The organism is Allobosea sp. 117 (assembly GCF_000702305.1).
Lineage (GTDB): Bacteria > Pseudomonadota > Alphaproteobacteria > Rhizobiales > Xanthobacteraceae > Ancylobacter.
On sequence record NZ_JNLC01000014.1, the window covers coordinates 334,266 to 382,894 of the forward strand.

Below are 48,629 nucleotides of genomic sequence, written 5' to 3' on the forward strand. Positions count from 1 at the left end.
GACGGCGGGCGCCGGTCCGGTCGTGCTGACCGGACCGAACGGCGCCGGCAAGACCAATCTCCTGGAAGCGATCTCGCTGCTCGCGCCCGGCCGCGGCCTCAGGCGCGCTGTGCTCGGCGACCTCGCCGCGCGCGACGCGGAAGGCCATTCGGCCGGTTCCTGGGCGGTGGCGGCGACTGTCGAGGGCGCCTATGGCGAGGTGACGCTCGGCACCGGCGTGGAGGCGGAGGATGGTGCCGAGGCGCCGCGCGCGCGCCGCTGCCGCATCGACCGCGAGCCGGTCGGCTCGGCGGCCGCCTTCGCCGATCACGTGCGCGTCGTCTGGCTGACGCCGGACATGGACGGCCTGTTCACCGGCCCGCCCGGCGAGCGGCGGCGCTTCCTCGACCGGCTGGTGTTGGCGGTCGACGCCGAGCACGGGGCGCGGGTAAACGCGCTGGAACGGGCGCTGCGTGCGCGCAACCGCCTGCTCGAGGAGGGCGTGGCGGACGGGCGCTATCTCGACGCGGTCGAGCAGGAGCTCGCCGCCCTCGCCATCGCGGTGGCGGCGGCGCGGCTCGAAGCCGTGCAACGGCTCGCCGCCGGCATCGGGGCGGGGCGGGACGACGCCTCCCCCTTCCCCTGGGCGACGGTCGCGCTCGACGGGGCGGTGGAGCGCGAGCTCGCGCGCCACCCGGCGACGCTGGTCGAGGACGACTACCGTGCCGCGCTGCGGGCCGCGCGCGGGCGCGACCGCGTCGCCGGGCGCACGCTCGAAGGCCCCCACCTCACCGATTTCATCGTCGGCCACGGCCCCAAGGCCATCCCCGCCGCGCAGGGCTCGACCGGCGAGCAGAAGGCGCTGCTGATCGGCCTCGCCCTCGCCCATGCCCGCCTCGTCGGCGAGATGGCCGGGCGCGTGCCGGTTATGCTGCTCGACGATGTGGTCGCCTATCTCGACCCGTCGCGACGGGCAGCGCTGTTCGCGGCGCTGGAGGCGCTCGGCGCGCAGGTGTGGCTGACCGGCGCCGACCCCTCCGCCTTCGAGGCGCTGGAGGAGCGCGCCGAGTGCTTCGCGGTCAGTCCGGGCCGCGTTGAGCGCATGCCGTGAACCCGGGCGGCGCCTGCGGCATAGCATCACCATCGAGCGAGCGCGCCTTGACTTCTCGCGCATGCGCGCGCACGTAGAGGGCACGCATGATGGACGCTCAGGCGTCCCGCGTGGCGTGCCATCCCCCCGCCCCGCCGCCACGAAATGAACGCGCGGATGCGCTAGACATATCCTTGTCGTTTCAAACGATTCGCAGAGCTGACCCGCATGGCTGAACCGCTGCCCGAGCCCGTCTCCACGCCGTCTCCCGAAGACTATGGCGCGAAGTCCATTCAGGTGCTGAAGGGGCTCGACGCCGTACGCAAGCGGCCGGGCATGTATATCGGCGACACCGACGACGGATCGGGCCTGCACCACATGGTCTACGAGGTGGTGGACAACGCCATCGACGAGGCGCTGGCCGGCTATGCCGACGAGGTGACGGTCACGCTCAACCCGGACGGCTCGGTCACCGTGACCGACAATGGCCGCGGCATCCCCACCGACATCCACCCGGAGGAAGGCGTCTCGGCGGCCGAGGTCATCATGACCCAGCTCCACGCCGGCGGTAAGTTCAACCAGAACTCCTACAAGGTCTCCGGCGGCCTGCACGGCGTCGGCGTGTCGGTGGTGAACGCGCTCTCCACCACGCTCGACCTGGTCATCTGGCGGAATGGCTACGAGTTCCGCATGCGCTTCCGCGACGGCGACGCGGAAGCCCCGCTCGCCCAGGTCGGCCCGGCGCCGCAGGGCCGGCGCGGCACGCTGGTGACCTTCCTGCCGAGCCCGAAGACCTTCACCAGGATCGAGTTCGACTACGCGACGCTGGAGCACCGCCTGCGTGAGCTTGCCTTCCTGAATTCGGGCGTGCGCATCGTGCTGACCGACGCGCGCCACGCCGAGATCAAGCGCGAGGAAATGCAGTATGAGGGCGGCGTCGAGGCCTTCGTGCAGTATCTCGACCGCTCCAAGCAGGCGCTGCTGCCCAAGCCTGTGGTGATCCGCGCCGAGAAGGACGGCATCGGTGTCGAATGCGCGCTCTCGTGGAACGACAGCTACCACGAGAACGTGCTGTGCTTCACCAACAACATCCCGCAGCGCGACCGCGGCACGCATTTCACCGGCTTCGCGGCGGCGCTGACGCGCCAGATCATCGGCTATTCCGAGCGCTCCGGCATCGCCAAGAAGGAGAAGGTCGACCCCACCGGCGAGGACTGCCGCGAGGGGCTCACCGCCGTGCTCTCGGTGAAGGTGCCCGACCCGAAATTCTCCTCGCAGACCAAGGACAAGCTGGTCTCCTCGGAGGTCCGTCCGGTGGTCGAGGCGCTGGTCAACGACGCGCTGAACAACTGGCTGGAGGAGAACCCCTCCGAGGCGAAGAGCGTGGTCGGCAAGGTGGTCGAGGCCGCCGCCGCCCGCGAGGCCGCGCGCAAGGCGCGCGAGCTCACCCGCCGCAAGAGCCCGCTCGACGTCGCTTCCCTCCCCGGCAAGCTTGCCGACTGCCAGGAGCGCGACCCGGCGAAGTCCGAGCTGTTCATCGTCGAGGGCGACTCGGCCGGCGGCTCGGCCAAGATGGGCCGCAACCGCGCCTTCCAGGCCATTCTTCCGCTGCGCGGCAAGATCCTGAACGTGGAGCGCGCGCGCTTCGACAAGATGCTGTCGTCCGAGCAGATCGGCACGCTGATCACCGCGCTCGGCACCGGCATCGGGCGCGACGACTTCAATGTCGAGAAGCTGCGCTATCACAAGATCATCATCATGACGGACGCGGATGTCGACGGCTCGCACATCCGCACGCTGCTGCTGACCTTCTTCTTCCGGCAGATGCCGGATCTTCTGGAGCGCGGCCACATCTACATCGCGCAGCCGCCGCTCTATAAGGTGACGCGCGGGAAATCCGAGCAATATCTGAAGGATGAGCGCGCGCTCGAAGACTATCTCATCACCCAGGGGCTGGCCGAGGCCGTGCTGGTGCTGGCCTCCGGCGAGACCCGCGCCGGCGCCGATCTCGGCGCCGTGGTGGAGAGCGCGCGCGCCTTCCGGCAGGTCATGAATGGCCTGCATCCGCGCTATAACCGGGCGGTGGTCGAGCAGGCGGCGCTGGCCGGCGCGCTCACGCCCGGCTTGCTGCTCGACGAGGAGCAGGCGAGCTTGATGGCCGCCAATGTGGCACAGCGCCTCGATCTGATCGCCGAAGAGACCGAACTCGGCTGGACCGGCGAGGCCGACGCCGCCGGCTTCCGCTTCACGCGCACCGTGCGCGGCGTGAAGGAGGTGGCGAGCCTCGATGCGGTGTTCGTCAATTCCGCCGAAGCACGGCGGCTCGACAGCCTCGGCGCCGATCTGCAGGAAGCGCACGCCGCGCCGTCGACACTGCGGCGCCAGAGCGCCGACACCAGGGTTTTCGGCCCGATCGACCTGTTCGACGCGATCACCGACGCCGGCCGGAAAGGCATCCGGAATCTGCAGCGCTACAAGGGCCTCGGCGAGATGAACGCCGAGCAGCTCTGGGAGACGACGCTCGACGTCAATGCCCGCTCGCTGTTGCAGGTGAAGGTGAAGGAGGTCGCCGACGCCGACGACCTGTTCAACCGGCTGATGGGCGACATCGTCGAGCCGCGCCGCGAGTTCATCCAGGAGAACGCGCTGAAGGCCAGCGTCGACGTGTGAGGCTATGCATGGCGTGATCGGAAAGCGTACGCAATCTTGACGACACATCTTTTGCGTGCATCCCTAATGGGTACGGGGATGCAGCATGGCGACGCGCGACGAATTCCGTTCAAGTCTTATTGAGTTCGGCAAGCGGGCATTGAAGGTCCGCGATCACCTCAAGAACGAGGAAGCGACCAAGGTCGCGTTGATCCTGCCGTTCATCGCCCTTCTGGGTTTCGACGACCGCGACCCAACCGAGGTCGCGGCCGAGCATGCGGCGGATTTTTCCGAGAAGTACCGAAACCGCGTTGACTACGCGATCCTTCAGGACATGCGCCCAATCATCGCCATCGAGTGCAAATGCCTCGGCAACGGCAAGAAGGACGATCGCGGGCAGCTCAAGGCTTATTTCAACGCGTCGCGCACGGTGAAGCTCGGCATCCTCACCGATGGCTTCCTCTATGAGTTCTTCGTCGACTCCGAAGAACCCAACCTCATGGATGACGAGCCGTTCCTCACCCTCAATGTCGAGGATCTGGCCAAAGGGCAGATCTCCGACACGCTGCTGGACGGGCTCTTCGCCCTCACCAAGGGGCGCTTTGACGCCGAGACGATTGGCGAGAACGCTCGCCGTAGCCTCGTGCACCGGGCCTTCTTCGACTATCTCACTGCCCAGTTCACCAACCCCTCGATGGAGTTCACCCGCTTCCTGCTCCGGGAAAATGACATCAAGCATGTGCGCACACACGCCATGGACGCCTATCGCGCAATTACCAAAGCGGCGCTGAACGACACCTTCAACGCCAATGTGCTGCGCAAACTGGAGATCGTCGACAAGGCCGTGCCGAACCATCTTCCGCTCACCACGGAGCCCAACGCGGCGGCCGCAGAGACGGCAGGAAAGGAGCACGAGATCACCACGACGCCGGTGGAACTCGCGGCCTTCGAGAGCGTCCGCCGACGACTTGCGTTCCTCTCGGCCGGCAACCCGGCACTGTTCGACTGCATCGACCAGATCAAGTACCGCGATTATCAGGGCAAGATGGCGGTATTCTACGGCCTCGAACGAAAGGGTCGGCTGCTCGATATCGTCGAGCAGCGTGATGGAACGATACGTTTCGTATTCTTCGACGGCGGCGAACGGGATGCGGTAGCCGACCTAGCCGCTCAGGATGAACGCCTGTTCGGTATCTTCCGCCGGCGCGTGGATGAACTGGCGCGGCAGAGGGCCGAAGCCTGATCCCTGCCGGACGCAACCCGCTGGCGAAGATGTGAGGCCCCGAGGGCGGCATCGACGCGGCATCGGGCGTAGTCTCCCATCCTTACGCAGCGAGAGGAGCACGCCATGCCGTCCCTGACCGCGCCGAAGTCTTTCACGTCTCTCCCCGGCCGCGCGCTTGTCGCCGCGCTCGTCGCCGGCCCGATGCTCGCCGCGACGATGATGGCCGCGACGATGCCCACCCCTGCCTTCGCGCATCACGGCTGGTCCTGGGCCGATGGCGCGCAGATGACGCTCACGGGCACCATCAAGACCATCTCCATGGCGCCGCCGCATCCGACGCTGCACGTCACCGCGGCCGATGGCACAGTGTGGCAGGTCGACCTCGGCAATCCGCGCCAGACTGAGGCCTCCGGCTTCACCGGCACGACGGCCAAGGTCGGCGATGCCATCACCGTGCTCGGCAACCGCAACCAGGACCACGCCAAGGCGCATATGAAGGCGGTGCGCATCACCATCGCCGGCAAGAATTACGACCTTTATCCGGAGCGGATCGGCACCAACTGACGCCGCCCCGATGGAGCTTCTCGACTGGCTCGCCTCGTGGCTCGCCTCCTGGCCCGGAGCCACGTGGCTGCGCGGCTCGGGCACGGCCTATCTCGTCGTCAACGCCGCGCATATCCTCGGCATCGGGCTCATTCTCGGCGCCATATTGCCGCTCGACGCGCGGCTCATGGGGATCGGGCGGGCGCCGCTCGGCGTCGTCGGCCCGCTGCTGTCGCGCGCCGCGGCGGTCGGCGTCGGGCTCGCGCTCCTCACCGGATTCTGGCTGTTCACGGTGCGCCCCATCCACTACGCCGGAAACGCGGCCTTCCTCGCCAAGCTTGCCCTCGTCGCCCTCGCCCTCGTCAATGTCGCGATCCAGCACGCCAATCCCGCCTATCGGCGGGCGCTGGCCGGCGGCGCGGTCTCGGTCGGGGTCAGGACGAGCGCGGCGGCCTCCGCCCTGCTGTGGCTCGCCGCGCTGCTGGCCGGACGATGGATCGGCTTTCTGTAAGGCACAGGCCGCGTGACGGACGCGCGGCGGAATCCACTTCCCCGCAAAACGCTTCTAGAGTGCGGCCGCTTCCCTCCTTCGCGAGTCGCATGCCGTCATGACCGAAGCCCGCCTCCCCGCCCGCACCGGCGCCCGCCTCCTCGTCGACGCTCTGATCGCCAACGGCGTCACCCGCGCCTTCGGCGTGCCGGGCGAGAGCTATCTCGACGTGCTCGACGCCATGTCGGACACCGAGATCGACTTCGTGGTGTGCCGGCAGGAGGGCGGCGCGGCGATCATGGCGGAGGCGATGGGCAAGCTGACCGGCCGGCCGGGCATCTGCTTCGTCACGCGCGGGCCGGGCGCGACCAATGCCAGCGCCGGCGTGCACATCGCGCAGCAGGATTCGACGCCGATGATCCTGTTCGTTGGCCAGATCGGCCGCTCCATGCGCGGACGCGAGGCGTTCCAGGAAGTCGACTACCGCGCGGTGTTCGGCACGCTCGCCAAATGGGCGGTGGAGATCGACCAGGCGGCACGGGTGCCGGAAGTCGTCGCGCGTGCCTTCAGGGTGGCGATGCAGGGGCGCCCCGGTCCGGTGGTGGTGGCGCTGCCGGAGGACATGCTGAGCGAGATGGCGCATGTGCCCGACGCCCCGCCCGTCGAGCCCGCCGAGACCTGGCCGGGCCTCACCGACATGATGCGGCTGCAGAAGCTGCTGTGGCAGGCGAGGCAGCCGATCCTTGTCGTCGGTGGCAGCCGCTGGGACCCGAAATCGGTGGCGAGCCTCACGCGCTTCGCCGAGCGCTTCGACCTGCCGGTGGCGGCGAGCTTCCGCCGGCAGATGCTTTTTCCCGCCGACCACCCCTGCTATGCCGGCGATGTCGGGCTCGGCATCAATCCGAAGCTGCTGGCGCGGCTGAAGGAAGCCGATCTGGTGATCCTCGCCGGCGGGCGGCTCGGCGAGATTCCCTCGCAAAGCTATTCGCTCTACGGCATCCCCGATCCCGGCGTGACCATGGTGCATGTCCACGCCGATGCCGACGAGCTCGGCCGGGTCTACCAGCCGGCGCTCGCCATCAACGCGACGCCGGCCGCCTTCGCCGCCGCGCTCGAGGGCGTGCAGCCGCCGCAGGAGATCGTCTGGCGCGCCCGGCGCGAGGAGGCCCATGCCGACTACCTCGCCTGGAGCGAGCCGCCCTCAAATCCCGGCGCGGTGCAGATGGCGAGCCTCGTGCGGGCTCTGCGCGCGCTGCCGAAGGACACCGTGGTGTGCAACGGCGCCGGCAATTTCGCGACCTGGGTGCACCGCTTCCACCGCTTCCGCAGCTTCGGCTCGCAGCTCGCGCCGACCTCCGGCTCGATGGGCTACGGTCTGCCGGCGGCGGTGGCGGCGAAGCGCGCATATCCTGAGCGCACCGTGGTGGCGGTGTGCGGCGACGGCGACTTCCTCATGACGGGCCAAGAATTCGCGACCGCCGTGCAATATGGCGTGCCGTTCCTCGCGGTGGTCATCGACAACGGCATGTACGGCACCATACGCATGCATCAGGAGCGGGAATATCCGACCCGCGTCTTCGGCACCTCGCTGAAGAACCCGGATTTCGCCGCCTATGCGCGCGCCTTCGGCGGCTTCGGCATCACGGTCGAGACCGACGTGGAATTCGCGCCAGCGATCGCGGCGGCGCTCGCCTCCGGCCTGCCGGCCGTGGTGCATGTGAAGCTCGACCCGGAGGCGATCACACCGACGACAACGCTCACCGCGCTTCGCGACAAGGCGCTGGCGGACCGCTCGGTGAGCTGAGCGACAGAGCCGCCGCTCACCTCGGGGCTTTGTGGATGGGGTCGACCCAATAGACCTCTTCCGGCTTCTCCACCGGATCGACGTTGGTGATGTTCACCACCACCGCCTCGTTGTCGGAGCGCACCAGCACGCATTCGAGCGGCTGGTCGGGATCGGCGTTGATCTCCTGATGCGGCACATAGGGCGGCACGAAGATGAAGTCGCCGGCCTCCGCCTCCGCGACATATTCCAGCCGGTCGCCCCAGCGCATGCGGGCGCGGCCGCGCACCACATAGATCACGCTCTCCAGCGCGCCATGATGGTGCACGCCGGTCTTGGCGTTGGGCTGGATGGTGACGGTGCCAGCCCAGATCTTCTGCGCGCCGACGCGGGCATGGTTGATCGCCGCCTGGCGGAACATGCCCGGCGTCTGGGCGGTATTGGAATCGAGCCGGTCGCCCTTGATGACGCGCACGCCGTCATGCTTCCAGCGATCGTCGCCGTGTTGCTCGGGGCCGTGGTGATGGTCCGACATGCCGGTCCTCCTTCCTCGGCCCCGTCGCGCTCAGGCCGCGCCCTTCGCCAACTCGCCGGCCAGTGCCCGCGCGATCAGCGCGCGCGTCTCCGGGATGCCGTAGGCGGCGACGAAGGTGCCGAAGCGCGGGCCTTCCTTCTCGCCCAGCAGCAGCTCGTAGAGCGCGCTGAACCAGGCGAAGGAGACGCCTGGCCCGCCATCCGGCCCCTTGCGCTTGAGGTCCTGATAGCGGGGCACCGGACGCGCGACGTCGAGCACCGCGTTCTGGATGGCCTCGCGGTCGGTACCGTCGAGCGGCGCCAGCGCGGCGTCGAGACGGGCCAGCGCATCGGCCTCCACCTCGTCGGGCAGGCGGAAGGAACGGCGCGGCTTCACCCGGTCGATGAAGTAGCGCACCGCATAGCCGGCCAGCTTGTCCAGCGTCGGGCTGGTTTCCGGCGTCACGCCCGGCGCGTAGCGGCGGATGAAGCGCCAGAGCACACCCTTGTCCTCGGCGTTCGAGGCCGAGGCGAGCTTGAGCAGCAGGCCGAAGCTCAGCGGCAGTTCCTCGACCGGCGGATTGCCGGAATGGATGTGCCAGACCGGGTTGCCGAGCCGGTTCTTCCAGTCCTGCGTCGGGTAGCGGGCGAGGAAGTTGAAATACTCGTCGACCGCCTTGGGAATGACGTCGAAATGCAGCTTCTTCGCCGAGCGCGGCGACTGGAACATGTACAGCGCCAGGCTCTCCGGGCTCGCATAGGTCAGCCACTCGTCGATGGTGAGACCGTTGCCCTTCGACTTCGAGATCTTCTGGCCGACCTCGTCGAGGAATAGCTCGTAGACGAAGTGCTCGGGCGCCACGCCGCCGAGGATCTCGCAGATCCGGTCATAGACCGGCGCGTTGGTCTGGTGGTCCTTGCCGAACATCTCGAAATCGACGTCGAGCGCGGCCCAGCGGGCACCGAAATCCGGCTTCCACTGCAGCTTCACCTGGCCGCCGGTAACCGGGACGGTCTTGTCCACCCCGTCCTCGTCGGTGAAGGTGATGGTGCCGGCCTTGGCGTCAACGTTCTTGAGCGGCACGTAGAGCACGCGGCCCGAGGTCGGCGAGATCGGCAGGAAGGGCGAATAGGTTGCCTGCCGTTCCTCGCCGAGGGTGGGCAGCATCACCTCCATGATGGCGTCGTACTTCTCCGCCGCATGCAGCAGCACGGCGTCGAGCCGGCCGGACTTGTAATAGTCGGTGGCGCTGGCGAACTCATAGTCGAAGCCGAAGGTGTCGAGGAAGCGCCGCAGCATGGCGTTGTTGTGCGCGCCGAAGCTCGGATAGTCGCCGCCGAAGGGGTTCGGCACGGAGGTCAGCGGCATCTGCAGATAGGGGCGCAGCGCGACGGGATCCGGCACGTTGTCCGGGATCTTGCGCATGCCGTCCATGTCGTCCGAGAAGCACAGCAGCCGCGTCGGAACCGTGTCGTCGGTGAGCACGCGGAAGGCGTGGCGCACCATGGTGGTACGGGCCACCTCGCCGAAGGTGCCGATATGCGGCAGGCCGGAGGGACCATAGCCGGTCTCGAACAGGACCTCGGCCTTGGGTTTGCGCTTCAGCCGCTCGACGATCTTGCGCGCTTCCTCGAACGGCCAGGCGCCGGCGTTTTCCGCCGCCTGCCGCAGTTCGCCTGCAACATCCTCGACCGAAGCGGTCGCCGTCATGATCCCTGCCCTCCTCCGGGCGTTCGAAATGGAGCGCATGGTCTAGGTAGTCGCGACGGGAGCGTCAACCGATGGAGCGTCAATAGACGCTGATCGGGAACCAGCGGAGATAAAGGTCGGTATAGACGCCCTTCTCCCAGAGCTGGGCGAGCGCATAGTTGAGCGACTGGCGCAGCGCGTCATTGCCGCGCTTCACGGCGATGCCCATGCCCTCGCCGAAATAGCGCGTCTCGGTGAACGGGCCGCCGACGAAGGCACAGCAATTGGCCGAGCCCGCGCCGTTCAGCCAGAAGGCGAGCTGCACGCCGTCGCCGAAGACGAGATCAACCTCGCCGCGCCGCAGCGCCTCGCGCGCGACCTCCGCATTCGGATAGGCGCGGATCGCCGTCTCGGCGAAGAAATCGCGCAGATAGGCCTCATGGGCGGTGCCGCCGACCACGCCGACGGTCTTCGCGGCGACCGTCTGCGGCGTCACCTCGTCCATCAGTCCGGTACGCCGGGCGATAAAGCGCGCCGGCGAGCGGAAATAGCGGTCGGAGAAGTCCAGCGTCTCCCGGCTGCCTTGCGTGATGGCGATGCCGGCGATGGCGGCGTCCGCCTGGTCCTTCGCCAGCATGGTCATGATCTCGGCGAAGGGCTTCACCTCCATCGTGCAGCTAATGGCGAGCTCGGTGCAGATGGCACGCGCGATGTCGACATTGAGGCCGGTCGGCTGGCCCTCGGCGTCACGAAAGCTGAAGGGCGGGAAGTCGTCCGTGGTCACGAAGCGGATCTGCGTCGGTAGGCGCGTCACGTCCGGCCGTTCCGGGCGGCGCTTCGGATCCCAGAAGCCGGGTACCGCCACCTGGCCCGACAGCGCCGGCGCGGCCGGCGTCTGCGCCTGCGAATGGGCGGAGCGGGGCGCCATAACGACGAGAAGCGCGGCACAAAGGCCACACATCAGGAATTCCGCACTTAGATACCGCATAAAGGCCTCGACTGCCGCCGCTTACCGCTTGCCGCGCGGTCCGGAGTTTGTAGCGTTTGAGGCGGATGGATGCGAGGGGCAAGCGGGGCGCTCTTCATGGCCTATCGGCGTGGCAGCATCGAGGTGATGTGGGACGCGCTGCCGGGCCGACTCGGCGCGAACCGCAGCGACACGGCCAGCGCGCCATATCCCGCGGAGATCGCCGGCCTCGCCGGCTACATCGATCATGAGACGCTGCTCTACGCGATGCGCCGCGCCCGCCGGCTCGGCGTCGGGGCCGACGAGGTGCTGCTCGCCTCGGGCCTCGTCTCGTCCGACGAGCTGCTCACCGCAAGCGCCCGCCATCTCGGAATCGGCATCGACCTGCTGGACGGCTATGCCACCGGGCTCGCCTTGTCGCAGGCCGACCCGCGCGCGACGATCGCCTGCGGCACGATCCGCCGGCATGACGGGCAGCTCACGCAGGCCGCGCGCGGCCTGCCGCTGCGCAGGCTCGCCGAGCAACTGAAGGCGCAGCCTGGCCTCGCGCGCTGGGTCCGCCTCACCTCGCCGGAGCGCCTCGCCGCCCGCATCCGCGAGATGGCGGGCGAGCGCATCGCGGAAGAGGCGGCGTTCCGCCTGTCGGAGCGCCAGCCGCGGCTCTCGGCGTCGTCGCTCCGGCTGGCGCGCTATCTGCTGCCCGTGCTCGGCATGCTGCTCGCCGCTGCCCCCTTCGCCGGGGCTGCGCTGCCGGATTTCGCGGGGCTGGCGCTGACGCTGATCATCGCGGCGCTAATCCTCGCCTGGTCGGTGCTGCGCTTCACCGCGAGCACGGTCGAGCCGGCCGTCCACGCCCCCGCGCGCCGCGCCGATGGCGAACTGCCGGTCTACAGCATCATCGTGCCGATCTATCGCGAGGCGGAGGTCGTGCCGCGCCTCGTGGCGGCGCTGCAGCGGCTCGACTATCCGCACGAGAAGCTGCAGGTGCTGATGGTGATCGAGGCCGACGACGCCGTCACCCGCGAGGCGGTGCAGCGTCACGCTCGCCATCCCTCCTTTGCCATGGTCGAGGTGCCGCCGGTCGGGCCGCGCACCAAGCCGAAGGCGATGAACGCAGCGCTTCCCTTCGTGCGAGGCGAGCTGGTCGCCGTCTATGACGCCGAGGACATGCCCGACCCCGCCCAGCTCCGAAGCGCCCATGCGGTGTTTAATGGCCCGGGCGGGCGACGCATTGCCTGCGTGCAGGGCCGGCTCGCCATCGACAATGCCGCCGACAGTTGGATCACCCGGCAGTTCGCGGCGGAATATGCCGGGCACTTCGATCTCCTGCTGCCGATGCTCGCCCAGTGCGGCCTCCCCTTCCCGCTCGGCGGCACGTCCAACCACTTCCGCACCGAAGTGCTCCGGCGGCTGAGCGGCTGGGACCCGTTCAACGTCACAGAGGACGCCGATCTCGGCGTGCGGCTCGCCCGCGCGGGCTGGCGCAGCACCGTCATCGCCTCGACCACCGAGGAGGAGGCGCCGGCCGGCTTCCGCGCCTGGCTCTACCAGCGCACGCGCTGGTACAAGGGCTGGCTGCAGACCTTGCTGGTGCACGGGCGGCATCCGCTCGCCCTGATGCGGGAGCTCGGCGCGTGGCAGGCGGGCGCGCTCGGCATCATGATCGGCGGCGGCCTGCTCACCGCGCTGCTGCATCCGTTTTTCGTCGTCGCGCTGGCGATCGACCTCGTGGCCGGCTTCCGGCCCGCCACGGCGACCGACGCTGTGGCGAACGGGATCGGCGTCGCCGTGTTCGTCGTCGGCTATGGCAGCGCCGCCATCTTCACCATCGCCAGCATGCGCCGCCGCCACTTGCCGGGGCTCTGGAGGGTGCTGCCGCTGGTGCCGATCTACTGGCTCATGCTGTCGCTGGCCGCGTGGCGGGCGCTCCTCCAATTGGTGCGGGCACCCTATCGATGGGAAAAGACGACGCACGGCCTGGCGCGCACCTCACGGCGCGGGCTCGGCGGGCTGGCCGCCGAAGCGTCGAACCATGGCGGAACCTCACGGCGCATGGTACCCCGCGCTCCCGTGCCAGCCGTCGCCGGTCCGCTCAGAGATAGCGACGCAGATCGGCCGCCGCCTCGGCGGGCGGGCGCTTCAGATTGAACGGCGCGATGAAGGCGCCGTCCCTGCCCATCAGATAGACCACCGCCGTGTGATCCATCGTGTAGTCGCCGCCCTGCGTGGGCACCTTGCGGGCATAGACGCGATAGGCCTTCAGCGCCGCCGCGACCTGCTCCGGGCTGCCCGTCAGGCCTCGAATGGCCGGATGGAAGCTCGAAATGTAGCTCTTCATGACCTCGGGCGTGTCGCGCTCGGGATCGACGGTGACGAACAGCCCGGCGACCTTCCGGGCATCCGGGCCCAGCGCATCGAGCATCTGCGACATGTCGAACAGGGTCGTCGGACAGATGTCCGGGCAGTGGGTGAAGCCGAAGAAGACCAGGAACGGCCCGCCGCTGAAGCTGTCCTGCGTCACCGCGTGGCCGTCCTGGTCGACGAGCTGAAAGGGACCGCCCACCGCCACAGGACCGCTGACCTGCTGGCTGGCGCGGGGCAGCATGGCAAGCGTCGCCGCGACGATGGCGACGGCGCCGACGACGAAGGCGGCGAGGATGAGGATGAGACGACGATAGGACATGGCGGGCCTTCAGCGCGGCTCTGGCTTGCCGCTCATTGCGCGAAACGTCGTCAGAAGCAGTAGGCCAGACCGGCCGACACCATGTCGAAGAAAACGGCGGCTCCGTGGCGCGCCCACAGGCCAATCGCCGCAGCCACAAGCAGCGCGACGGCCACAACCGGCGCCCAGATGAGCACCCGTCGCGTGCCGCCCGCTTCCTCGGCCCATCCCGCCATGAATTCGAGCCTCTTCCCGCTTCGCGTGCTTCCCATCATATGGATGCTGATAGCATTTTTTGAAGATGGGTCCCATGCGCGACGCATTATCGCTCCCGCCATGGCCCGGAACGTGAGACGCTAGGCGGCGTCAATCGTGATTCAGGGGTCGGGCTTCGAGAATCAAAGGCTCGGATCGATGTTGAGGGGGTGGCCGGAAGCCGATCCGCAGGTGCAACTGCGACGGCTCGCGGCATAGACGTCTGAGGCCGCATGGCAAAGCAGGCGGGAACGCAGGAAGCGAGCGTCCTCGATCGGGGGGCGCATGGCGATGTCGAGCTGGGGATCGCCCGGCAAGGCCTCGATGCTGCGCTCGAAAGCATGAGCGACGGCTTCGCGCTGTTCGACGCCGGCGACCGCATGATCCTGCACAACAGGCGCTTCCTCGAATTCTTCCCCTTCCTCGCATCGCTCGGCGATCTGCGCGGGCGCGACTTCCGCACGCTCGTCTCCATCCCGACCGGGGAATGGATGCACCTGCCCTCGCCGGAGACCTATGTCGAGGAGCGGATGCGGCGTCACTTCGCGGCCGACGGCCAGCCTTTCGACATTCCGCTCACGGGTGGCGGATGGGCGCGGGTGCGCGAGCGGCGGACGCCCGAGGGCGGGATCGTCTCGACCTGGACCGACGTCACCGAACTGAAGCTCGCCGAACAGCGGCTGCGCGAAGCGATCGCGGCCATCGGCGAAGGCTTCGTGCTGCTCGACACGCAGCATCGCATCTCGCTGTGTAATGCGCGTTTCCGCGAGATGTTCGCCGCGGTAGGTATCCTGCCGATGGCCGGAATGGACTTCGCCGATCTGCTGCACCGCGGCGCCGATGCAGGGCTGTTCCTCGACGCCCACGACGACGCGGCGGCCTTCGTCTCCCGCACGATCGCCGCGCTGGACGGCGAGGGCGAGCGGCGCCTCGAGATCGCCCTGAAGGACGGCGGCTGGGTGCTCGCCTGCCATCGCGGCACGTCGGACGGTGGTGGCGTCGGCATCTGGACCGACCTCACGGCGCAGCGCCGCCGCGAGATGGAACTGGTCGCGATACGCACCCAGCTCGAACGCCAGAGCGACGCGCTGTCGGAATTCGCGCGCCTGCTCGCGCGCCAGGCACGCGGCGATGCGCTCACCGGCCTGCCGAACCGATTCGCGCTTGAGGAGCGCCTGGAGCAGCAACTGCGCGAAGGCGCGGCCGGCATCTGGGTGGCCTTCATCGACATCGACGACTTCAAGACGGTGAACGATACCGCCGGCTACGCGGCGGGCGACGAGCTGCTGCGCGAGTTCGCACAGTTCCTCGCGGCCCAGCTTCCGGAGGACGACATGCTGGCGCGCGTCAGCGGCGACGAGTTCGTCATCGTTCTTTCCGGCGTCGACGAGACGGAAGCGATGAGCAGGCTGATCGAGCTCGCGCAGGCCGTCCGCCAGCGCAGTTTCGAGGTGAGCGGGCGCAGCATCCACCTCGATCTCAGCATAGGCCTCGTCGCGGTCGACACCACGCGAACCACGGTGTCCACCTTGCTCGCCGCTGCAGACACCGCCTGCTACCGGGCAAAGGATGCCGGCGGCGGACGGATCCAGCTCTATGAGCCCGGCGGCGCCGCGAGAACGCGCACTCCCGGCGCACTCACCTGGGAAGAGCGTGTCGCGCTGGCACTCGAAGCCGACCTGTTCATCCTGCATCTGCAGGCGATCGTCGACGACAGCGGGGTGGTGCACGGCTATGAAGCCCTGCTGCGCCTCGTCGACGAACAGGGCGTCGTGCATGCCCCCGGACATTTCCTGCCGACCGCCCGCCGGCTCGGCGTGATGGACCGGATCGACATGTGGGTATGCCGTCGTGCCGTCCGCTACGCCACGCGGCTGGCGAACGCCCATGACGGACGCTACCTGTCGATGAATGTCGGCGTGCGCACGCTGGCGGATACGCGATTCCAGGAGCTGCTGATCGCTGAGATCAACGATCATCCGGGGGTCGAGGCGGCGCTGCGCGTCGAGATCACCGAGACCGACCAGATCGAGAATATCGAGGAGCTCGGCACGTTTCTCGGCCAGCTCCGGGCGCTCGGCATCAAGCTCTATCTCGACGACTTCGGCAGCGGCTACAATTCGTTCGACGTCCTCAAGCGCCTGCACGTCGACGGCCTCAAGATCGAGTGGGCTGTGACGCGCGACCTTCTGAACGACCCGATCGACGAGGCGCTGATCAAGGCCGCCGCCTCCATCGCCGATTCACTCGGGCTTGAGCTGGTGGCCGAAGGCGTGGAGCAGGAAGAGCAGCTCACGCGGCTGCGGGCGCTCGGGGTGAGCCTGTTCCAGGGGCACTATTTCCATGTGGCGGAGGACGCCGAAGCCCTGCTGCCGCCGGAATGAGGCGCTGCCGTTATGATGGAAGGGACGTCCGGCCCCCTGCCATGGCCCAGACCAGCCCGGCGACAATGCCGAGGACGGCCCCCAGCGGCACGTAGAAGAACGCGACGGCCATCGCATAGGCGCCTTCCATCTGCGAGATGTCGAAGAGATAGGCCGCCGCCACGCACAGGCCGAGCCCGAGCGCGCCACCGCCGATCGCGCCGAGCACAATCCCGAGCACGCTTCTCAGCCCGCGCGACATGCCGCCCTCATCTCCTTGCCCTCAATCCGCGCCGTGCATCGTCTGCCTCGGTGTCGACATCGGCAAGGGTGTGCCGGGTAACTGCTCATGCCCGGCGCATATGGACGACATTGGTGGCGCCCTCGACCGCGCCGAAATGGAAGCTGCGCCAGTCGGCCGGCAAGCCGGCCTCCCACCGCATGAAATCGCGCAGCATCCAGCCGCGCTCGGGCATCGCGACGTCCGCCATGGGCGGCACGGTTCGTCGCCAGGACGGTAGTCCCAGGCCCTCCGCCAGCACGGCCTTCACCGAGGCGACGAAAGGCTGGCGCGAGAGGATCAGGTCGCCGGAATTGATGATCGGGACGAGCGCGCGCCGGTCGAAGGCGGTCGGCGCGTCGCACATGGCGCGCATCAGCCGCGGCATGACATTGCCGAGGCCGCATATGGTGCCGCGCGCGCCGAAGGCGAGCGCCTGCGGCAGGTGAATCTCCGAGCCGACGAAGATCGACAGATGCGCGAAGCGGCGCACCAGTGCCTCGGTGTAGTCGAGGTCGCCGCCGCTGTCCTTCACGCCGGCGACGATGCCCGGAAAGTCCTCGTCGAGCCGGCGGATCAGCCGCGGCGTCAGCGGCACGCCGCAGATGTCGGGGAAATGATAGAGGCACAGCCGCAGCTCGGCGCGGGCGATGCGCTCGATGACGCCGGCATAGAAGCGGAACGTGCCCTCCTCGGTAATGCCGCCGCGATAGACGCAGGGCGGCATCAGCAGGATGTCGCGCACCCCATGGTCGAGGGCGTGGCGTGCCAGCCGGACGATATCCGGTATCGCGAGGGCGTTGGCCGACACCATCAGCCGACCGGCCGGCACGCCGGCGGCGAGAATCCCCTCCAGCCCCCGGCAACGGTCCTCGACGGCGAACTCGGCCCCTTCCCCAGTCGTCCCGAACAGGGTGATGCCGTCGCACCCCTGGGCGAACAGCCAGGCGCAATGCGCGGCCAGCAGATCGATGTCGGGCGTGAATTCGGGCGTCACCGGGGTCGCGGCCGCGACCATCAGGCAATCGGCGGTCGGCAGCTCGTCACTGACGAGGCGGCCGTTCAGGACATTTGGACTGGCAGGCATCGGCACCGTCACGGGAAAGGCGGCGCGGGCCGCATGAACAGGAACAGCGAAAGGATGATGATTGATTGCACATTGTCAACATTCAGCTTGACGCTTCCGGCGGACGGTGGAAGCATTCCGCCCAAGTCGAGCGTCACACGCGCATAAACGACACAGGGGACAGATCATGAGGAAGCACGAGCCGTCTCTTCTCAGCCGGCCGCTGGCGCGGCGCACCGTGCTGGCGGGCGCCGCCGGCGTCATCGCGGCGCCGTTCGTCGCGCGCCTCGCCCATGCTGCGGGGAAGGCGATCCGCATCTCCACACCCGGCGCCGACGCCGAGTGGCAGTCCAAGGCGCTGGTGAAATTCAAGGAGGCGCTGGAGAAGGAAGCACCCGGCGCCTTCGACGTGCAGATTCACTTCAACGGCACGCTGTTCGGCCAGGGCACCGAGATCGAGGCAATGCAGCGCGGCAATCTCGAGGTCGGCATGATCTCGCCGCAGGACATCGCCGAGCTCATTCCCGAATATTCGATCTTCACCACCGGCTACCTGATGCGCGACGCCAAGCATCTCGACGCGGTCTATGACGGCGAGATCGGCAAGGAATACAAGGCGCGCGTCTCCAAGGACGTCGATATCCACATTGTGCGCAGCCAGTATCTCGGCACGCGCCATGTGGTGCTGCGTCAGCCCAAGGACGTCAAGGTTCCGAAGGACCTCGCCGGCGTGAAGCTGCGCATGCCCGGCTCGGCCTCCTGGCAGTTCCTCGGTAAAGCGCTCGGCGCCAGCCCGACCCCGCTCGCCTTCGAGGAGATTTATCTGGCGCTGCAGACCGGCACCATCGACGGCCTCGAAAACCCGCTGCCCGACATCATCTCGAACAAGTTCTACGAGGTGTCCAAGCAGATCGTGCTGACCAGCCACATGGTCGCGAACACCTTCTTCACCTTCTCGAACAAGTTCTGGAACGGGCTCGACGCGAAGCAGAAGGCGGCGATCGAGAAGGCCGAGGCGGCCGCCAAGGCGTTCAACGACGAGGGCGTGCTCTCGACCGAGAAGGAGGCCGTGGCCTTCTTCGAAAGCAAGGGCCTCAAGGTCACCACCCCGGACGTGCCGGTGTTCCGCGCCCAGGTGCTGAAGGCGTTCTCCGAATCCGACTTTGCCAAGACCTGGCCGAAGGGCATGCTCCAGCGCATCGAGGCGGCGTGATGAGTTCCGTCGCCGATGGCGAAACGGTCTCGGCGGCGGGCATGACGGTCTGGGTCAGGCGTTGGAAGCGGTTCGCGGAGCATGTCGCGGCGGCGCTGTTCGCGCTCATGTTTCTCGGCTTCGCCATCCAGATCGTCAGCCGCTACCTCTTCGACATGCCGGTGTCGTGGTCGCTGGAGATCTGCTCCATCGCCTATGTGTGGGTGGTGTTCTGGAGCTGCGACATCCTCGTCAGCGAGCGCAAGCAGATCGTGTTCGACCTGCTCTACAACGCCTTCCCGCCGCGCGCGCGGCGGGTGCTGGCGATCACGCTGACCGGGACGATGGGGCTCGTCTTCCTCGCCGCCATCCCCGGCGTCGTCGACTACGTGACCTTCCTCGCGCGGCGCAGCTCGATGCTGCTGCGCATCCGCATGGACATCGTCTATGCCTGCTTCGTCGTCTTCATGATCGCCGTCGTGGTCAACGCGGGCGTGCGCATCGCGCGGCTGCTCGGCCGCGACTGGCGCGATCATCTGTGAACAGGACGCACCCGTGAGCTTCGCCGCCTATGTGATGTTCGGCCTGTTCTTCCTCTGGTCGTTCCTCGGGATGCCGATCGGCCACGCCATGCTGGCGGCGGCGATCGTCTACCTGTTCATGACCGGGCAGGACATCGGCCTCGTCGCCTCGCAGAGCCTCAACGGCCTCTATTCCAGCTTCGTGCTGATGGCGGTTCCGCTGTTCATCTTCTCCGCCGAGATCATGAACGCGTCCAAGATCACCGACCGGCTTTTCCAGTTCGCGAACCTGATGGTCGGGCGGTTCAAGGGCGGGCTCGCCCACGTCAACATCGTGGCGAGCGTGATCTTCTCCGGCATGAGCGGCAGCGCGCTGGCCGACGCCGCCGGGCCGGGCAAGCTCGAAGTCGACATGATGGTGAAGGCCGGCTACTCGCCCGGCTTCTCCGCCGCGCTCTCCACCACTTCGGCGATCATCGGACCGATCATCCCGCCCTCGATCCCGATGATCCTCTACGGCGTCGTCACCAACACCTCGATCGGCTATCTCTTTCTCGGCGGCGTCATACCCGGCCTGCTGCTGGCGCTCGCGCAGGCCGGCGTCGTGGTCTATCTCGCCGGCCGCCGCGATTTCCCGACCGAGCCGGCGCCGACCATCCGCGAAGCCGTGACCGCGACCTTCGACGCGCTGCCGGCGCTGTTCATTCCGGCGATCATGCTCGGCGGCATCTACAGCGGCGCGGTGACGCCGACGGAGGCCGCCGCCGTCTGCGCGATGTTCGCGCTGATCCTCGCCTTCTTCTGGTATCGCTCGCTCGGTTTCGGCGGCCTGCACGATGTGCTGGTCGAATCCTCGCGCGCGACCGGGGTCGTGGCGATCACCATCGCCGGGGCGCTGGTGATGAACTGGATCGTCGCGGCCGAGCAGATCCCCGAGCGCATGGGTGCCTGGATGACGGCGCTCGACCTGTCGCCGGTCATGTTCCTGCTGGCGGTGAACATCCTGTTCCTGATCCTCGGCGCCTTCCTCGACACGCTGCTCATGCTGCTGATCATCGTGCCGATCCTGATGCCGACCGTGGTTCATCTCGGCATCGATCCGGTGCATTTCGGCGTCACCGCCGTCGTCAACATGATGATCGGCCTCGTCACGCCGCCGATGGGCGAGCTGGTGTTCCTGATCGCCGGGGTGTCCGGCATCAAGGTCGCCGACATCACCAAGGAACTCTGGATCTTCCTGGTGGTGCTGATCGCCCTGCTGTTCGTGCTGGTCTACGTGCCGGAGATCACCCTCTGGCTGCCAGAAAAGATGGGGTACCAGCCGGTGCGCGCCGCCGGCTGACAAAATGGAAGAGCAGGACTGCGCATGCCCGCAATGAAGGAACTGGTCAAAGGCGTCGACCGCTACCGCCACTACATTGGCGGACAATGGGTCGAGTCGACCGTTAAGGAATGGATCGACGTCGAGAACCCCGCCACCGGCGCGATCATCGCCTCGGTGCCGAAGGGCGGGGCGGACGACGCTGATCGCGCGCTGGTCGCCGCCCGCGCCGCGCAGCCGGGCTGGGAGGCGCTGCCGCCGGCGAGCCGGGGACAATTGCTGCGCGACCTCGCGCGGCTGATCCTCGAGAACCGTGAACGGCTCGCGCGCATCGTCGTCGCCGAGCAGGGCAAGCCGATCCACGAGGCGCGTGGCGAGATCGAGGGCGCCGCGCTCTACCTCACCTATGCCGCCGAGGAGGCGCGCCGCATCACCGGCGACATCATCCCGTCCGACGCGCCGGACGAGCAGATCTGGATCCAGAAGGTGGCGCACGGCGTCGTCGTCGGGCTCACCGCCTGGAACTACCCGGCGGCGCTGATGTGCCGGAAGATGGGGCCGGCGCTGCTCGCCGGGAACACCATCGTCATCAAGTCGCACGAGGGCACGCCGATCTCGGCGCTGGAGATCGCCCAGCTTTCCGCCCAGCTCGATTTCCCGCCGGGCGTGATCAACGTGGTCAGCGGCACCGGCGAGGATATCGGCGCGGCGCTGGTGCGTCATCCGATCCCGCGCCTGATCACGCTGACCGGTAGCGTGCGGGCCGGCAAGGCGATCTTCCGCGACGCCGCCGAGGATTTGAAGCTGCTGCGGCTCGAACTCGGCGGCAAGGCGCCGTTCATCGTCGCCGAGGACGCCGATATCGGCGCCGCCGTGCGCGCAGCGGTGCTCTCGCGCTTCGAGAATTGCGGGCAGATCTGCATCTGCAACGAGCGCATGTATCTGCACCGGCGCATCGCCGACGAGTTCCTCGACAAATTCACCCGTGCGGTGAGGGCGCTCAAGGTCGGCGACCCGACCACCATGGTCGATGTCGGCCCGAAATTCAACGGGCCGGAGCTCGCTAAGGTCGAGCGCATGGTCGATGCCGCGCGCGGCGCCGGCGCCGAGGTGCTGACCGGCGGACGCCGGCTCACCGAGGGGGTCTTCGCGCAGGGCCACTGGTACGAGCCGACCGTGCTCTCGGTGACCGACAACCAGATGCCGATCATGCAGGACGAGGTGTTCGGGCCGGTCGTTCCGGTGATGACGGTGGGCGATTTCGACGAGGGGCTTCGGCTCGCCAACGAGTCCCGCTACGGGCTTTCAGCCTACGTCTTCACCAAGGACATGCGGCGGATGATGCGCCTCATCCGCGAGCTGAAATTCGGCGAGATCTATGTGAACCGCCCGGGCGGCGATGCCGTCCACGCCCACCACGCCGGCATCCGCGACAGCGGCATCGGCGGCGAGGACGGCAAATACGGTCTCGACGCCTATTTCCAGAAGAAGACGATCTATGTGAACTACGCCTGAGCGTTGCGGGCGGGGAGACATGCGGTCTACAGCACGGCATGATGCCTCCCCTCGCCCGATGTGGCCGGCCATGAGCACGCGCGACCATCTGCAACGCTTCGCCATCGCCTTGCCCGCGCGGCGCCCGACGGTGCTGTTCGAGGGCAGCGGCGCCGAGATTGCACGTGGCTATCCGGCACTGGACGAGACTCTGCGCGCGCATGCCGGTTATCGGCTGGTCATCGCCGTGCCGGCCGATGAACTCGCGGCCACCCGCCGGCGCTATCCGCATGAGATCGTGCTTCTGGCGCCTGCGCCGGTGTTGGGGGCGCTCTGGCGCTGGCGGCTCGGCGTCGTGGACGTCATCACCCCTGAGACGCCCGATGCGGCGGCACGGCTCGCCGCCCTTCCGCCGCTCGCCTCCGCAACCGGACGGCATGGCCTCAGCGAGCGTGTCGTCGCGCTGGCGGCGGGACAGCCCATCGCCTCGATCCCGGAGCTGAAGCACCGCCTCGGGGCGCCACGCGCCATTCTGTGCCTCGGCAACGGGCCGTCCTCGGAAGACCCGCACCTGCATGACTATGCTTCCGGCGCGGCGCTGTTTCGGGTGAACTGGAACTGGCGCGGGCGCGGCTTTCTCGAAGCACCCGATGTCGTCTTCACCGTCGATCCCGACCCGCCGGGTCGCGGCTGCCCTCCGGTCCTGCTGTTTCCGAGCACGGAGATCGGCGTGCCGATCCTGCGCCGGCATCTGCTGCGCGGGTACCGGCCCCGCGCGGGATACGGCTTCCTCGACCGCTTCCAGCCGCCGCCGGCGGAGCTCTCGGGCCGGCATATCCCGACCAATGGCGCGCTGATGGTGGCGCTCGCCGCCGCGCTGGCGCCGGAGCGGCTGGTCATCGCCGGCATCGACCTCTATCGCCACCCTGAAGGTCGCTATCCGGGCGACACCGAGGCGGTCGACGGCTATTCCCGCGAGCACCGGGCCGAACTCGACCTCGCCGTCATCGGCGCGGCTCTCGACGCCTATCGCGGCGAGGTGGTCATCCTCAGCGACAATCTGAAAGACGCGCTCGGCCGCTGACGGAGCGGCCTAAAGCCAGGCGTTCACGTGCCAGGGCGCGAACTCGTCCTCGCCATAGCCGAGCAGTTCGCTCTTGGTCGGAGCGCCGGAGGCGGTCGCCAGCATGGCGCGGAAGATCGCCTCGCCCATCTCGTCGATCGTCGCCGCGCCGTCGAGGATCGCGCCGCAATTGATGTCCATGTCCTCCGCCATGCGACGATACATGGCGGTGTTAGTGGCGAGCTTGAGCGAGGGCGCCGGGCGGCAGCCGAAGCAGGAGCCGCGCCCCGTGGTGAAGCAGATCAAGTTCGCTCCGCCGGCCACCTGCCCCGTCGCCGAGATCGGATCGAAGCCGGGCGAATCCATGAAGACCAGCCCGCGCCGCGTCACCGGCGCGGCGTAGCCGATCACTTCCGTGAGGTTGGTGCTGCCGCCCTTGGCGACGGCGCCCAGCGACTTCTCAAGAATGGTGGTCAGGCCGCCCGCCTTGTTGCCGGGCGAGGGATTGTTGTCGAGCCCCTGCGGCTCGTCCTTGGTGTGCTCCTCCCACCAGTCGAGCAGGCCGATCAGCCGCTCGCCGGTCTCGCGGTCGCGGGCGCGTTCCAGTAGCAGGTTCTCGGCGCCGTAGATCTCCGGCGTCTCGGAGAGGATGGCGGTGCCCCCGCACGCCACCAGCCGGTCGGCGGCGGCCCCCAGCGCCGGATTGGCCGAGATGCCGGAAAAGCTGTCCGAACCGCCGCATTGCAGGCCGACGACCAGCTCGCTCGCCGGGATCGGCTCGCGCCGCGCTTCGGCCGCCAGCGCAAGCAGTTCCTCCACCGCGCGGATGCCGGCGGCGATGCTCGAGCGCGTACCGCCCTCCTCCTGCATGATCAGCGTGCGCAGGCGCGGACCGGTCTCCAGCCTCTCGTCCCGCAGCAGCCCCTCGATCTGGTTGTCCTCGCAGCCGAGCCCGACCAGCAGCACGCCGGCGAAATTCGGATGGCGCGCATAGCCGCCGAGCGCCCGGCGCAGCATGTCCATCGACCGCCCGCCCTCGGCGATGCTGCAGCCGGACTTGTGGGTGAGCGCGACGACGCCGTCGACACCCGGATAGGGCGCCAGGCGTGCGGGGTCGCGGAAATGGTCCGCGATCATGCGCGCCACCAGCGCCGAGCAGTTCACCGAGGTCAGGACGCCAACATAGTTGCGGGTTCCCGCGCGCCCATCCGGTCGCCGGAAGCCCTGAAAGGTCGGGACGTCAGCCGGCGCGAGACAGGGCGCGTTGCTGAGCCGCGTGCCGATGGCGCGCGTCGCCATGGAGCTCTCGAAGCCGAGATTGTGGACATGCACATGCGCGCCGGCGGGAATGTCGCGCGTGGCGACCCCGATCGGCTGGCCCAGCCGATGGACGACGGCGCCGGCCGGCAACGCCGCCAGCGCCACCTTGTGTCCGAACGGGATCGGCTCGCCCGCCTCTCCGCCGACCGGCATGAGCGCTTCGCCCGATGCGAGGTCGCGCAGCGCGATGCCCACCTCGTCGCCGGGGTTGAGACGCAGGACATTGGCGGCGCCGGACATCGGATGCTCCTTGCGTCGGCCCGTCAGCCCGCCGCCGCCTCGGTCGCCTCGCCCTGGCGCAGAAGCCGGGTCAGGAGCTTCACCTCCGCCTCGTTGTGGCTGCGGGCCAGCCGCTCGGCGGTCTCGGCGTCGCGGGCGATCACGGCGTCGACGAGGGCCGCATGCTCGGCGATGAGTTCGTCATAGTTCTTGGGCAGGAAGCCCGACTGCACCATGTGGAACCGCACCTGCTGCATGATGAAGCGATGCTGCTCGGCGAGGCGCCGATGACGGGCGAGCGCGATGATCGCGGCGTGCAGATCGAAATCGATGTCGGTGGCATCCTGGAAGCGCTCCTCGCGGATGGCGCGCAGCAGATCGGCGACGATACTGCGCAGGCGCGCGCCGTCGGCCTCCGTGATGTTCGCCACGGCGAGGCGGGCGCCGAGCTCCTCCAGCACGCCGCGCAGCGTATAGATTTCCCAGGCATCGGCGACCGAGGCGCCGGAGACCTCCCAGCGGGTGAAGGCGACCTGCTGCACCAGCCCCTCACCGGCGAGCTGGGCGAGAGCGGAGCGCACCGTACCGCGGCTGACCTCCAGCTCCTCGGAGAGCTGGGTCTCCAGCAGGCGCGCGCCAGCCGGCAGCACGCCGTCGAGGATATGGGCACGAATCTGGTCGGCGGCACGGCGGTCGAGCAGCCGCTTCTCGGACTTCAGGCTGGTCAGCTTGGTCATGAATCGCCTCGCGCTCCGAAACGGAGCGACGTCTCTGACATAATCCCCGGCTCGCTGCGGCGCAACCGGAATTGCTGACAATCAATAATCGCCTTGCGCCGTGTAGTGGCGGCACATTTCGTCCGGGCCGTTCACCCCTCGATCACGGCATCGTGGACGACCTGGCCGTCGACCAGCGTCATCAGGCATTTCAGGTCGCGCACCTCGTCCACCGGCGTCGTCAGCAGATCGCGCGATAGCACGGCGACATCCGCGGCGAAGCCCGGCGCCAGCGGCCCCTTCCATGTCTCGTCGAAGGTGAGCTGCGCCCCCGCCACGGTGAAGAGGCGGAGCGCGGTCGTCATGTCGAGCGACTGGTCGGGGCCGATCTGCCTGCCGGTGCGCCGCTCGCGGCGGGCCATGGTCACCCACAGGGTGAAGAAGGGATCGTAGGGAATGTTGTCGGTGGCAATGGCGACCGGCAATCCCATCTCGATCATGTGGCGGTGAGGCACGACGAGGTCGCCGCCATCCGGCTCGTCGAGATAGGCGTGGCCGCCTTTCCAGAGAAAATAGGTCGGGATCGTCGTGACGATTACGCCGAGTGCCTTCAGCGCGCGCAGGTCCGCCAACCGCGCCCGCGCCACGTGCTGGATCACCCAGCGGCGCCCAATCAGCGGATATTTCTCGTTTATCTCGGCAAGCACCGGCACGATCTCGTGGAGCTGGTCCGACACGATGGTGTTCAGCCTGAGATCGTGTTCGGCGGCGAGGAAGCAGACCTCACGGAACTCGTCGGACGTGTAGGCCTGCTCGACGAAGCCGGACCATCCGGTGTTGGGAAGATCGGCGCGCGCGAGCTCGGCAACGATGGGATCACCGCCATAGGCGATGTGGACCCCGGAAATGCGCAGCCACGGATCGCCGAGCCCTTTGCCTCGGGCATAGGACAGCCAGTCCCGCATTATCCGCCGGGCCTCAGAAACGCCGGACCACGACGGACTTACGCACAGGCCCGTGCGCATGGTGAGGCCGCCCTCCTCCCACAGCCGGCGATAGACCGCGATGGTCTCCGGCGCCGAGCCATGGCCCTCATAGACACTGGTGGTGCCGCAGGCGTGATACAGCGCAATGGACCGCCTGAGCCCTTCCAGACGCTCGGAAAAGCCGAAGCGCGGCACGGCCTTGAGCATGTCGAACTCGACCGTCGGGCGCCCATTGTGCTCGACGATGGCGCCGGTCGGTTCGCCCGCATCGTCGCAGATGAAGTCCAGCCCGCGGCAGCGCGGGCAACTGTTCCGGGTCAGGCCATTCAATGCGATCGCATGGGTGTTCAGTGCCGTGTGGCCGGGCGGGACGCCCCAATTGCCGAACACGCCGGGGATGTAAACCGGGTTGCGCGGCGCGGCGCGGTCGAGCTCCTCGCGGGTTGGCATGCGCCCCTCAGCGAGGTTCGCCACCGCATCGAAATAATGCGGCGGCTCGCCGACCGGCATGGTGACGATCCAGTCCCCCGGCGCGGCCTGCGCCGCTGCCGCCGAAATGCGGTCGAGGATCTCCGCGACCGACCCCGCTCCGGCGAGCGACAGGCGCTGATGCTTCAGCCCCTCGCGCTCCATATGCGCGTGGGTGTCGTTGAAGCCCGGCATCGCGAAGCGGCCATCGAGGTCGACGAGCTGCGTATCCGGCCCGGCCCAGGCCTCGACGACCTCGCGACCGCCGGTCGCGACGATCCGGCCGCCGCGGATAGCGATGGCCTGCACATGCGGGCGCGCGGCGTCGAAGGTAAGGATCGCGCCATTGTGCAGGATCAGATCGGCAGGGATAGCCATGGCGCTCAGTTCACGTACCAAGGGAAGAGCCGCCGCGTGAGCATCACGAACAGGCGGTCGAAGATGAAGCCGAGCGCGCCGAGCAGCATCAGCCCGATGAACATGATGTCGACCCGGAAGAGCTGATGGCCCATCGACATCATGTAGGCGACGCCGGAGGTCGCGCCGGAGAGCTCGGCGGCGACCAGGACGATCAGCGAGATCGCCATGGCCTGCCGCAATCCGGCGAGGATCAGCGGCAATGCCGCCGGCAGCACCACGAGGAACATGGTGGCAATGCGCCCGGCACCGAGGCAGGCGGCCGAGCGCAGATAGACGATGTGCACGTCGCGCACGCCGATGAAGGTGGATATCCAAATCGGGAAGAAGGCGCCGGTGGCGACCAGTGACACCTTCGCGCCCTCGCCGATGCCGAACCAGAGCACCGAGAGCGGCACCAGCGCGATGACCGGCACGGAGCGGAACCCGTGCAGCAGGGGCTCGGTCAGATATTCGGCGATGCGCGAACGGGCGGTGAAGACGCCGGCCGCGATGCCGAGCACGGTGGCGATCAGGAAGCCGGTTCCGGCGCGCCGCAGGCTGGCGAGGATATTGGTCGGAATCTCGCCCGACGTGACCATCGGCCAGAACGTGGCGAAGACGACCGAGGGCGTAGGAAACAGCACCTTGTTGATGCCGGGAAACAGCAGCGGCACGCTCTCCCAGAGCAGCAGGAAGACGGCGACGCCGCACAGGTTCAGCCCGGCGCGCAGCAGGATCAGCCGGCGGCGAGCGCTTCTGCGCGCATCGAGGAAGGCGGTCTCCATCTGGAGCCGGTGCGCGTTCTGGATGTCATCCGCCATCGTCACTCTCCGAGCGCCAGGCCGATATCGGCATAGAGCCTAGCGAACTCCGCGGAGGAGCGCTGGCGCGGATAGGGCAGATCGACGATGACAGATCGCTTCACGCTGCCCGGGTGCGGGCGCATGACCACGACGCGCTGGGCCAGGAAGGCAGCTTCGTCCACATTGTGGGTCACGAACACCACCGAAACGCCGGTCTGCTGCCAGAGGCGCACCAGATCGTCCTGAAGCGTCGCACGGGTGATGGCATCCACCGCCGCGAAGGGCTCGTCCATCAAGAGCACGCGCGGCTCGTTGACGAGGGCGCGGGCCACGGCGACGCGCTGACGCATGCCGCCCGAAAGCTCGTGCGGATAGCGGTCGATCGCGCGTTCGAGGCCGACCCGCGCCAGCGCCTCGCGGGCGCGCTCGCGCCGCTCGGCCTTGGCCATGCCACGCATACGCAGGCCGAACTCGACGTTCTGCCGCGCCGTCATCCAGCCGAACAGCGCGTATTCCTGGAAGACCACGCCGCGGTCCGGCCCCGGATCGCCCACCGGCGCGCCGGCAAAGCGCACGCTGCCCTCCGACGGCTTCATGAAGCCGGCGATGAGATGGAGCAGCGTGGTCTTGCCGCAGCCGGACGGCCCGATCAGGCAGACGAACTCGCCGGCCTCGATGTTCATCGAGACCTGCCACAGCGCCCAGTTCGCAAGCCCTTCGCGCGTCTCGAAGATCTGCGAGACGCCCTCGACCTCGATGAGACTGGCCACGGTCAGATCGTGACCCGGTCGGGCTTGGCTGCCTTCACCGGCCCTTCATAGATCAGGCCGCGCAGCAGGGCGCGCAGATCGCCTTCCGGGCGCTTGGCGAGACCGGCCGCGATCGCCCATTCCGCCTGCGCGACGAGATCGTCGAGGAAGCGCTGGTCGAAGCCGATCTTGAACTCGAAGACGCTGGTCGCCTCCGCGATCTCGCCGGCCGGCGCGCGCACACGTTCGGCGATCAGCTTCGGCCAGTCCTTGTCGGAGGCGATGCGCTCCTCGGCACCGAGCAGCGACTTCACCGCTGCATTGAGCAGGTCCGGCTTCTCCTTGATCACCTTCTCGGAGGTGAGCAGGAGCTGGTGGCTCTGGAAATACTTGCCCAGCCCCTCCTGGGTCATGATCAGCACGCCGTCGTTCGACTGCTTCTGGGCGACGATCGCCGCTTGCCCGGTCCAGGCGAAGCCGTCGACATCGCCGCGCACCGTCGCCACCGTCATATCGTTGGGCGAGAGGTCGACCACCGTCACGTCCTTGATGGTGAGGCCGGCCATCTCGAGATATTTGGCCAGCATGTACTGGCCGCTGGTGCCGACCCGCGTGGCGATCTTCTTGCCCTTCAGGCTCGCCGGCACGTTGGGGTCGATGCCGCTGGTCTTGCTGACAACGATCTTCATGTCGCGCGAATAGCGGCTGTAATTGACCAGGACGATCGGCTTCAGGCCCTGCAGCGCCGCGAAGATGAAGGGAGTATCGGTAGAGGTGGAGAAAAACGCCGAACCGGCGAGCAGCGCCTGCATCGACTCGCGGCCGGTGGGGAAGTCGACGACGTTCAGATTGACGCCGTTCTGCTTCCAGGTGCCCAGCGCCTCGGCGACGAAGGTCAGCGCCCAGGTGTAGCCGGTGCTGCCATAGGCGAGGGTCGCGTCGATCCCGGCGGCGCGTGCGCCACCCCACGGATACATTGATGCGAGGGTTCCCGCCGCTCCGAGCTGAAGGAGAGCGCGGCGGCTGAGCGACGGGAACGCGGGCAGTTCGGACATGGGTCCCTCCATCTCGATTATCCAGTTTAATGGTAGATTACTACGTCGACGGAGCCGACGCGGCAAACGAGCCAAGGGTTGCGGCGATCTCCTTCGCCACTACCGTGCATTGGTTTCGGCCATTGGGCGCCGGCGTCACTTCCCAGAAGCGGCCACGGGTCGGCGGGCCGACGAGGTAGAGGCCGGCCTGGGGCTGACCGCTTGCGTCGGCGAGGCGATGCCGAAGATCGCAGTCGAGCCCGAGGCCGAACGGGCCGGGCCGGGCAAGGCCGGTCTCCAGCAGGTCTCCCACCAGCCCTGCGCGATTGCGGGCAAGGTTCTCGTCGGGACCGGTGCAGTTGAGGACCCAGTCGGCGTCGAGCGTCTCCAGCGCGATACCCGATGCTCCGTTGCGCTGGACAAGGAGCGCATAGGCTTCCGACACCTGCTCGCCGGCGCGCACGCGCCCGGTCATCACCTCGATCCGCCCTTCGGCGCGCAGCCGCTCCAGAAAGTCGGCCACGTCCGGCGCGAGCCGGTGGCGGTGGACGAACCACAGCGAGCGCAGGTGGCGCAGGAAGCGCCCCTTCTCGACATCCGACAGCCCTTGCCAGATTTCGGCAGCTCTCACGCGGAAACTGTCGACCACGGCCTGCCAGGGAATGCCCTGCCCGGCACGCCGCGCGACGGCCGCGCGCAGCCCCGCGAGCATGCCGCGCGCGGTGTCGAGCGGCACGTCGTCGACGGGATCGCAGTCACTCGCCGGCACATCGACCAACGGCAGCCGCCCCTGGCGCGAGACCAAGCGGATGCGGCGCGCCTTGCCGCGATGGACGAGATCGAGCACCGCGTCCACGGCGGTCGCGCCGGTGCCGACGACGATGACGTCGTCGTCCGGGCCGATCGAATCGAGCGCCCCCGGCCTCCATATGTCGGCGATCAGCCGGGGAGCCGGCATCAGCCCCCGGATCTGGGCCGGCGGCGGATTGCCGAGGCACAGCACGACCGTCGCCGCCTCGATCGCTCGCCCCGAAGCGGTGCGCACGACATGGTTCCCGGACTGGCGCTCCACCGCCAGCGCGGCGTCGCGGAGCAGGGTCAGCCGCCCGGTGGCGTGCACGGCATCGAGCTGTGCGCAGAGATAGTCGCCATAGAGGCGGCGCGGCACGAAGCCGTCGCTATAGTCCGGGCCGATATGATGCCCGGTCTGCGCAAGCCAGCTCGCAAAGCCGGAGGGGTCGTCCTCGCTGCGGCCGCCCATCTTGTCGGCGGGAACGTTCAGGCGGTGCCAGTCGGCCGTTGCGGAGTAGGCGACGCCTCGACCGAACTGCCCGTCCCGGTCGATCAGCACGATCTCGCGGATGGCAGGGAGCTCCGCCAGATACACGCTCATCCATGTGCCGTTGGAGCCGCCGCCGATGACGACCGCGCGACCCGCCGCGCCGTTTCCTTCAGCTTCGGCGCTCATCCGTTGCGCTCCGACCGGTACCAGGGGAAGACCCTCTGCAGCAGGGCCGCGAAGGCGGCATCCGCGAGGAAGCCGAGGGCGCCGAGCGCAAGCAGCCCGACAAACATCATGTCGATGCGGAAGACGAGGTGCGAGAAGGAGATGAGGTAGCCGAGCCCGCTGCTGGCGCCGACCAGTTCGGCGGCCACGACGATCACGAAGGCCACCGCCGTCGCATGGCGCAGCCCGGCGAAGACGAAGGGCAGCGCCGCTGGCAGCACGACGCGGAACATGATGTTCAGCGGGCTTGCGCCGAGGCTGAGCGCCGACTGCACGTAAAGCTTCGGCACGTCGCGCACGCCGATGAAGGTGCTGATCCACACCGGGAAGAAGGTGCCCCACGAGATCAACGCGACCTTCGGGGTCTCGCCAAGGCCGAACCAGACGATGGCGAGGGGCACGAAGGCGATGGCGGGGATCGAGCGCAGCCCGTGCAGTACCGGGTCGGACAGGCTCTGTGCCATGGCCAGCCGGCCGGTGAGGAGGCCGACCAGTATGCCGGCAGTCGAGCCGATCACGAAGCCGGCGGCGACCCGCTTCAGGCTCGACCAGGCGTGGGCGGCGAGCGAGCCGTCCGTCATCATGCCGACCAGGGTCATCACCACCCCGGACGGTGGGGGGAACATCTGGGTGTTCACGCCCGGCACCAGGCGGGGAAGCGCCTCCCACACCGCCAGGAAGATCAGCACGCCGACGAGGTTCAGCAGCAGCCCGCGGCGCAACCGGCGGCGGCGGCCGGCGGCGATGTCCCGCCGGAAGCGGTTCTCGATCTCGAGCTTCTCGTCCTCGGTGAGCGCGGCGTCGGCCGCGGCGGGGATCGGTGGAGCTGTCAGCCGGGCCTCCATCGTCACGACCCCTGCCGGAGGAAGGCCTCGTTGACCTCCGCATAGAGCGCGCCGAACGCGCCCTCGCCGCGATCACGCGGGCGGGGAAGCGGGTTCTCGACGATGCGCTGGATGCGGCCGGGGCGCGAGGCCATGACGACGATGCGGTCGCCGAGGAACACCGCCTCCTCGATGTTGTGGGTGATGAAGAAGACCGTGAGACCGATTTCCTGCCAGATCCGCAGCAGCTCGGTCTGGAGCGTCACGCGCGTCAGCGCGTCGACCGCCGCGAACGGCTCGTCCATCAGCAGGATGCGCGGGTGGTTCACCAATGCGCGGGCTACCGCGACGCGCTGGCGCATGCCGCCGGACAGCTCGAAGGGATAGCGGTCGGCGGCGCCGAGCAGCCCGACCATGTCGAGGCTGGCGCGGGCACGCTCGCGCCGCTCGGCTTTGGCGACGCCACGCATCTGCAGGCCGAACTCGACGTTGCGCTGCGCCGTCAGCCAGGGGAACAAGGCGTATTCCTGGAACACCACCCCCTGGTCCGGCCCGGGACCGGCGATCGGACGTCCGTCGAACAGCACGCTACCGCGCGTTGGCGCCGTGAAGCCGGCGATCATGTTGAGCAGGGTGGTCTTGCCACAGCCGCTTGGCCCAATGGCGCAGAGAAACTCACCGGGCCGGATATCCAGCGAGACATTGAGCAGCGCCCAGCTCGGCTCGCCGTCCGTCGAGGCGTAGAGTTTCGAGACGCCCTCGACGACGACGCTTCCCGCTGCCGTCGTGACGGGGGTTCCGGCCGGCACGGCATCTGCCGTGCGGCCAGCGCGAGGGTTCAAGACACCCGGCACCATCGTCAGAGCGTGACGCGATCCGGCCGCAGCTTGCGCATCGCATCGGGGTAGATGAGGCCGGCGAACAGCGCGCGGAGATCGCCGCTGTAGGGCTGCGCTATCTTCTGCGCGATCGCCCACTCGGCCTCGGCCACCATGACATCGACGATGTTGGAGCTGAGCCGCACATCGATGTCGATCAGGTCGATGCCCTTCTGCGTGTCCTCCTCGGAGGTCGCGGTGCGGGCCGCCACGATGCTGCGGGCCTTGGCCGGGTTCTCCTTGATGAAGGCTTCAGCATCGAACAGCGTCTTCACCGCCGCCTCGACGAGCTGCGGCGATTTCTCGACGGTGTCCTGATTGGCGACGAAGATCAGGTGCGAGCGCCAGATCTTCTCGATGCCCTCGCGGTCGAGAATGACGATGTCGTCACCGGCCTGCCGCTGGGCGGCGACGGCGGACAGCCAGTCCCATGCGAAGGCCGCGACGTCGCCCTTCACGACGCTCGCCACCATCTCGGGACCGGCCATGTTCACGACCTCGACGTCGGCCAGCGTCATGCCGTGCAGCTTCAGCCACTGGTTCAAGAAGAAATGGCCGCTCGAGCCGATGCGCGTCGCAACCTTCTTACCCTTGAGATCGGCGGGCTTGGTCACGCCGGCCTTCTTGCTGGCGGCCACCAGCATCTCCTTCGCCGAGCGGCTGAAGTCGGCAACGATGCGCGGCTTTAGCCCGCGCATGGCGGCGAGCAGGGTCGGGCTCTGGGTGGTGGTGCAGAACTGGGCGCTGCCGCTCAGCACCGCGTCGAGCGCAAGGCGCCCGGCGGTGAACTTGGCGACGCTGACGTCGAGCCCGTTCGGCGCCCACAGCTTGGCGCCATCGGCGACATAGACGACGGTCCAGCCATGCCCCTCGCTCTCGGCGACGGTGACGGCGGCCTGCGCCTGAGCGCCCTGGCCGGAAAGCGAAACGAGGGGCGCGGCAAGCCCGGTTCCGATGGCGCCCTGAACGAATGTGCGTCTCGTCAGCATAAAAGGCTCCTGTCGGCTCGCCAGTTGCTATGACGGTCCGGTAAAAATTCTAGCTGCCCGGCCGGAAATTCGCTTCCACACTGGCATGCTGTTCTTTTATTTTTGTATGCCAGATCTATAGCATCGCCCTACCGCAGGGTCAAACCCGGTTTCTTCGGTGTGCATGCCCAATTTTGCGGCAGCAGGGCAGGTCAAGCCGGCTTGGCGAGCTGCAGGAAATGCAGAAAATCCGTCAGGTCTTCGCCGAGCAGAGAGACGTGTCCTTGCATGCGCTGGCTCGCGGCCAGCGAATCGCCGGCGACGATTGCGTCGAGAATCGCCTGATGCTCGGGAATTGAGGACGACATCCGTCCGGGCCGGTAGGTGACGTAATGGCGATAGGGCGAGGTCTTCAGCGTCGCCGCCCGCAGGAGATCCTGCAGGACGCGGTTCTGGCTGATCTGGGCGATCGTATCGTGGAAATCGTTATTGGCGTTGAAGAAAGCCTGCACGTCCGAACGCCGCGCGGCATCGACGCAGCGCTCATGGGCCTCAACGAGGAGGCGATGGTGCTCCGGCAGCGCCCGCCGCGCCGCCTGCGCCGCCGCAAGCGCTTCGAGATTGGCCACCACGGTGAAGCCGTCGAGCAGTTCGGCCACCGACAGCTCGGCGACGATGGCACCGCTGCGCCCGCGCACGGTGACCAGCCCGCTCGCGACGAGCCGCTGGATGGCCTCGCGAATGGGCGTGCGGGAGACATCGAACTCCTCGGCGAGCTGCCGCTCATCCAGCCGGTCGCCGGGCTTGCGCGCCCCGCGCAATATGTCGTCCTCGAGCGCGCGGGCGATCTCCGCCCCCCTGGACACGAAAGTTGGGTGTGCCGCTTCGCGGTCTATGTATGCCAAGCTGCCGCCTCCCTCGTCCTTGCCGCCTTACCCAAGGGTCATGGCCCTTCTAGGCGAAATGTCGCGGTGTGACCAGACCACGGCGCGATTGACCGGGGGCGGTCAGGTGTGAAACGCTGGTATGCGTAACTTGATTTTTGGCATACCAAATCTGCATGAACGTGCCAAAGGCAATTTCGTTCTCCGCTTCCCACCACTGGAAAGTCCGGTTTCGCAAATGAAACTCGATCTCGAAGGCAAGAGCGTCCTCATCACCGGCGCGTCCAAGGGCATCGGCCTAGCCGCCGCGCTGGCTTTCGCGGCGGAAGGATGCCCGCTGCATCTCGCCGCCCGCTCGGCAGGCGAGCTCGAAGCCAATCGCGACCGCATTTTCAGGGAATTCGGCGTCGAGGTCTCCATCCACCCGGGCGATCTGTCCGACACCGCCGTTCTGGACGAGCTCGGACGGCGCTGCGCCGAGGTCGACATCCTCGTCAACAATGCCGGCGACATCCCGCCCGGTGATCTCGTTTCGGTGAGCGACGAGGCCTGGCGCAAAAGCTGGGACCTCAAGGTCCACGGCTACATCTATCTCACGCGGCTGCTCTATCCGCGCATGCAGGCGCGCGGCGCCGGCGTGATCATCAACGACATCGGCAATTCCGGTGAGAACTGGGATGCCAACTACATCGCCGGTGCCTCCGGCAACGCCAGTCTCATGGCGTTCACCCGTGCGCTGGGTGGCGTCAGCCTCGATCACGGCGTGCGGGTCGTCGGGGTGAACCCCGGCCCGGTCGCGACCGACCGCATGATCAAGCTGATGAAGCGCCGCGCGGTCGACTGGTACGGCGACGAGGGCCGCTGGGAGGAGCTGTTCGCGAAATATCCCGGCAAGCGCCCCGCCTCGGCGCAGGAAGTCGCCGACCTCATGGTGTTCCTGGCCTCGCCGCGGGCGGGCTACATAACCGGCACGATCGTCACCATCGACGGCGGCATCGCCTCGCGCCGCTCGATCATCTGAAAGCGGGGGCGGACATGTATCGGTTCGAGCGGCGCAACCAGCATTTCGACCGGCTCGTTGCCAATGCCGGCCTGCGCTGGATGGGGCAGAACACCAACCACTACCCGGCCCATCCGAAGGTCCGGGAAGCGATGGTCGCCTGCATCGAGCAGGACCAGTTCCATGCCTACGCGCCTCCGCTCGGGCTGGAGGAACTGCGGCAGGGGGTGATCGAGGATCTCGGCCTGCCGGATCAGGCGGCGCTGATCACCGATGGCGCCGTCTCCGGCCTCTATCACGTCTGCCGCACCCTGCTCGGCCCCGGCCAGAGCCTGGTGACCACCGATCCGACCTGGGCGTGGCCGATGGTGTTCGCGCGCGAGGCCGGCGCCGAGGTCGTGCAGATCCCGATCTACGGCGCCGAGCACGGCTACCGGCTGGCGCCGGAGCGGCTGCGCGCGATGGTGGATGAGCGCACCCGGCTCATCTACATCGTCGACCCGAACAACCCGCTCGGCACCTGCTGCACGGCCGAGGAGATCGCCGAGATCGCCGCCATCGCGAAGTCGATCGGCGCTTATCTCGTCCACGACTGCACCTATCGCGACTTCGCCTATGGCCATCATCTGGCCGCCCATCACTATCCCGAGCGCACCATCACGGTGTGGAGCTTCTCGAAGTGGCTCGGCTTTGCCGGGCTACGCATCGGGGCGCTGGTCGCCCATCCCGACGTTCTGGAGCGGCTTGCCGTCGCCCCGCCCAACAATCTCGGCTCCAGCATCCTCGCCCAGCGCGGCGCCATCGCCGGGCTGAAGGTGAAGCGCGAATGGTTCGGCGAGGTGCTCGCCGCCCAGCGCCGCAGCCAGCGGAAGGTGCGCGAGGCCGCCGAGGCGTTGCCGGGCTTCCATGTGCCGGTCTATCCCTCGAACGGCAACTTCCTGATCATCGAATGCGATGAGGCCGGCATCCGGCCCGAGGCGCTGGTGGCGGCGCTCGACCGCCGGAACATCCAGATCCGCCAGGGCAGCTACCACACCAAGGCGTTCGGCGACCGCTTCGTGAAGGTCAGCGTCACCGTGCCGGATGCCTGGGTCGACGAGTTCTGCGCTGCCCTGCCGGAGGCGGTCGAGGTGGCGCGCGGCATGAACGCCCCCGCCGAGCTGTTCTAGGAGACCCCGCCATGTCCCACATCACCACCAGCGACGGCGTCCGGCTCCATGTCGAGGAGGCGGGCAGCGGGATCCCGGTGATCTTCGTCCACGAATTCGGCGGCGACCACCGGAGCTGGGAGCCGCAGATGCGCTTCTTCGCCCGGCGCTATCGCTGCATCACCTTCGGCGCGCGGGGCTATCCGCCCTCCGACGTGCCGCCAGACATCGCCTCCTATTCGCAGGCACGCGCCGCGCGCGACATCGCCGACGTGCTCGGCGGGCTCGACATCGAGAAGGCGCATGTCGTCGGCCTGTCGATGGGCGGCTTCGCGGCGCTGCATTTCGGGCTCGACTTCGCCGAGCGTGCGCTCTCCGTCGTCGCCGCCGGCACCGGATACGGTGCCGAGATCGAGCACGAGGCCTATTTCCGCGACGTCTCCGAGACCGTCGCGCGCAGCTTCCTCGAACAGGGCAGCGAGGCCTTCTCGCACACCTATGCCGAGGGCGCCTCGCGGGTGCAGTTCCAGAACAAGGACCCGCGCGGCTGGGCGGAATTCCAACGCCATCTCGGCGAGCATTCCGCCGAGGGCGCGGCCAACACCATGCGCGGCGTGCAGGTGCAACGTCCTTCGCTCTATGCGCTGGAGGAGCGCTTCCGCGCCATGAACGTCCCCACCCTAGTGATCTCGGGGGACGAGGACGACCACTGCCTGCAGCCGGGAATTTTCCTCAAGCGCACCATCCCGGCCTGCGGGCTGATGGTGGTGCCGAAGACCGGCCACACGCTCAATCTGGAGGAGCCGGCGCTGTTCAACGCGGCGCTGGCGGAGTTCTTCGCCATGGTCGAGGCGGGCGCCTGGAAGCCACGCGATCCACGCGCCAACCCCGCCCAGATCATGCGGACCAGATAGGCTCATGGGCATGCCGGTTGGACGCATCGCCAGCTTCGTCGATCGGGAGCGCCTGTGGTCCCGCCACATGGCACTCGGGCGGATCGGCACGTTCGGCGAGACCGGCGTCAACCGGCCAGCGCTGTCGGCGCTCGACGGCGAGGCCCGCGCGCAGCTCGTCTCGTGGGGGCGGCGAATCAGCCTCTTGCCCTCCACCGATCCGATCGCCAACCTGTTCCTCGAACTGCCGGGCTCGCAGCCGGAGTTGGCGCCTGTCCTCATCGGCTCGCATCTCGACAGCCAGCCGACCGGCGGGCGGTTCGACGGCGTGTTCGGGGTGCTGGCAGCGCTGGAGACGCTGGAGGCCATGGTGGCGGCGGGATACAGGCCGCGCCGCTCCGTCGTGCTGGTCGCCTGGACCAATGAGGAAGGCTCCCGCTTCGCGCCGGGCATGATGGGCTCGGCCGCCTTCGCCGGCGCGCGTCCGCTCGAGCCGATCCTGGCGCTGCGCGATGCGGACGGCATCAGCGTCGCGGATGCTCTCGCCGGGCTGGCGGCGGGCGAGGCCGATCTGCCGCGCCGCCCGCTCGGATTCCGGCCGGCGGCCTATGTCGAACCGCATATCGAACAGGGGCCGGTGCTGGAGGCGGCGGGCCGGCCCGTCGGCATCGTCTCCGGCATACAGGGCAAGCGCACCTGGCGCGTCACCGTGCGCGGCGCCGAGGCACATGCCGGCACCGAACCACATGCCAGCCGGCGCGACGCCCTGATGGCGGCGGTGGAGATGATCGCGGCGCTGAAGCGCCACCTCGATGACCCCGCGGACATCGTGCGCTTCACCGTGGGGCGCCTCGACGTGACGCCCAACGCGCCCTCGGTCGTCCCCTCGCGCGTCGTGTTCTCGATCGACCTGCGCCATCCCGATGCCGGCACGCTGCTGCGCCTCGGCGACGGCGTGGCCGGCCTGTGCGTGAGCGCGGCGGGGCGCTGCGAGGTAGAGGTCGAGGCCCTGCTGCACGATCCGCCGCTGGAATTCGCGCCGGGCCTGCGCGCGCGGATGCGCGGCATCGCCGACGCACTGGAGCTTCCGTGGCAGGACATCGCCTCCGGCGCCGGCCACGACGCGCGGCATCTCGCGCTGCTCGGTCCGGCGGCGATGATCTTCGTGCCCTGCCGGAATGGCATCAGCCATAACGAGGCGGAATATGCTGCGCCGGAGCATCTTCATGCCGGCGCGCGGCTGCTGGCGGAGACAGCCGCGCGGCTGGCCGAGGCCGATGACGACGAGATCAGGGAGCTGGCGTCATGAGCGCTGTCGCTGCTGCAGACATCCCCGCCTATCGGCTGCACTATGGCGGCGGCTGGCAATCGCCCCACAGTGCCCGGACGATCGAGGTGCGCAGCCCGGCGAGCCGCGTGCTGCTCGCCAGCGTGCCGGACGCCGACGCGCAGGACGTGGAAGCGGCGGCGCAGGCGGCGCAGGCCGGCTTCGAGCGCTGGAGCCGCCTCGACGTCTTCGAGCGCGCGCGCCACATGCAGGCGCTCGCCGCGCTGGTCCGCCAGCGCGTACCGGCGCTGGCGGAGCTCGAATCCGCTGTCACCGGCCGGCCCGTGCGCGAGATGCGCGCCCAGATGGGCCGCATCCCGGAGTGGATCGAATATTTCGCCTCCATCGCTCTCGGCCTCGAAGGCGAGGCGAACCGCGTGAAGGGTGACATTGTCACCCTCACGCACCAGGAGCCCTATGGCGTCTGCGCGCTGCTGACGCCGTGGAACCACCCGATCCTCATTCTGGTGAAGAAGTTCGCGGCGGCGCTGGCGGCGGGCAATAGCTGCCTCGTCAAGCCGTCCGAGCTCGCCCCGGTCTCCACTCTCGTGTTCGCCGACTGGTGCCGGGAGGCCGGCCTTCCGGACGGCGTGATCAACGTGGTGACCGGCGGCGCCGAGACCGGCGCGGCGGTGTGCGCATCACCCGTCGTGCAGCGGATCGACCTGACCGGCGGCACGGCAACCGGCCGGCGCGTCGCCGCCGCCGCCGGGGCGCGCCTCGTGCCTTGCACGCTGGAACTCGGGGGCAAGGCGCCGATCCTCGTCTTCGAGGACGCGGATGTGGACGAGGCCGCGTCCGGCGCGGTGTTCGCAGCCTTCATCGCCTCCGGCCAGACCTGCGTGTCGGCAACGCGCTTCATCGTCGCCGCGCCGATCTATGAGCGCTTCCTCGACGCCTTCCGAGCGCGCGCCGCGAGCCTGAGGATCGGTGATCCAGCGGACGAGGCGACGGATGTCGGACCGGTCATCTCGCAGGCCTCGGCCAGCCGCTCGTTCGAGCATATCGAGGCGGCCCGCGCGGCCGGCGCGCGGCTCCTCTGCGGCGGCGATCCGCCGACGCTCACGGCTCCCTTCGACGAAGGCTTCTACGTGCCGCCGACGATCTTCGCCGATGTAACGCCGGACATGAGGTTGTTCCGCGAGGAGGTGTTCGGTCCCGTCGTCTGCGTCACCCCGTTCCGCGACGAGGCTGAGGCGCTGGCGCTCGCCAATGACAGCCCCTATGCGCTCGGCGCCGCCATCTGGACGCGCGATGTCGCGCGCGCCCATCGCGTCTCGGTGCAGGTCAAGGCCGGGGTGGTGTGGGTCAACGATCACCATAAGAACGATCCCCGCTCGGTCTGGGGCGGCTATGGCGAGAGCGGCTACGGCAAGGAGAACGGCTGGGATGCGCTGGTCAGCTACATGCGCAAGCGCAGCGTGGTGATCCGCACCGCGCCCGCCTTCGACGACTGGTTCGCCGGCGGAAGGCGCTACGGATGACGGCCACCTCACCCCTGCTGTCGTTCAGCGGCATCGACGTGGTGTTCCCCGGCGGCGGAACCGCTGCGGTGACGGCGCTGAAGAACATCAGCCTCGACATCAAGGCTGGCGAGTTCGTCTCGCTGATCGGACCTTCGGGCTGCGGGAAGAGCACGCTGCTGCGCGTCGCCGCCGACCTCATCGGCCCTTCCGCCGGGGTGGTGCGGATCGACGGGCGACCGCCCGACGAGATGCGGCGCCAGCGCGAGATCGGCTTCGTGTTCCAGGACGCCGCGCTGCTGGAATGGCGGCGTATCCTCGCCAATGTCGCCCTGCCGCTCGAACTCCAGGGCGTGGCCCGCGACGAGCGGCTGGCGCGGGCCCGCGCGCTGCTCGATCTCGTCGGCATCGCCGGCTTCGAGAATGCCTGGCCGCGCCAGCTCTCCGGTGGCATGCGCCAGCGCGCGGCGATCGCCCGCGCCATGTCGACCTCGCCGCGCGTGATGCTGATGGACGAGCCGTTCGGCGCGCTCGACCAGATTACTCGCGACCGGCTCAACCTCGAGCTTTCCCGCATCGCGGAGCGCGAGGCGATGACCGTGGTGTTCGTCACCCATTCGATCCAGGAGGCGGTCTTCCTCTCCGACCGGGTGGTGGTGATGACGCCGCGCCCCGGCCGGATCACCCGCGTCATCGACGTCGACCTGCCGCATCCGCGCCAGCTCGACATGCGTGGCACCGAACGCTTCATCGAGCTGTGCCAGCTCGGCGAGCGGCTGCTGTCGGAGGGCTTCGATGACAGCGCACACTGACGCCATGTCCGGCATGCGGATGGGGCTGGCCAATGCGCTCGCCGCGGCGATGCCCTGCCTGATCACCACGGTGATCGTGCTGGTCGCCTGGGAGGTCGCGGTCGAGGTGACCGGCGTGCCGGCCTACATCATCCCGGCGCCGAGCCGCATCTGGGCGGCGCTGATCTCCGGCAACGCCTCGCTCGGCTACCACACGGCGATCACCGCCTTCGAGGCGTTAGCGGGCTTCGTGATCGGCTCGGCCTTCGGCGCCCTACTCGGCATCGTGTTCGCCTATTCGCCATTGGTGGCGCGCAGCCTGATGCCCTACGTCATCGCCTCCAACACCATTCCCGTCGTCGCCATCGCGCCAATCATCATGCTGTGGTTCGGCTCGGGGATCGGCGCCAAGGTGGCGGTCACCGCCTTCCTGTCGTTCTTCCCGCTCGCCCTCAACATGATGAAGGGCCTGCAATCCTACGACCGGACGGTGATGGAGGTGTTCCACGTCGCCGCCGCCACGCCGTTGCAGCGCTTCTTCAAGATGCGCCTGCCGAGCGCCCTGCCCTACGTCTTCGTCGGGCTGAAGCTCAACGTCACCTTCAGCGTCATCGGCGCCATCGTCTCGGAGTTCGTGCAGTCCGACCGCGGGCTCGGCTTCGTGATCATGACCGCCTACCGCACCCTCAACATGCCCCGGCTGTGGGCGGCCATGCTGGCCTCCGCGCTGCTGGGCATCCTCCTCTTCGTGCTGGTCGCAGCGGCCGAGCGATGGCTGATCCCGTGGCACAGCTCGATGCGAGACAACTCATAAAAAGCCGACAGAGGACATAGGAACATGAGCAACTGGAAATATGCCTTGGCGGCGGCAGCCGTCATGTTGACCCCCGCGCTCGCCGCGGCCGACGACACCATGCGCCTCGAATGGGTGATGCAGGGCCAGTTCGCCGGCCCGATCGTCGCCCTCGAGAAGGGCTACTACAAGGAGGCCGGCATCGACCTGAAGCTGCTGCCGGCCGGGCCGGACCTGAAGCCGGCGGTGACGGTGGCGCAGGGCACCGACACCTTCGGCATCGGGCACCCGAACCAGGTGATCACCGGCCGCGCCAACGGCGCGCCGCTGGTCACCGTGCTGCAGCTAGGCCAGAAGAGCGCGACCACCTACATCGCCCGCAAGGACACCGGCATCAAGAAGGTCGAGGACATGCCCGGCCATTCGGTCGGCCTCTGGTTCGGCGGCGACGAGCAGGAATTCATGGCGATGCTGCGCGCCGCCAAGGTCGACCCGTCGAAGGTCAACATCATCTCGCAGGGCTTCGACATCGTCGGCTGGCTGAGCAAGCAGTACGAGGTGATGCAGGTGACCCGCTACAATGAGCTGCAGCTCGTCTATGGCGAGGGCTACAAGCCGGAGGACCTCGTCTTCCTCAATCCCGAGGACTACGGCGTCGCTTTCGTGAACACCGGCATCTTCGCTACCGAGGACACCATCAAGAAGAACCCCACCAAGGTGCAGGCCATGGTCGACGCCACGCTGCGCGGCTGGCAGGAGGCCCTCGCCGATCCCGAGGCCGCCGCCAAGATCGTGGTGAAGTACAATAACGAGCTGACCGTCCCCTCGCAGGTCGCGCAGATCAAGGCGATGGGCGAGATCTTCTGCGCTGGCCCGACGCTGAGCGGCGAGTTCGGCATGACCGATCCCGCCGCGTGGGAACGGGTCCAGAAGGTGCTCATCGACGCCAAGCTGATCGAGCAGCCGATCAAGCTCTCGGAAGGCTACACCAACGCCTTCTGGGAGAAGGCGCCGGCCCAGTACAAGAAGATCGCCTGCCCGGCGAAGTGAGGACGCGACGATGCCGCGCGAGATCCGTCTCCGGCTGCTCTGGCATCCGCAGGCCCAGTTCATCGGCTATCTCCTCGCCGAGCATCGGGGCCTGGCGCGGCGGCGCGGCATCGCGCTGACCTGCGAGCCGATCGACTTCCGACAGGGCGGCATGTCCGCCCTGTTGAGCGGAGCCTGCGATCTGGCGATCGCCAGCCCCGCCCATCTGGTGGAGAGCGAGGCGCCGGAGCGCCTGGCCTTCCTCATGGCGGTGCAGCAGGCGAGCCCGCTGGTCTATCCGGTGCGCAAGAGCGCCGGCATCGTGACGCCCGCCGATCTCGCCGGCCGCCGGGCGGCCGTCTGGCCGGGCGGCGAGGATCTGGAATTCCGCTGGATGCTGCGCAAGGCCGGTATCGACCCCGCGACGGTGGCGCGGCTGCCCACCGCCGACACGGTCGAGGCGCTGGTCTCGGGCGCGGCCGACTGCGCGCAGATGACCGTCTATCACGAGCTCCACGAGATGGAGCATCGCGGCCTTCCGCTCTCCGAGGTCGAGCTGTTCCGGCCGGCGGATTACGATGCGGCGCTGCTGAAGGACGGCCTCATCGCGCGGCGCGACTGGATCGGCCGCGAGGACGCCCTGCTGCAGGACCTCATCGAGCTTTTCCTTGAAGGCTGGCAGATGGCCTTCGCCGACCCCGAACTCGCTGTCGCTGTGTGCCGCGAGGTACGCCCCGACATGAGCGAGCATCACCACCGCGTGCAGCTCGGCCATATGAGGGAGCTGGCTGCGAGCGGCCACGCGCTCGCCGAAGGCTTCGCCGTGCCGCATGCGTCCTATGTGCAGCGAGCGCTCGACGCGATGCACGACGTCGATGGCCATGCCCCCACGCTCGCGGCCGAAGAGATAGCGGAGCGCCGCTACTGGGCCGCGGCGCCCGCCGAACTCAAGGCGATGGCGTGGGCGTGAGCGCGCATATCGTCGTGGTCGGCGCCGGGATCGTCGGCGCGGCGACGGCGCTCGCGCTCGCCGAGCGCGGCTTCGCTGTCACCCTGCTCGACCGCGCGGCGCCCGGCTCGGCGGTGTCGGGAGCCAGCCTCGCCTGCCTCGGCACGCACCAGAATTCCGAGGTCGAGCTGCCGCAGCTCATCTGGGCCACACGTCGCTGGGCGGAATGGGACCAGCGCTTTACCGGTGCCTTCCACTATCGCCGCTGCGGGCAGATCCGCTTCATCGACCACGCGGCGGATATCTCGACGGCCGAGCACTGGATCGCGCTCGAACGCGCCGCCGGACTGTCGGCGCAGCTTCTGAACCTCGACGAAGTCCGGCGCATCGAGCCGGCACTCACCGGGCCGATCCTGGCGGCGAGCTGGTCGCCGGACGACGCGCTGGTCAATCCCTTCCTGTCGGTCCGCACGCTGCTGCGGGCGGCCGTCGAGGCCGGCGCGCGCTTCCTCGGGCATCAGCCCGCGCAGCGGATCGACTGTCAGGGTGACAGGGTCACGGGCGTGACGACCCCGGACGGCCGCATCGATGCGAACACGGTGGTGGTGACCGGCGGCCCCTGGACCGCCGGGCTCCTCGCACCGATGGGGATCGAGCTGCCGATCGTGCCCCGCAAGGCACAATGCCTCGCCACCGTCGCCCAGCCGCCGACCATACGGGGCGTCGTCGGCGCCTCGAAATCCGAGCAGGGCGGCGTGCATGGCGGCTACACGCAGATCCAGCAATCCGAGGCCGGCCAGATCCTGTTCAACACGGTGCTCGCCGGCGGGGAGTCCGCGCCGGGATCGCCGGACAGGGTTCCGCAGGTCGACCTTCCCTTCGTCGTCGACTCGGCGACCACGCTGATGCGACTGTTCCCCGGCCTTCGCCATGTCGACTTGCTGCGCTCATGGGTGCGCTACGAGGCGGTGACGCCGGATGATCGCTTCATCATCGGCCCGGTCGGCCCCACGGGGCTCTATGTCGGCGCCGGCGACAACGGCACCGGCTTCCTGCGCGCGCCGGTGATCGCCGAGATCATCGCCTCGGCCATCGCCGGGACGCGCTGCGCCGTCGATCCCTCGCCCTACGACCCCGCCCGCTTCGCACCGAAGGTGGCGCTGCAATGACCGCCCCCACCGGCGAGGTGTTCGACATCATGCTCGACGGCAAGCCGGTCCGCGTGAGGGCCGGTGCCAATCTCGGTGCCACCTTGCACACGCTGATGCAGGGGCATCTGCGCGACACCGCGTCGGGCCAGCCGCGCGGACTGTTCTGCGGCATGGGCGTGTGCTTCGACTGCGTGGTGCTGATCGACGGCGTGCCGGCGCGGGCCTGCCTCACCACCGTCGCGCCCGACATGAACGTCGTGAGATCGGCGGGGCGAAGCTCATGACCACGGTGTCTGCCGAGCGGATCACGTGTGACGTGTGCGTCGTTGGCGGCGGGCCTGCCGGCCTGTCGGCCGCGCTGGCCGCGCGGCGGGCGGGAGCCTCCGTCGAGCTGCTCGACCTGTTCGAACGGCCGGGCGGGCAATATTTCATGCAGCCGGCGCACCCGCCGACGGGCGCCGCTGCCCGCCAGGTCGCGGAAGGGCGCGCGCTGATCGAACACGTGCTGGCGAGCGGTGTGTTGATCCGCTCCGGCGTCGAGGTGTTCGGCGCCTATGACGAACCGCTCATCCTCGCCCGGCGCGGCGATGCGGCCCTCGTAGTGAAGCCGCGCGCGGTGGTGCTTGCGACCGGCGCGCATGACCGGCCGGCGCCCTTTCCGGGATGGACGCTGCCCGGCGTCATGACGCCGGGCGCGGCGCAGCGCCTCGTCAAGCTGCACGGCACCCGCCCGGGCAGCCGCGTGGTGCTGGCGGGATGCGGGCCGTTCCTACTGGTGGTCGCTGCACAACTCCGCGCCGCCGGCTGCGATGTCGTCCGCGTCGTCGAGACGAGCCCGTCGCCGCTGGCCCTCGCCGCCGCGCTGGCGCGCTTTCCGCGCCACTGGCCGGAGGCGGCGCGGATCATGCTGGCGGTCGTCCCTCTCCTGCCCCGCTTCCGTTTCGGCCGGATCGTCACCAGAGCCGCCGGCGAGACGCATGTCACCGGCGCCATCATCGCCCGCATCGGGAGGGATGGACGCGTTCTCACCGAGGGCGCGGAGGAGCTCGACGGCATCGACGCCCTGCTGGTCGGATACGGCTTCCGGCCCTCCGTCGAGCTCGCCACCATGCTCGGCTGCGCGCTCGCCCATGACTGGGACGCGGGCGGAGCCTATGTGGTCGCGGACAGGGTGAGCGGCGCCACCAGCGTGCCCGGCATCTTCGCCGCCGGCGAGATCACCGGCATCGCCGGCGCGCGCCCGGCGCTGGCGGCGGGCGAATGCGCCGGCATCGCCGCCGCCGGCTTCGCGGGCAAGGCCACACCATCACCGGATGGCGGACGCCTGAAGCAGGCAATGGATTTCGCCCTGGCGCTGCGGCGGGCATTCCGCCCGCCCTACGGGACGCTCGGACGCCTGCCGCAGGACGATACGTTGCTGTGCCGCTGCGAGGAGGTGCGCGCGAGCGAGGTGAGAGCGGCGCTCGACGAGGGCGCCGGCGATGCCCATGGCGTCAAGATGTGGACCCGCGCCGGCATGGGCCCCTGCCAGGGACGCATCTGCGGTTTCGGGATTTCCGTCTATGCAGGCTGCGCCGGCTCGGCCGACCCGGCTGTCTTCGGCGCGAATGCCGCCCGCCTCCCCGCCCGGCCGGTGCCGGTCGATGTGCTGGCGGCGGCGGTCGGCATGGCGACGAGGGAAGAGGGCGCGCAGATCATTCCGACGGGTTAGGCCCGCCTCAGATTCGACAGACGGGAGCATGTTTCCGTCGCAAGAGTCTCTCCACTTTCGCGGAACATGCTCTACGCCCCATACATCCCTTTATACTGTTCGCGCAGGATGTTCTTCTGCACCTTGCCCATGGTGTTGCGCGGCAGGTCGTCGACGAAGATGACGCGCTTGGGCAGCTTGTAGCGGGCGAGCCGCCCCTCCAGCGCGCCGATCACCGCCTTCTCGTCCAGCCCCGCGTCGGAGCGGGCGACCACCACCGCCGTCACGCCCTCGCCGAAATCGGCGTGCGGCAGGCCGATCACCGCGCTCTCGACGACGCCGTCCAGCGCGTCGATCTCGCTCTCGATCTCCTTCGGATAGACGTTGTAGCCGCCGGTGATCACGAGATCCTTGCCGCGCCCGACGATGTGCACATAGCCGCGCTCGTCGATCAGCCCGAGGTCGCCGGTGACGAACCAGCCGTCGCGGAACTCGCTCGCGGTCTTCTCCGGCATGCGCCAGTAGCCCTTGAAGACGTTCGGTCCCTTCACCTCGATCATGCCGATGGCGCCGGCGATCAGCTCACGCCCGTTCTCGGGGTCGGCGACGCGCACGCTCACCTCCGGCAGCGGAAAGCCGACCGTGCCGGCGCGGCGTTCGCCCTCATAGGGGTTGGAGGTGATCATGCCGGTCTCGGTCATGCCGTAGCGCTCGAGGATGGCGTGGCCGGTCTTCGCCTTCCATTCGCGGTGGGTTTCGGCGAGCAGCGGCGCCGAGCCGGCGATGAAGAGCCGCATATGGGCGCAGGCCTCGGGCGTGAGCCCCGGCGACTTCAGGAGACGCGTGTAGAAGGTCGGCACGCCCATCAGTACGGTCGCGCGCGCCAGCAGCGTCAGGATCAGCTCGGGATCGAACTTCGGCAGGAAGACCATCGACGCGCCGGCCACCAGCGTGACGTTGATGGCAACGAACAGGCCGTGCGTGTGGAAGATCGGCAGGGCATGGATCAGCACGTCATCGGGCGAGAAGCGCCAGATGTCGGCGAGCGCCTGCGCATTGGAGGCGAGATTGCCGTGGGTGAGCATGGCGCCCTTGGAGCGGCCGGTGGTGCCCGAGGTGTAGAGCAGCGCGGCGAGGTCGTCCGACCCGCGCGGGACATCCGCGAACGTCTCCGCCGCCGCATCGGCCGCCTTCGCCAGCGAGCCGCGGCCCTCGCCGTCGAGGGTGAGCAGATGGCGCACACCCGCCTCGCGCGCCACCGGCGCGAGCGTTCCCGCCTGCGCCGGATCGCAGGCGAACAGGACGGGCTCGGCGTCGCCGAGGAAATAGCCGATCTCGGCCGGCGTATAGGCGGTGTTGAGCGGCAGGAACACCGCGCCTGCGCGCACCGTGCCGAGATAGGCGAACACTGCCTCGAGGCTCTTCTCCACCTGCAGCGCCACCCGGTCCCCCGGCTTCACGCCGAGCGCCACGAGGGCATTGGCATATTGCGCG

44 protein-coding genes (1 of these 44 only partly in view) are annotated in these 48,629 nt (G+C 68.5%); 25 read left to right on the top strand and 19 right to left on the bottom strand.

Features of this window, described 5'->3' with window-relative positions; genetic code table 11:
• From recF to U742_RS0114765, 6 genes are all read left to right on the top strand, one after another.
• Positions 1–1,090, top strand: the 3' portion of a protein-coding gene (recF, locus tag U742_RS0114740) for a DNA replication/repair protein RecF (RefSeq protein ID WP_248310372.1). Its footprint begins 86 nt before the window's first position; only the last 1,090 of its 1,176 coding nucleotides appear in the window; its start codon lies off the left edge, out of view; the stop codon is at positions 1,088–1,090.
• A 207-nt stretch (positions 1,091–1,297) separates the two neighbouring features.
• Positions 1,298–3,739: a DNA topoisomerase (ATP-hydrolyzing) subunit B gene (gene gyrB, locus U742_RS0114745; protein ID WP_029354327.1), complete on the top strand. Its 2,442-nt coding sequence runs from the start codon at positions 1,298–1,300 to the stop codon at positions 3,737–3,739.
• Between the two features lie 85 nt (positions 3,740–3,824).
• Positions 3,825–4,961 carry a type I restriction enzyme HsdR N-terminal domain-containing protein gene (locus U742_RS22580; RefSeq protein ID WP_051661190.1) on the top strand — a complete coding sequence of 379 codons (1,137 nt, stop codon included), beginning with the start codon at positions 3,825–3,827 and terminating at the stop codon, positions 4,959–4,961.
• A 183-nt stretch (positions 4,962–5,144) separates the two neighbouring features.
• Positions 5,145–5,507, top strand: coding sequence for a DUF6152 family protein (locus U742_RS0114755; RefSeq protein WP_248310379.1), 363 nt, complete (start codon positions 5,145–5,147; stop codon positions 5,505–5,507).
• 10 nt (positions 5,508–5,517) lie between these two features.
• A complete protein-coding gene (locus tag U742_RS0114760) occupies positions 5,518–5,997 on the top strand; it encodes a hypothetical protein (RefSeq protein WP_029354334.1) in 480 nt (159 codons plus the stop codon).
• Positions 5,998–6,094: 97 nt separating this feature from the next.
• Complete coding sequence (locus U742_RS0114765) at positions 6,095–7,780, top strand: thiamine pyrophosphate-binding protein (RefSeq protein WP_029354335.1); 1,686 nt, start codon at positions 6,095–6,097, stop codon at positions 7,778–7,780.
• Between the two features lie 16 nt (positions 7,781–7,796).
• On the opposite strand, the gene U742_RS0114770 is transcribed toward U742_RS0114765, so the two are convergent.
• The 3 genes from U742_RS0114770 to U742_RS0114780 form a co-directional block, all read right to left on the bottom strand.
• Entirely contained in the window at positions 7,797–8,294 is a 498-nt protein-coding gene (locus U742_RS0114770; protein WP_029354337.1) for a cupin domain-containing protein, read from the bottom strand.
• A 30-nt stretch (positions 8,295–8,324) separates the two neighbouring features.
• Positions 8,325–9,983: a lysine--tRNA ligase gene (locus U742_RS0114775; RefSeq protein WP_029354339.1), complete on the bottom strand. Its 1,659-nt coding sequence runs from the start codon at positions 9,981–9,983 to the stop codon at positions 8,325–8,327.
• A 79-nt stretch (positions 9,984–10,062) separates the two neighbouring features.
• Entirely contained in the window at positions 10,063–10,923 is an 861-nt protein-coding gene (locus U742_RS0114780; RefSeq protein WP_248310373.1) for a transporter substrate-binding domain-containing protein, read from the bottom strand.
• Between the two features lie 123 nt (positions 10,924–11,046).
• Here U742_RS0114780 and U742_RS0114785 point away from each other — a divergent pair, with 123 nt between their 5' ends.
• Entirely contained in the window at positions 11,047–13,077 is a 2,031-nt protein-coding gene (locus U742_RS0114785) for a glycosyltransferase (protein ID WP_051661191.1), read from the top strand.
• Here U742_RS0114785 and U742_RS0114790 read toward each other — a convergent pair.
• Both U742_RS0114790 and U742_RS23410 read right to left on the bottom strand, forming a co-directional pair.
• Positions 13,022–13,612 (bottom strand): SCO family protein, encoded by a 591-nt coding sequence (locus U742_RS0114790; RefSeq protein WP_029354342.1) that lies wholly within the window; start codon positions 13,610–13,612, stop codon positions 13,022–13,024. The genes U742_RS0114785 and U742_RS0114790 overlap by 56 nt on opposite strands.
• Before the next feature lie 50 nt (positions 13,613–13,662).
• Positions 13,663–13,827 carry a hypothetical protein gene (locus U742_RS23410; RefSeq protein WP_197028262.1) on the bottom strand — a complete coding sequence of 55 codons (165 nt, stop codon included), beginning with the start codon at positions 13,825–13,827 and terminating at the stop codon, positions 13,663–13,665.
• Positions 13,828–14,079: 252 nt separating this feature from the next.
• Here U742_RS23410 and U742_RS22585 point away from each other — a divergent pair, with 252 nt between their 5' ends.
• Positions 14,080–16,230, top strand: coding sequence for a putative bifunctional diguanylate cyclase/phosphodiesterase (locus U742_RS22585; protein WP_051661192.1), 2,151 nt, complete (start codon positions 14,080–14,082; stop codon positions 16,228–16,230).
• Between the two features lie 10 nt (positions 16,231–16,240).
• On the opposite strand, the gene U742_RS0114805 is transcribed toward U742_RS22585, so the two are convergent.
• Together U742_RS0114805 and U742_RS22590 are read right to left on the bottom strand one after the other, a co-directional pair.
• Positions 16,241–16,471 (bottom strand): hypothetical protein, encoded by a 231-nt coding sequence (locus U742_RS0114805; protein ID WP_029354345.1) that lies wholly within the window; start codon positions 16,469–16,471, stop codon positions 16,241–16,243.
• Positions 16,472–16,556: 85 nt separating this feature from the next.
• Positions 16,557–17,576 carry a dihydrodipicolinate synthase family protein gene (locus U742_RS22590; RefSeq protein WP_081853010.1) on the bottom strand — a complete coding sequence of 340 codons (1,020 nt, stop codon included), beginning with the start codon at positions 17,574–17,576 and terminating at the stop codon, positions 16,557–16,559.
• A 166-nt stretch (positions 17,577–17,742) separates the two neighbouring features.
• Between U742_RS22590 and U742_RS0114815 the strand changes: the two genes are divergently transcribed.
• The 5 genes from U742_RS0114815 to U742_RS0114835 all read left to right on the top strand — a co-directional run bounded on the left by U742_RS0114815 (position 17,743) and on the right by U742_RS0114835 (position 23,167).
• Entirely contained in the window at positions 17,743–18,768 is a 1,026-nt protein-coding gene (locus U742_RS0114815) for a DctP family TRAP transporter solute-binding subunit (RefSeq protein ID WP_029354349.1), read from the top strand.
• A complete protein-coding gene (locus U742_RS0114820; RefSeq protein ID WP_051661194.1) occupies positions 18,768–19,289 on the top strand; it encodes a TRAP transporter small permease in 522 nt (173 codons plus the stop codon). Before U742_RS0114815 ends, U742_RS0114820 begins: the two co-directional genes overlap by 1 nt.
• Before the next feature lie 13 nt (positions 19,290–19,302).
• A complete protein-coding gene (locus tag U742_RS0114825) occupies positions 19,303–20,610 on the top strand; it encodes a TRAP transporter large permease (protein WP_248310374.1) in 1,308 nt (435 codons plus the stop codon).
• Positions 20,611–20,634: 24 nt separating this feature from the next.
• Complete coding sequence (gene aldA, locus U742_RS0114830; protein ID WP_197028263.1) at positions 20,635–22,104, top strand: aldehyde dehydrogenase; 1,470 nt, start codon at positions 20,635–20,637, stop codon at positions 22,102–22,104.
• Positions 22,105–22,174: 70 nt separating this feature from the next.
• Complete coding sequence (locus tag U742_RS0114835) at positions 22,175–23,167, top strand: hypothetical protein (protein ID WP_156034228.1); 993 nt, start codon at positions 22,175–22,177, stop codon at positions 23,165–23,167.
• A 9-nt stretch (positions 23,168–23,176) separates the two neighbouring features.
• Here the strand turns inward: U742_RS0114835 and U742_RS0114840 are convergent, their stop codons facing one another.
• The 11 genes from U742_RS0114840 to U742_RS0114890 form a co-directional block, all read right to left on the bottom strand.
• Positions 23,177–24,706, bottom strand: a complete 1,530-nt coding sequence (locus U742_RS0114840; RefSeq protein ID WP_029354359.1) for a UxaA family hydrolase — start codon at positions 24,704–24,706, stop codon at positions 23,177–23,179.
• A gap of 23 nt (positions 24,707–24,729) precedes the next feature.
• Positions 24,730–25,422 carry a GntR family transcriptional regulator gene (locus U742_RS0114845; protein WP_029354361.1) on the bottom strand — a complete coding sequence of 231 codons (693 nt, stop codon included), beginning with the start codon at positions 25,420–25,422 and terminating at the stop codon, positions 24,730–24,732.
• A 131-nt stretch (positions 25,423–25,553) separates the two neighbouring features.
• A complete protein-coding gene (locus tag U742_RS0114850) occupies positions 25,554–27,233 on the bottom strand; it encodes an amidohydrolase (RefSeq protein ID WP_029354363.1) in 1,680 nt (559 codons plus the stop codon).
• Between the two features lie 5 nt (positions 27,234–27,238).
• Positions 27,239–28,075, bottom strand: a complete 837-nt coding sequence (locus U742_RS0114855) for an ABC transporter permease (RefSeq protein ID WP_156034229.1) — start codon at positions 28,073–28,075, stop codon at positions 27,239–27,241.
• Between the two features lie 2 nt (positions 28,076–28,077).
• Positions 28,078–28,827, bottom strand: coding sequence for an ABC transporter ATP-binding protein (locus U742_RS0114860; RefSeq protein WP_029354367.1), 750 nt, complete (start codon positions 28,825–28,827; stop codon positions 28,078–28,080).
• Between the two features lie 2 nt (positions 28,828–28,829).
• The gene (locus U742_RS0114865; RefSeq protein ID WP_156034230.1) at positions 28,830–29,861 is read right to left on the bottom strand and encodes an ABC transporter substrate-binding protein; all 1,032 of its coding nucleotides are present in this window, start codon (positions 29,859–29,861) and stop codon (positions 28,830–28,832) included.
• 40 nt (positions 29,862–29,901) lie between these two features.
• Positions 29,902–31,308, bottom strand: coding sequence for an FAD/NAD(P)-binding protein (locus U742_RS0114870; RefSeq protein WP_029354371.1), 1,407 nt, complete (start codon positions 31,306–31,308; stop codon positions 29,902–29,904).
• Positions 31,305–32,192: an ABC transporter permease gene (locus U742_RS0114875; protein ID WP_051661195.1), complete on the bottom strand. Its 888-nt coding sequence runs from the start codon at positions 32,190–32,192 to the stop codon at positions 31,305–31,307. Before U742_RS0114875 ends, U742_RS0114870 begins: the two co-directional genes overlap by 4 nt.
• 2 nt (positions 32,193–32,194) lie before the next feature.
• Positions 32,195–32,980 carry an ABC transporter ATP-binding protein gene (locus U742_RS0114880; protein WP_029354376.1) on the bottom strand — a complete coding sequence of 262 codons (786 nt, stop codon included), beginning with the start codon at positions 32,978–32,980 and terminating at the stop codon, positions 32,195–32,197.
• Positions 32,981–33,030: 50 nt separating this feature from the next.
• Positions 33,031–34,038 (bottom strand): ABC transporter substrate-binding protein, encoded by a 1,008-nt coding sequence (locus U742_RS0114885; protein ID WP_029354379.1) that lies wholly within the window; start codon positions 34,036–34,038, stop codon positions 33,031–33,033.
• Between the two features lie 191 nt (positions 34,039–34,229).
• Entirely contained in the window at positions 34,230–34,883 is a 654-nt protein-coding gene (locus U742_RS0114890; RefSeq protein WP_029354380.1) for a GntR family transcriptional regulator, read from the bottom strand.
• A 256-nt stretch (positions 34,884–35,139) separates the two neighbouring features.
• On the opposite strand from U742_RS0114890, the gene U742_RS0114895 reads away from it, so the two are divergent.
• Genes U742_RS0114895 through U742_RS0114950 form a run of 12 tightly spaced genes read left to right on the top strand, consistent with a single transcriptional unit; the run spans position 35,140 to position 47,156 of the window.
• On the top strand, positions 35,140–35,922 hold the full coding sequence (locus U742_RS0114895) for an SDR family oxidoreductase (RefSeq protein WP_029354382.1): 783 nt from the start codon (positions 35,140–35,142) through the stop codon (positions 35,920–35,922).
• Positions 35,923–35,936: 14 nt separating this feature from the next.
• Positions 35,937–37,070 carry a pyridoxal phosphate-dependent aminotransferase gene (locus U742_RS0114900; protein ID WP_029354384.1) on the top strand — a complete coding sequence of 378 codons (1,134 nt, stop codon included), beginning with the start codon at positions 35,937–35,939 and terminating at the stop codon, positions 37,068–37,070.
• An 11-nt stretch (positions 37,071–37,081) separates the two neighbouring features.
• The gene (locus tag U742_RS0114905) at positions 37,082–37,963 is read left to right on the top strand and encodes an alpha/beta fold hydrolase (protein ID WP_029354387.1); all 882 of its coding nucleotides are present in this window, start codon (positions 37,082–37,084) and stop codon (positions 37,961–37,963) included.
• 4 nt (positions 37,964–37,967) lie between these two features.
• The gene (locus U742_RS0114910) at positions 37,968–39,251 is read left to right on the top strand and encodes a hydantoinase/carbamoylase family amidase (RefSeq protein ID WP_248310375.1); all 1,284 of its coding nucleotides are present in this window, start codon (positions 37,968–37,970) and stop codon (positions 39,249–39,251) included.
• The gene (locus U742_RS0114915) at positions 39,248–40,753 is read left to right on the top strand and encodes an aldehyde dehydrogenase family protein (protein ID WP_029354389.1); all 1,506 of its coding nucleotides are present in this window, start codon (positions 39,248–39,250) and stop codon (positions 40,751–40,753) included. Before U742_RS0114910 ends, U742_RS0114915 begins: the two co-directional genes overlap by 4 nt.
• On the top strand, positions 40,750–41,544 hold the full coding sequence (locus U742_RS0114920; RefSeq protein WP_038361602.1) for an ABC transporter ATP-binding protein: 795 nt from the start codon (positions 40,750–40,752) through the stop codon (positions 41,542–41,544). Before U742_RS0114915 ends, U742_RS0114920 begins: the two co-directional genes overlap by 4 nt.
• Complete coding sequence (locus U742_RS0114925; RefSeq protein ID WP_081853012.1) at positions 41,528–42,337, top strand: ABC transporter permease; 810 nt, start codon at positions 41,528–41,530, stop codon at positions 42,335–42,337. Before U742_RS0114920 ends, U742_RS0114925 begins: the two co-directional genes overlap by 17 nt.
• 24 nt (positions 42,338–42,361) lie before the next feature.
• Positions 42,362–43,366 carry an ABC transporter substrate-binding protein gene (locus U742_RS0114930; protein WP_081853013.1) on the top strand — a complete coding sequence of 335 codons (1,005 nt, stop codon included), beginning with the start codon at positions 42,362–42,364 and terminating at the stop codon, positions 43,364–43,366.
• A 10-nt stretch (positions 43,367–43,376) separates the two neighbouring features.
• Positions 43,377–44,315, top strand: a complete 939-nt coding sequence (locus tag U742_RS0114935; RefSeq protein WP_029354393.1) for an ABC transporter substrate-binding protein — start codon at positions 43,377–43,379, stop codon at positions 44,313–44,315.
• Complete coding sequence (locus U742_RS0114940) at positions 44,312–45,463, top strand: NAD(P)/FAD-dependent oxidoreductase (protein ID WP_197028265.1); 1,152 nt, start codon at positions 44,312–44,314, stop codon at positions 45,461–45,463. Before U742_RS0114935 ends, U742_RS0114940 begins: the two co-directional genes overlap by 4 nt.
• Complete coding sequence (locus U742_RS22105; protein WP_038361605.1) at positions 45,460–45,729, top strand: 2Fe-2S iron-sulfur cluster-binding protein; 270 nt, start codon at positions 45,460–45,462, stop codon at positions 45,727–45,729. The genes U742_RS0114940 and U742_RS22105 overlap by 4 nt, the downstream gene beginning before the upstream one ends.
• Complete coding sequence (locus tag U742_RS0114950; RefSeq protein ID WP_081853015.1) at positions 45,726–47,156, top strand: FAD/NAD(P)-dependent oxidoreductase; 1,431 nt, start codon at positions 45,726–45,728, stop codon at positions 47,154–47,156. Before U742_RS22105 ends, U742_RS0114950 begins: the two co-directional genes overlap by 4 nt.
• Positions 47,157–47,227: 71 nt before the next feature.
• Here the strand turns inward: U742_RS0114950 and U742_RS0114955 are convergent.
• The coding region (locus tag U742_RS0114955) for a malonate--CoA ligase (RefSeq protein ID WP_029354399.1) at positions 47,228–48,629 on the bottom strand (1,402 nt) is incomplete at its 5' end.

Bases quoted from the DNA above. Each gene is read 5' to 3' on its own strand.
- gyrB (WP_029354327.1), top strand. From the start codon at position 1,298: ATGGCTGAACCGCTGCCCGAGCCCGTCTCCACGCCGTCTCCCGAAGAC.
- U742_RS22580 (WP_051661190.1), top strand. From the start codon at position 3,825: ATGGCGACGCGCGACGAATTCCGTTCAAGTCTTATTGAGTTCGGCAAG.
- U742_RS0114755 (WP_248310379.1), top strand. From the start codon at position 5,145: ATGCTCGCCGCGACGATGATGGCCGCGACGATGCCCACCCCTGCCTTC.
- U742_RS0114760 (WP_029354334.1), top strand. From the start codon at position 5,518: ATGGAGCTTCTCGACTGGCTCGCCTCGTGGCTCGCCTCCTGGCCCGGA.
- U742_RS0114765 (WP_029354335.1), top strand. From the start codon at position 6,095: ATGACCGAAGCCCGCCTCCCCGCCCGCACCGGCGCCCGCCTCCTCGTC.
- U742_RS0114770 (WP_029354337.1), bottom strand. From the start codon at position 8,294: ATGTCGGACCATCACCACGGCCCCGAGCAACACGGCGACGATCGCTGG.
- U742_RS0114775 (WP_029354339.1), bottom strand. From the start codon at position 9,983: ATGACGGCGACCGCTTCGGTCGAGGATGTTGCAGGCGAACTGCGGCAG.
- U742_RS0114780 (WP_248310373.1), bottom strand. From the start codon at position 10,923: ATGTGTGGCCTTTGTGCCGCGCTTCTCGTCGTTATGGCGCCCCGCTCC.
- U742_RS0114785 (WP_051661191.1), top strand. From the start codon at position 11,047: ATGGCCTATCGGCGTGGCAGCATCGAGGTGATGTGGGACGCGCTGCCG.
- U742_RS0114790 (WP_029354342.1), bottom strand. From the start codon at position 13,612: ATGTCCTATCGTCGTCTCATCCTCATCCTCGCCGCCTTCGTCGTCGGC.
- U742_RS23410 (WP_197028262.1), bottom strand. From the start codon at position 13,827: ATGGCGGGATGGGCCGAGGAAGCGGGCGGCACGCGACGGGTGCTCATC.
- U742_RS22585 (WP_051661192.1), top strand. From the start codon at position 14,080: ATGGCAAAGCAGGCGGGAACGCAGGAAGCGAGCGTCCTCGATCGGGGG.
- U742_RS0114805 (WP_029354345.1), bottom strand. From the start codon at position 16,471: ATGTCGCGCGGGCTGAGAAGCGTGCTCGGGATTGTGCTCGGCGCGATC.
- U742_RS22590 (WP_081853010.1), bottom strand. From the start codon at position 17,576: ATGCCTGCCAGTCCAAATGTCCTGAACGGCCGCCTCGTCAGTGACGAG.
- U742_RS0114815 (WP_029354349.1), top strand. From the start codon at position 17,743: ATGAGGAAGCACGAGCCGTCTCTTCTCAGCCGGCCGCTGGCGCGGCGC.
- U742_RS0114820 (WP_051661194.1), top strand. From the start codon at position 18,768: ATGAGTTCCGTCGCCGATGGCGAAACGGTCTCGGCGGCGGGCATGACG.
- aldA (WP_197028263.1), top strand. From the start codon at position 20,635: ATGCCCGCAATGAAGGAACTGGTCAAAGGCGTCGACCGCTACCGCCAC.
- U742_RS0114835 (WP_156034228.1), top strand. From the start codon at position 22,175: ATGAGCACGCGCGACCATCTGCAACGCTTCGCCATCGCCTTGCCCGCG.
- U742_RS0114840 (WP_029354359.1), bottom strand. From the start codon at position 24,706: ATGTCCGGCGCCGCCAATGTCCTGCGTCTCAACCCCGGCGACGAGGTG.
- U742_RS0114845 (WP_029354361.1), bottom strand. From the start codon at position 25,422: ATGACCAAGCTGACCAGCCTGAAGTCCGAGAAGCGGCTGCTCGACCGC.
- U742_RS0114850 (WP_029354363.1), bottom strand. From the start codon at position 27,233: ATGGCTATCCCTGCCGATCTGATCCTGCACAATGGCGCGATCCTTACC.
- U742_RS0114855 (WP_156034229.1), bottom strand. From the start codon at position 28,075: ATGGCGGATGACATCCAGAACGCGCACCGGCTCCAGATGGAGACCGCC.
- U742_RS0114865 (WP_156034230.1), bottom strand. From the start codon at position 29,861: ATGTCCGAACTGCCCGCGTTCCCGTCGCTCAGCCGCCGCGCTCTCCTT.
- U742_RS0114870 (WP_029354371.1), bottom strand. From the start codon at position 31,308: ATGAGCGCCGAAGCTGAAGGAAACGGCGCGGCGGGTCGCGCGGTCGTC.
- U742_RS0114875 (WP_051661195.1), bottom strand. From the start codon at position 32,192: ATGGAGGCCCGGCTGACAGCTCCACCGATCCCCGCCGCGGCCGACGCC.
- U742_RS0114885 (WP_029354379.1), bottom strand. From the start codon at position 34,038: ATGCTGACGAGACGCACATTCGTTCAGGGCGCCATCGGAACCGGGCTT.
- U742_RS0114895 (WP_029354382.1), top strand. From the start codon at position 35,140: ATGAAACTCGATCTCGAAGGCAAGAGCGTCCTCATCACCGGCGCGTCC.
- U742_RS0114900 (WP_029354384.1), top strand. From the start codon at position 35,937: ATGTATCGGTTCGAGCGGCGCAACCAGCATTTCGACCGGCTCGTTGCC.
- U742_RS0114905 (WP_029354387.1), top strand. From the start codon at position 37,082: ATGTCCCACATCACCACCAGCGACGGCGTCCGGCTCCATGTCGAGGAG.
- U742_RS0114910 (WP_248310375.1), top strand. From the start codon at position 37,968: ATGGGCATGCCGGTTGGACGCATCGCCAGCTTCGTCGATCGGGAGCGC.
- U742_RS0114915 (WP_029354389.1), top strand. From the start codon at position 39,248: ATGAGCGCTGTCGCTGCTGCAGACATCCCCGCCTATCGGCTGCACTAT.
- U742_RS0114920 (WP_038361602.1), top strand. From the start codon at position 40,750: ATGACGGCCACCTCACCCCTGCTGTCGTTCAGCGGCATCGACGTGGTG.
- U742_RS0114925 (WP_081853012.1), top strand. From the start codon at position 41,528: ATGACAGCGCACACTGACGCCATGTCCGGCATGCGGATGGGGCTGGCC.
- U742_RS0114930 (WP_081853013.1), top strand. From the start codon at position 42,362: ATGAGCAACTGGAAATATGCCTTGGCGGCGGCAGCCGTCATGTTGACC.
- U742_RS0114935 (WP_029354393.1), top strand. From the start codon at position 43,377: ATGCCGCGCGAGATCCGTCTCCGGCTGCTCTGGCATCCGCAGGCCCAG.
- U742_RS22105 (WP_038361605.1), top strand. From the start codon at position 45,460: ATGACCGCCCCCACCGGCGAGGTGTTCGACATCATGCTCGACGGCAAG.
- U742_RS0114950 (WP_081853015.1), top strand. From the start codon at position 45,726: ATGACCACGGTGTCTGCCGAGCGGATCACGTGTGACGTGTGCGTCGTT.